Source organism: Actinacidiphila polyblastidii, from assembly GCF_036353415.1.
GTDB lineage: Bacteria > Actinomycetota > Actinomycetes > Streptomycetales > Streptomycetaceae > Actinacidiphila > Actinacidiphila polyblastidii.
This window is the reverse complement of the sequence record NZ_JAZEWV010000002.1, coordinates 1-51,030: the sequence shown is the minus strand read 5'-3', so window position 1 is coordinate 51,030 and position 51,030 is coordinate 1. Positions and strand designations below refer to the sequence as shown.

Annotated in this window: 83 protein-coding genes; 16 read left to right on the top strand and 67 right to left on the bottom strand. The window is 71.4% G+C overall.

Features of this window, described 5'->3' with window-relative positions; all coding sequences use genetic code 11:
- Positions 1-223 precede the first annotated feature (223 nt).
- Positions 224-499, top strand: a complete 276-nt coding sequence (locus V2S66_RS03465) for a helix-turn-helix domain-containing protein (protein WP_330792922.1) — start codon at positions 224-226, stop codon at positions 497-499.
- A 198-nt stretch (positions 500-697) separates the two neighbouring features.
- Here V2S66_RS03465 and V2S66_RS03460 read toward each other — a convergent pair whose 3' ends face one another.
- Together V2S66_RS03460 and V2S66_RS03455 are read right to left on the bottom strand one after the other, a co-directional pair.
- Positions 698-895: a hypothetical protein gene (locus tag V2S66_RS03460; RefSeq protein WP_330792921.1), complete on the bottom strand. Its 198-nt coding sequence runs from the start codon at positions 893-895 to the stop codon at positions 698-700.
- A gap of 86 nt (positions 896-981) precedes the next feature.
- Complete coding sequence (locus V2S66_RS03455; protein ID WP_330792920.1) at positions 982-1,299, bottom strand: hypothetical protein; 318 nt, start codon at positions 1,297-1,299, stop codon at positions 982-984.
- 270 nt (positions 1,300-1,569) lie between these two features.
- On the opposite strand from V2S66_RS03455, the gene V2S66_RS03450 reads away from it, so the two are divergent.
- Genes V2S66_RS03450 through V2S66_RS03430 form a run of 5 tightly spaced genes read left to right on the top strand, consistent with a single transcriptional unit; the run spans position 1,570 to position 3,922 of the window.
- Positions 1,570-1,827: a hypothetical protein gene (locus V2S66_RS03450; RefSeq protein ID WP_330792919.1), complete on the top strand. Its 258-nt coding sequence runs from the start codon at positions 1,570-1,572 to the stop codon at positions 1,825-1,827.
- Positions 1,799-2,326 carry a DUF6879 family protein gene (locus V2S66_RS03445; protein WP_330792918.1) on the top strand — a complete coding sequence of 176 codons (528 nt, stop codon included), beginning with the start codon at positions 1,799-1,801 and terminating at the stop codon, positions 2,324-2,326. The genes V2S66_RS03450 and V2S66_RS03445 overlap by 29 nt, the downstream gene beginning before the upstream one ends.
- Before the next feature lie 15 nt (positions 2,327-2,341).
- Positions 2,342-3,193, top strand: a complete 852-nt coding sequence (locus V2S66_RS03440; RefSeq protein WP_330792917.1) for a helix-turn-helix domain-containing protein — start codon at positions 2,342-2,344, stop codon at positions 3,191-3,193.
- 43 nt (positions 3,194-3,236) lie between these two features.
- Positions 3,237-3,461 carry a hypothetical protein gene (locus V2S66_RS03435; protein ID WP_330792916.1) on the top strand — a complete coding sequence of 75 codons (225 nt, stop codon included), beginning with the start codon at positions 3,237-3,239 and terminating at the stop codon, positions 3,459-3,461.
- Between the two features lie 44 nt (positions 3,462-3,505).
- Positions 3,506-3,922, top strand: a complete 417-nt coding sequence (locus V2S66_RS03430) for a DUF6233 domain-containing protein (protein WP_330792915.1) — start codon at positions 3,506-3,508, stop codon at positions 3,920-3,922.
- Between the two features lie 193 nt (positions 3,923-4,115).
- Here V2S66_RS03430 and V2S66_RS03425 read toward each other — a convergent pair whose 3' ends face one another.
- Positions 4,116-4,322, bottom strand: coding sequence for a hypothetical protein (locus tag V2S66_RS03425; protein ID WP_330792914.1), 207 nt, complete (start codon positions 4,320-4,322; stop codon positions 4,116-4,118).
- A 123-nt stretch (positions 4,323-4,445) separates the two neighbouring features.
- Here V2S66_RS03425 and V2S66_RS03420 point away from each other — a divergent pair, with 123 nt between their 5' ends.
- The gene (locus V2S66_RS03420) at positions 4,446-4,832 is read left to right on the top strand and encodes a WYL domain-containing protein (protein ID WP_330792913.1); all 387 of its coding nucleotides are present in this window, start codon (positions 4,446-4,448) and stop codon (positions 4,830-4,832) included.
- A 64-nt stretch (positions 4,833-4,896) separates the two neighbouring features.
- Positions 4,897-5,136, top strand: a complete 240-nt coding sequence (locus V2S66_RS03415) for a hypothetical protein (RefSeq protein ID WP_330792912.1) — start codon at positions 4,897-4,899, stop codon at positions 5,134-5,136.
- Between the two features lie 51 nt (positions 5,137-5,187).
- Here V2S66_RS03415 and V2S66_RS03410 read toward each other — a convergent pair whose 3' ends face one another.
- Positions 5,188-5,439 (bottom strand): hypothetical protein, encoded by a 252-nt coding sequence (locus V2S66_RS03410; RefSeq protein ID WP_330792911.1) that lies wholly within the window; start codon positions 5,437-5,439, stop codon positions 5,188-5,190.
- A gap of 108 nt (positions 5,440-5,547) precedes the next feature.
- Positions 5,548-5,823 (bottom strand): hypothetical protein, encoded by a 276-nt coding sequence (locus tag V2S66_RS03405; RefSeq protein WP_330792910.1) that lies wholly within the window; start codon positions 5,821-5,823, stop codon positions 5,548-5,550.
- Positions 5,824-6,012: 189 nt separating this feature from the next.
- Between V2S66_RS03405 and V2S66_RS03400 the strand changes: the two genes are divergently transcribed.
- From V2S66_RS03400 to V2S66_RS03365, 8 genes are all read left to right on the top strand, one after another.
- Entirely contained in the window at positions 6,013-6,171 is a 159-nt protein-coding gene (locus tag V2S66_RS03400; RefSeq protein ID WP_330792909.1) for a hypothetical protein, read from the top strand.
- Complete coding sequence (locus V2S66_RS03395; protein ID WP_330792908.1) at positions 6,171-6,344, top strand: hypothetical protein; 174 nt, start codon at positions 6,171-6,173, stop codon at positions 6,342-6,344. The genes V2S66_RS03400 and V2S66_RS03395 overlap by 1 nt, the downstream gene beginning before the upstream one ends.
- A gap of 50 nt (positions 6,345-6,394) precedes the next feature.
- Positions 6,395-6,553, top strand: a complete 159-nt coding sequence (locus tag V2S66_RS03390; protein ID WP_330792907.1) for a hypothetical protein — start codon at positions 6,395-6,397, stop codon at positions 6,551-6,553.
- 68 nt (positions 6,554-6,621) lie between these two features.
- A complete protein-coding gene (locus V2S66_RS03385) occupies positions 6,622-7,401 on the top strand; it encodes a DUF2637 domain-containing protein (RefSeq protein ID WP_330792906.1) in 780 nt (259 codons plus the stop codon).
- A complete protein-coding gene (locus tag V2S66_RS03380; protein WP_330792905.1) occupies positions 7,398-8,096 on the top strand; it encodes a hypothetical protein in 699 nt (232 codons plus the stop codon). Before V2S66_RS03385 ends, V2S66_RS03380 begins: the two co-directional genes overlap by 4 nt.
- Positions 8,093-8,563 (top strand): hypothetical protein, encoded by a 471-nt coding sequence (locus V2S66_RS03375; RefSeq protein WP_330792904.1) that lies wholly within the window; start codon positions 8,093-8,095, stop codon positions 8,561-8,563. The genes V2S66_RS03380 and V2S66_RS03375 overlap by 4 nt, the downstream gene beginning before the upstream one ends.
- An 8-nt stretch (positions 8,564-8,571) precedes the next feature.
- Positions 8,572-9,450, top strand: coding sequence for a hypothetical protein (locus V2S66_RS03370; protein WP_330792903.1), 879 nt, complete (start codon positions 8,572-8,574; stop codon positions 9,448-9,450).
- Positions 9,451-9,544: 94 nt separating this feature from the next.
- Positions 9,545-9,781, top strand: a complete 237-nt coding sequence (locus V2S66_RS03365) for a hypothetical protein (RefSeq protein WP_330792902.1) — start codon at positions 9,545-9,547, stop codon at positions 9,779-9,781.
- A gap of 524 nt (positions 9,782-10,305) precedes the next feature.
- Here the strand turns inward: V2S66_RS03365 and V2S66_RS03360 are convergent.
- The 62 genes from V2S66_RS03360 to V2S66_RS03055 all read right to left on the bottom strand — a co-directional run.
- Positions 10,306-11,364, bottom strand: a complete 1,059-nt coding sequence (locus tag V2S66_RS03360; protein WP_330792901.1) for a collagen-like triple helix repeat-containing protein — start codon at positions 11,362-11,364, stop codon at positions 10,306-10,308.
- An 11-nt stretch (positions 11,365-11,375) separates the two neighbouring features.
- The gene (locus V2S66_RS03355) at positions 11,376-11,702 is read right to left on the bottom strand and encodes a hypothetical protein (protein ID WP_330792900.1); all 327 of its coding nucleotides are present in this window, start codon (positions 11,700-11,702) and stop codon (positions 11,376-11,378) included.
- Positions 11,695-12,132, bottom strand: a complete 438-nt coding sequence (locus tag V2S66_RS03350) for a hypothetical protein (RefSeq protein ID WP_330792899.1) — start codon at positions 12,130-12,132, stop codon at positions 11,695-11,697. The genes V2S66_RS03355 and V2S66_RS03350 overlap by 8 nt, the downstream gene beginning before the upstream one ends.
- Before the next feature lies 1 nt (position 12,133).
- On the bottom strand, positions 12,134-12,493 hold the full coding sequence (locus tag V2S66_RS03345) for a hypothetical protein (RefSeq protein ID WP_330792898.1): 360 nt from the start codon (positions 12,491-12,493) through the stop codon (positions 12,134-12,136).
- Between the two features lie 35 nt (positions 12,494-12,528).
- Positions 12,529-13,344 (bottom strand): GH25 family lysozyme, encoded by an 816-nt coding sequence (locus tag V2S66_RS03340; protein WP_330792897.1) that lies wholly within the window; start codon positions 13,342-13,344, stop codon positions 12,529-12,531.
- Positions 13,341-14,039 carry a C1 family peptidase gene (locus V2S66_RS03335; RefSeq protein WP_330792895.1) on the bottom strand — a complete coding sequence of 233 codons (699 nt, stop codon included), beginning with the start codon at positions 14,037-14,039 and terminating at the stop codon, positions 13,341-13,343. Before V2S66_RS03335 ends, V2S66_RS03340 begins: the two co-directional genes overlap by 4 nt.
- Before the next feature lie 63 nt (positions 14,040-14,102).
- Complete coding sequence (locus tag V2S66_RS03330) at positions 14,103-14,306, bottom strand: hypothetical protein (protein WP_330792894.1); 204 nt, start codon at positions 14,304-14,306, stop codon at positions 14,103-14,105.
- 53 nt (positions 14,307-14,359) lie between these two features.
- On the bottom strand, positions 14,360-16,426 hold the full coding sequence (locus V2S66_RS03325) for a glycosyl hydrolase family 28-related protein (protein ID WP_330792893.1): 2,067 nt from the start codon (positions 16,424-16,426) through the stop codon (positions 14,360-14,362).
- Positions 16,427-16,496: 70 nt separating this feature from the next.
- Entirely contained in the window at positions 16,497-17,432 is a 936-nt protein-coding gene (locus V2S66_RS03320) for a hypothetical protein (protein WP_330792892.1), read from the bottom strand.
- Between the two features lie 2 nt (positions 17,433-17,434).
- A complete protein-coding gene (locus V2S66_RS03315; RefSeq protein WP_330792891.1) occupies positions 17,435-18,604 on the bottom strand; it encodes a siphovirus ReqiPepy6 Gp37-like family protein in 1,170 nt (389 codons plus the stop codon).
- 10 nt (positions 18,605-18,614) lie between these two features.
- The gene (locus tag V2S66_RS03310; RefSeq protein ID WP_330792890.1) at positions 18,615-19,544 is read right to left on the bottom strand and encodes a phage distal tail protein; all 930 of its coding nucleotides are present in this window, start codon (positions 19,542-19,544) and stop codon (positions 18,615-18,617) included.
- Positions 19,545-19,547: 3 nt separating this feature from the next.
- Positions 19,548-23,420, bottom strand: a complete 3,873-nt coding sequence (locus V2S66_RS03305) for a hypothetical protein (protein ID WP_330792889.1) — start codon at positions 23,418-23,420, stop codon at positions 19,548-19,550.
- A gap of 13 nt (positions 23,421-23,433) precedes the next feature.
- Positions 23,434-23,811, bottom strand: a complete 378-nt coding sequence (locus tag V2S66_RS03300) for a hypothetical protein (protein ID WP_330792888.1) — start codon at positions 23,809-23,811, stop codon at positions 23,434-23,436.
- 95 nt (positions 23,812-23,906) lie between these two features.
- Complete coding sequence (locus V2S66_RS03295) at positions 23,907-24,284, bottom strand: hypothetical protein (protein ID WP_330792887.1); 378 nt, start codon at positions 24,282-24,284, stop codon at positions 23,907-23,909.
- 99 nt (positions 24,285-24,383) lie between these two features.
- Positions 24,384-24,953 carry a phage tail tube protein gene (locus V2S66_RS03290; protein WP_330792886.1) on the bottom strand — a complete coding sequence of 190 codons (570 nt, stop codon included), beginning with the start codon at positions 24,951-24,953 and terminating at the stop codon, positions 24,384-24,386.
- Positions 24,954-25,018: 65 nt separating this feature from the next.
- Entirely contained in the window at positions 25,019-25,426 is a 408-nt protein-coding gene (locus V2S66_RS03285; RefSeq protein WP_330792885.1) for a hypothetical protein, read from the bottom strand.
- Between the two features lie 16 nt (positions 25,427-25,442).
- Positions 25,443-25,667, bottom strand: a complete 225-nt coding sequence (locus tag V2S66_RS03280; protein WP_330792884.1) for a hypothetical protein — start codon at positions 25,665-25,667, stop codon at positions 25,443-25,445.
- Positions 25,667-25,972, bottom strand: a complete 306-nt coding sequence (locus V2S66_RS03275; protein ID WP_330792883.1) for an HK97 gp10 family phage protein — start codon at positions 25,970-25,972, stop codon at positions 25,667-25,669. Before V2S66_RS03275 ends, V2S66_RS03280 begins: the two co-directional genes overlap by 1 nt.
- Positions 25,969-26,307: a hypothetical protein gene (locus tag V2S66_RS03270; protein WP_330792882.1), complete on the bottom strand. Its 339-nt coding sequence runs from the start codon at positions 26,305-26,307 to the stop codon at positions 25,969-25,971. Before V2S66_RS03270 ends, V2S66_RS03275 begins: the two co-directional genes overlap by 4 nt.
- Complete coding sequence (locus tag V2S66_RS03265) at positions 26,304-26,708, bottom strand: head-tail connector protein (protein ID WP_330792881.1); 405 nt, start codon at positions 26,706-26,708, stop codon at positions 26,304-26,306. Before V2S66_RS03265 ends, V2S66_RS03270 begins: the two co-directional genes overlap by 4 nt.
- Before the next feature lie 25 nt (positions 26,709-26,733).
- Positions 26,734-27,069: a hypothetical protein gene (locus V2S66_RS03260; protein WP_330792880.1), complete on the bottom strand. Its 336-nt coding sequence runs from the start codon at positions 27,067-27,069 to the stop codon at positions 26,734-26,736.
- 10 nt (positions 27,070-27,079) lie between these two features.
- Entirely contained in the window at positions 27,080-27,646 is a 567-nt protein-coding gene (locus V2S66_RS03255; protein ID WP_330792879.1) for a hypothetical protein, read from the bottom strand.
- On the bottom strand, positions 27,643-28,047 hold the full coding sequence (locus tag V2S66_RS03250; protein WP_330792878.1) for a hypothetical protein: 405 nt from the start codon (positions 28,045-28,047) through the stop codon (positions 27,643-27,645). Before V2S66_RS03250 ends, V2S66_RS03255 begins: the two co-directional genes overlap by 4 nt.
- 4 nt (positions 28,048-28,051) lie before the next feature.
- On the bottom strand, positions 28,052-29,116 hold the full coding sequence (locus V2S66_RS03245) for a major capsid protein (RefSeq protein WP_330792877.1): 1,065 nt from the start codon (positions 29,114-29,116) through the stop codon (positions 28,052-28,054).
- Between the two features lie 16 nt (positions 29,117-29,132).
- Positions 29,133-29,951, bottom strand: a complete 819-nt coding sequence (locus V2S66_RS03240) for a hypothetical protein (RefSeq protein WP_330792876.1) — start codon at positions 29,949-29,951, stop codon at positions 29,133-29,135.
- Positions 29,952-30,104: 153 nt separating this feature from the next.
- Complete coding sequence (locus V2S66_RS03235) at positions 30,105-30,278, bottom strand: hypothetical protein (RefSeq protein ID WP_330792875.1); 174 nt, start codon at positions 30,276-30,278, stop codon at positions 30,105-30,107.
- A gap of 3 nt (positions 30,279-30,281) precedes the next feature.
- On the bottom strand, positions 30,282-30,446 hold the full coding sequence (locus V2S66_RS03230; RefSeq protein ID WP_330792874.1) for a hypothetical protein: 165 nt from the start codon (positions 30,444-30,446) through the stop codon (positions 30,282-30,284).
- Positions 30,447-30,460: 14 nt separating this feature from the next.
- Positions 30,461-31,564, bottom strand: a complete 1,104-nt coding sequence (locus tag V2S66_RS03225) for a phage minor capsid protein (protein ID WP_330792873.1) — start codon at positions 31,562-31,564, stop codon at positions 30,461-30,463.
- Positions 31,515-33,116: a capsid protein gene (locus V2S66_RS03220; protein WP_330792872.1), complete on the bottom strand. Its 1,602-nt coding sequence runs from the start codon at positions 33,114-33,116 to the stop codon at positions 31,515-31,517. The genes V2S66_RS03225 and V2S66_RS03220 overlap by 50 nt, the downstream gene beginning before the upstream one ends.
- A 26-nt stretch (positions 33,117-33,142) precedes the next feature.
- Positions 33,143-34,417, bottom strand: coding sequence for a PBSX family phage terminase large subunit (locus V2S66_RS03215; protein WP_330792871.1), 1,275 nt, complete (start codon positions 34,415-34,417; stop codon positions 33,143-33,145).
- On the bottom strand, positions 34,401-34,940 hold the full coding sequence (locus V2S66_RS03210; protein ID WP_330792870.1) for a helix-turn-helix domain-containing protein: 540 nt from the start codon (positions 34,938-34,940) through the stop codon (positions 34,401-34,403). Before V2S66_RS03210 ends, V2S66_RS03215 begins: the two co-directional genes overlap by 17 nt.
- Before the next feature lie 33 nt (positions 34,941-34,973).
- Positions 34,974-35,303, bottom strand: coding sequence for a hypothetical protein (locus tag V2S66_RS03205; protein WP_330792869.1), 330 nt, complete (start codon positions 35,301-35,303; stop codon positions 34,974-34,976).
- Between the two features lie 149 nt (positions 35,304-35,452).
- Positions 35,453-35,674 (bottom strand): hypothetical protein, encoded by a 222-nt coding sequence (locus tag V2S66_RS03200; protein ID WP_330792868.1) that lies wholly within the window; start codon positions 35,672-35,674, stop codon positions 35,453-35,455.
- A gap of 57 nt (positions 35,675-35,731) precedes the next feature.
- On the bottom strand, positions 35,732-36,478 hold the full coding sequence (locus V2S66_RS03195) for a hypothetical protein (RefSeq protein ID WP_330792867.1): 747 nt from the start codon (positions 36,476-36,478) through the stop codon (positions 35,732-35,734).
- A gap of 100 nt (positions 36,479-36,578) precedes the next feature.
- Positions 36,579-36,899 (bottom strand): hypothetical protein, encoded by a 321-nt coding sequence (locus V2S66_RS03190; RefSeq protein ID WP_330792866.1) that lies wholly within the window; start codon positions 36,897-36,899, stop codon positions 36,579-36,581.
- A 13-nt stretch (positions 36,900-36,912) separates the two neighbouring features.
- Positions 36,913-37,326: a hypothetical protein gene (locus V2S66_RS03185; protein ID WP_330792865.1), complete on the bottom strand. Its 414-nt coding sequence runs from the start codon at positions 37,324-37,326 to the stop codon at positions 36,913-36,915.
- 2 nt (positions 37,327-37,328) lie between these two features.
- Positions 37,329-38,006 carry a hypothetical protein gene (locus V2S66_RS03180; RefSeq protein WP_330792864.1) on the bottom strand — a complete coding sequence of 226 codons (678 nt, stop codon included), beginning with the start codon at positions 38,004-38,006 and terminating at the stop codon, positions 37,329-37,331.
- A 4-nt stretch (positions 38,007-38,010) separates the two neighbouring features.
- On the bottom strand, positions 38,011-38,208 hold the full coding sequence (locus tag V2S66_RS03175) for a hypothetical protein (protein WP_330792863.1): 198 nt from the start codon (positions 38,206-38,208) through the stop codon (positions 38,011-38,013).
- A gap of 3 nt (positions 38,209-38,211) precedes the next feature.
- Entirely contained in the window at positions 38,212-38,682 is a 471-nt protein-coding gene (locus tag V2S66_RS03170) for a hypothetical protein (RefSeq protein ID WP_330792862.1), read from the bottom strand.
- A 112-nt stretch (positions 38,683-38,794) separates the two neighbouring features.
- Positions 38,795-40,324 (bottom strand): hypothetical protein, encoded by a 1,530-nt coding sequence (locus V2S66_RS03165; protein WP_330792861.1) that lies wholly within the window; start codon positions 40,322-40,324, stop codon positions 38,795-38,797.
- Positions 40,321-40,614: a hypothetical protein gene (locus V2S66_RS03160; protein ID WP_330792860.1), complete on the bottom strand. Its 294-nt coding sequence runs from the start codon at positions 40,612-40,614 to the stop codon at positions 40,321-40,323. The genes V2S66_RS03165 and V2S66_RS03160 overlap by 4 nt, the downstream gene beginning before the upstream one ends.
- Complete coding sequence (locus V2S66_RS03155; RefSeq protein WP_330792859.1) at positions 40,611-41,150, bottom strand: hypothetical protein; 540 nt, start codon at positions 41,148-41,150, stop codon at positions 40,611-40,613. Before V2S66_RS03155 ends, V2S66_RS03160 begins: the two co-directional genes overlap by 4 nt.
- Before the next feature lie 190 nt (positions 41,151-41,340).
- A complete protein-coding gene (locus V2S66_RS03150; protein ID WP_330792858.1) occupies positions 41,341-41,484 on the bottom strand; it encodes a hypothetical protein in 144 nt (47 codons plus the stop codon).
- Between the two features lie 13 nt (positions 41,485-41,497).
- A complete protein-coding gene (locus V2S66_RS03145; protein WP_330792856.1) occupies positions 41,498-41,728 on the bottom strand; it encodes a hypothetical protein in 231 nt (76 codons plus the stop codon).
- The gene (locus V2S66_RS03140; protein WP_330792855.1) at positions 41,728-42,576 is read right to left on the bottom strand and encodes a hypothetical protein; all 849 of its coding nucleotides are present in this window, start codon (positions 42,574-42,576) and stop codon (positions 41,728-41,730) included. Before V2S66_RS03140 ends, V2S66_RS03145 begins: the two co-directional genes overlap by 1 nt.
- Before the next feature lie 84 nt (positions 42,577-42,660).
- On the bottom strand, positions 42,661-43,110 hold the full coding sequence (locus V2S66_RS03135) for a hypothetical protein (RefSeq protein WP_330792854.1): 450 nt from the start codon (positions 43,108-43,110) through the stop codon (positions 42,661-42,663).
- A 39-nt stretch (positions 43,111-43,149) separates the two neighbouring features.
- Positions 43,150-43,593: a hypothetical protein gene (locus tag V2S66_RS03130; protein ID WP_330792853.1), complete on the bottom strand. Its 444-nt coding sequence runs from the start codon at positions 43,591-43,593 to the stop codon at positions 43,150-43,152.
- Positions 43,590-43,781, bottom strand: coding sequence for a hypothetical protein (locus tag V2S66_RS03125; RefSeq protein WP_330792852.1), 192 nt, complete (start codon positions 43,779-43,781; stop codon positions 43,590-43,592). Before V2S66_RS03125 ends, V2S66_RS03130 begins: the two co-directional genes overlap by 4 nt.
- Positions 43,778-44,023, bottom strand: coding sequence for a hypothetical protein (locus V2S66_RS03120; RefSeq protein WP_330792851.1), 246 nt, complete (start codon positions 44,021-44,023; stop codon positions 43,778-43,780). The genes V2S66_RS03125 and V2S66_RS03120 overlap by 4 nt, the downstream gene beginning before the upstream one ends.
- Positions 44,020-44,451, bottom strand: coding sequence for a WhiB family transcriptional regulator (locus tag V2S66_RS03115; RefSeq protein ID WP_330792850.1), 432 nt, complete (start codon positions 44,449-44,451; stop codon positions 44,020-44,022). The genes V2S66_RS03120 and V2S66_RS03115 overlap by 4 nt, the downstream gene beginning before the upstream one ends.
- Positions 44,451-45,005, bottom strand: coding sequence for a hypothetical protein (locus V2S66_RS03110; RefSeq protein WP_330792849.1), 555 nt, complete (start codon positions 45,003-45,005; stop codon positions 44,451-44,453). The genes V2S66_RS03115 and V2S66_RS03110 overlap by 1 nt, the downstream gene beginning before the upstream one ends.
- Complete coding sequence (locus V2S66_RS03105; RefSeq protein WP_330792848.1) at positions 45,002-45,517, bottom strand: Holliday junction endonuclease; 516 nt, start codon at positions 45,515-45,517, stop codon at positions 45,002-45,004. Before V2S66_RS03105 ends, V2S66_RS03110 begins: the two co-directional genes overlap by 4 nt.
- Positions 45,514-45,753 (bottom strand): hypothetical protein, encoded by a 240-nt coding sequence (locus tag V2S66_RS03100; RefSeq protein ID WP_330792847.1) that lies wholly within the window; start codon positions 45,751-45,753, stop codon positions 45,514-45,516. The genes V2S66_RS03105 and V2S66_RS03100 overlap by 4 nt, the downstream gene beginning before the upstream one ends.
- A complete protein-coding gene (locus V2S66_RS03095; RefSeq protein WP_330792846.1) occupies positions 45,750-46,043 on the bottom strand; it encodes a hypothetical protein in 294 nt (97 codons plus the stop codon). The genes V2S66_RS03100 and V2S66_RS03095 overlap by 4 nt, the downstream gene beginning before the upstream one ends.
- Positions 46,040-46,858: an exonuclease domain-containing protein gene (locus tag V2S66_RS03090; RefSeq protein ID WP_330792845.1), complete on the bottom strand. Its 819-nt coding sequence runs from the start codon at positions 46,856-46,858 to the stop codon at positions 46,040-46,042. Before V2S66_RS03090 ends, V2S66_RS03095 begins: the two co-directional genes overlap by 4 nt.
- The gene (locus tag V2S66_RS03085; RefSeq protein WP_330792844.1) at positions 46,855-47,892 is read right to left on the bottom strand and encodes a hypothetical protein; all 1,038 of its coding nucleotides are present in this window, start codon (positions 47,890-47,892) and stop codon (positions 46,855-46,857) included. Before V2S66_RS03085 ends, V2S66_RS03090 begins: the two co-directional genes overlap by 4 nt.
- Entirely contained in the window at positions 47,889-48,758 is an 870-nt protein-coding gene (locus V2S66_RS03080; RefSeq protein WP_330792843.1) for a PD-(D/E)XK nuclease-like domain-containing protein, read from the bottom strand. The genes V2S66_RS03085 and V2S66_RS03080 overlap by 4 nt, the downstream gene beginning before the upstream one ends.
- The gene (locus V2S66_RS03075; protein ID WP_330792842.1) at positions 48,755-49,117 is read right to left on the bottom strand and encodes a hypothetical protein; all 363 of its coding nucleotides are present in this window, start codon (positions 49,115-49,117) and stop codon (positions 48,755-48,757) included. Before V2S66_RS03075 ends, V2S66_RS03080 begins: the two co-directional genes overlap by 4 nt.
- Positions 49,114-49,533: a hypothetical protein gene (locus V2S66_RS03070; protein WP_330792841.1), complete on the bottom strand. Its 420-nt coding sequence runs from the start codon at positions 49,531-49,533 to the stop codon at positions 49,114-49,116. The genes V2S66_RS03075 and V2S66_RS03070 overlap by 4 nt, the downstream gene beginning before the upstream one ends.
- The gene (locus tag V2S66_RS03065; protein WP_330792840.1) at positions 49,530-50,315 is read right to left on the bottom strand and encodes a hypothetical protein; all 786 of its coding nucleotides are present in this window, start codon (positions 50,313-50,315) and stop codon (positions 49,530-49,532) included. The genes V2S66_RS03070 and V2S66_RS03065 overlap by 4 nt, the downstream gene beginning before the upstream one ends.
- The gene (locus V2S66_RS03060) at positions 50,312-50,722 is read right to left on the bottom strand and encodes a hypothetical protein (RefSeq protein ID WP_330792839.1); all 411 of its coding nucleotides are present in this window, start codon (positions 50,720-50,722) and stop codon (positions 50,312-50,314) included. Before V2S66_RS03060 ends, V2S66_RS03065 begins: the two co-directional genes overlap by 4 nt.
- On the bottom strand, positions 50,719-51,030 hold a 312-nt coding region (locus V2S66_RS03055; protein ID WP_330792838.1), incomplete at its 5' end, for a hypothetical protein. The genes V2S66_RS03055 and V2S66_RS03060, both read right to left, overlap by 4 nt.

The window sequence follows — 51,030 nt, the reverse complement described above, 5'->3', positions numbered from 1 at the left end:
GGAGGAGGCCCTCGCCGGAACACACGGCGGGGGCCTCTCTCGTGCACAGTAAACCGCCCCGCCTCCCAGCGGAGACGGGGCGGCCGCACCCGACCGAAATCGAGTGCTCCACGACCGATGCGGGCGGATCTGCGCACGCCTCGCGACCGGCCGGGCTCTGTGGGGGTGGATCAGTATCACATGTGGTACTGACACAAGATCAAGTGTCTGTCGAGCTGGCAAGGTGCCAGCTCCAGCCCGGCCCCCGTGGGTCCTCGCCCAGCGCCGAGAAATCGGCCACCGCATCGCCCGGCACCGGGAGGCCCGCGGTTGGTCCGTCGACGACCTCGCCGGCGCCGCCGCCGTCGGGCGCGTCACCGTCGTGCGGGTCGAGACCGCGGCGCGGTCCACAGGGCTGGATGTGCTGCTCCAGCTCGCCGCCGCACTCGAGGTAACCGTCGGCCAACTCCTGGACGAGGACCCCGCCGCCGGCACGAGGGCGGCCGGCGGCGGGGCGTAGACCACCGGGGCGCGCCGCCGCGCTCCCGGGGGCCCGCTCAGTGGGATATCGCGTACGGCGTCCGGCGGACAGGCACCATCGGTCCGCAACGCGCGGGGTCGTCGTGGATCATCAGAGACGGTGCCGCGCTGGTGCCCTGATCGATGGTGACCTCGCGGCCCTCGCCCGGACGGATGGGCGCCTGGCACGATGCGCACCTCACTGCTTCACCAGCTTGGCTGCGGTGATGAAACTGTTCCACAGCTCATTGCCGTCCGGGCATCGCCACAGGGATTCCCTGCACTGGTGACAGAGGCCGCGGTGATGCTGATACGCGGCCCATGCGAACTCGTGCTCCGGCGGCTTCTCCGGTCCGTCGACCGAGGCCGGGCCGGCACCGCCCGGTGCCGCACTCACGCGCTCAGCCCTTTCGCTCATTGCTCGGCTTCGGGTCGCTCGTGCAACCGCCCTTGCGACAGTTCGGGTTCGAGCAGGACATGGGGTCACCTCCTTGCGTGTGCGAGTTCGGCGGGGGTCTCACGGCGGGCCACCGCGCGGTTGACCTCGGAGCGCAGCACCGTGGTCTGCGGGATCGACGCACCGCAGGAGTGGTAGAGGTGGCTGATCAGGACGTGCAGCCGCCGGTAGTCCTCCAGGCCGATCCGGTGAACCAGGACGGCGCGCAGGCTCAGCAGGGTGGAGTCGAGCGGCTGCGCGGTGAACTGGCCGCACAGCTCTTCCAGATGGTGGATGCGTCTGCTTGGAGACAGATGCTCGTCCAGGAAATCCTGGACGGTGAGAACGCCTGTACGCTCATCCATGTCGCCCGTCCTCACGGGTCGGCCATCGCCCCGGACCGGTCGCACGGTCGCGGGGCCTTTCGCTGCCCCCGCTCTCCACGGTCGGCGTCGAGGGCGGGGGCCACCTTTTTGACGCTAGGGACGGCGCGTGCGCGGCGGCGAGCGATGTACAGGAATGTTCACGGCAACGCTCTGACGGGGGAGCGTGAGCACCAGTGGTCTTGACGGCGGACAGCGGGCCGTCCGACCGTGGCGTACATCCGTGAACAACGCCACGAGTCGGAGGCAGTCATGGCATTACGGTTCATCGGCATCGACCCCAACACCGGAACAGGCGAGAGTCCGACCGTGTGGGTCGACGAAGAGAAGCTCGACCTCGTCGTCCAGAGCTACACCGACGAGCAGACAACCGCGGAGGCCGCAGCCTTCACCGTGCCTGGGCACGCCGTCGGCATCCCCGAAGGAGAGGCCGTGCTGCGGATCCCCGCCCGCATGGTGCCGATGATCAGGGAGGCGTGCGATGCCATCGAGCGTGCCCAGCTTCGCTGACCTCTTCGCCGGCGCCCGCCAGTCCGCGGTGCACCTGGAGATGCGCGACAGCTACGGCGTGACGTACGAAGCCGCCGACTTCGCCCGCTGGCAGGAGACCGGCGAGCGCGACGTCGACCCCGGCTCGGCGTACTGGGGCGAGTGGGTGGCCCTGGTCCAAGACGCAGTCGCCCGCGGCGTCATCGTCCGGCGAGCCCGGATCGTCTCCGAACCGGTCACGGCGTACATCCGGTACGAGCACGCCGGGACCGTCGTCAATCTCGGTGCCGGCGAGCAGGTGAGGTGGCTGCCACGCCGCCAGGCCAGCACGATCGCGCTGCCCGGCAACGACTTCTGGCTGATCGACGGCGAGCTGATCCGCTGGAACCACTTCACCGGCGACGGACAGTCCGCAGGCGGCGAGATCAGCGACAACCCGGCGGCCGCCCAGCTCTGCGACACGGCGTTCGAGGCGGTCTGGGCCCGGGCCACCCCGCACGACGACTACAAGCTCACGTAGAGAGGCCGCGCCCGCATGCCCGTATCCCCGTCGTCCGCCGCCCAGGCCGCCCGCGAGGCCGTCGCGCGACGCCTCCGCGACCTCCGCGCGGACGCGGGGATCACCGGCACCGAGCTGGCAAGCCGCTGCGGCTGGACCCACCCCAAGGTCTCCCGGATCGAGAACGCACGCACACCGCCGGCGCCCCGCGACATCAGGCTCTGGTGCGAGGCGTGCGGCGCCGTCGGCCAGGCGGAAGACATCATCACCCAGTCCCGGACCGCCGAGTCCTTGTACGTCGACTGGCAGCGGCGCGTCCGCTCCGGCCTGCGCCAGCTGCAGGAGTCCTACGTCGACTTGTACCGGGCCACCACCCTGTTCCGGATCTACTCGCCGACCCTGGTGCCTGGGCTGCTGCAGACCGAGGGCTACGCCCGGGCCCTGCTAAGCGCGAACGCGAGGCTCCTCGATATCCCGGACGACTCCGCCGAGGCCGCTCTCGCCCGGCTGCGGCGCTCGCAGATCATCTATGAGCCTCGGCGCCGCTTCGTCCTCCTCATCGAGGAGGGCGCCCTGCACTACCAGCTCGGCGACCATGACGCGATGGCCGCCCAGCTCGGCCACCTCCTCACCGCAGGCGCGCTCCCCGCGGTCTCGCTCGGCATCATCCCCAGCTCGACGAGCGAGCGCGTCATCTGGCCGCAGGAGGTCTTCCACATCTACGACGACACGCTGGTGTCCGTCGAGCTGCTGTCCGCCCGCGTGAAAGTGACCCAGCCGTCGGAGATTGCGCTGTACGTCAGCGCGTTCGAGCAGCTGCGCAGCATGGCGGTGTACGGCGCGGACGCGCGCGCCCTCGTCGTCCGGGCGATCGACGCGCTGCAGTGAGTGCAGGGGCACGGTTGTCAGCCCCGGACCGTAGCCTCACGGCATGACAGACACCGACATCCCTCAGCCGCTCCTGGACGCGCAGCGCGCTTTCGACACGGCGCACGCCACGCTGATGGGAGCGCCCGCCGACCTGCCTGTGGAGGAGCGGCAGGCCCTGCGCCAGGTGGAGCGCGACGCTGCGTTCGCCCTTCAGGACGTGCGGGCCGGAACCCCGTGGGCGACTGTCGCTGGTCAGAAGTTGCTGCGCGAGGCTGCGCGGGCGTAGGCGCTGCGCTAGGGGTCGCGTCGGCATCCACTAGGCTCGAACTTATGTCCGAATCGCGTCCTGCCGATGCGCCACCGCCTCGGGTCGAGGTGCGCCTGCCCGGCGGCTGCACCACCCCGGGCCGGCTCCTCGCGTGGCGGCAGGGCCCGGACGGGGCATGGTGGGCGCAGGCGGTCATCCAGGTCCCCGCGGCGGCGATCGCCCAGGTGGCCGGGGAGGACTACACCGCGGTCCCGCGCGAGCCCGCAGTCCGAGCGCCGGCCGCCGGCGGGTACGTCCTCGCCGCCGACACCCGGCCCGGACAGCCCCGCGCCGCGGTCCTGCACGCCGCGGACTGCTGGACGCTCGGCAAGCTCGCCCGCTGGACGATGATCACCCCCGTCGACGATCCGGACCAGGCCCGCGCGCTGCTGCTCATCGACGACACCACCGCCTGCGACGCCTGCCAACCCGCGCCCTGACACGGCGGTGCCCCTGCCGCGCGGGGGACGACAGGGACACCGGGAGGGGGGTAGGGGCAAGCATGCGCCCGGACGAGGCGGGTGGCCATACGCCAATCAGCGCAGACAGCAGAACGCCCCGCCGGGTGGGGCGGGGCGTCTGCGGGAGGCCGCTCACAGCCAGCATGCCGCTGGGGTGGCTGCGCGTCCAGGGCTACGCGCCAGCTTCCGACTGGGGCGGGGTGGGCTTCGCTGCGGTGCGCTCGCGCCGCTTCTTCTTCACCCAGTAGTGCAGGGCTTCGATCACGGCGTCGGAGTTCTTGCGGCCCTCGGCTGTGGCGATGTCGGTGACCTCTTTCCAGAGGGGTTCGGGCGGCCGGAACGTCTTGACCGGGGTCTGGCCGGTGGCGGGTCGGGCCATGGCTCTCTCCTCCTCTATCTGTATTACGAGAACAGCGTCCCATCTGCCCATTGCAGTTGACAAGGCGCATGTACAGGGCGCATTCTTGTAATACATAAACGGCGTGCAACGAGGGAGACCACCGTGAAGCTCACCAAGAACCAGACCACCGAGCAGACCCTCGCCGCCATGTACCGCGCCACCGCCCGCCGCCACCCCGTCACCATCACCTACATCAAGGCCGACGGGACCGAGACGCTTCGGACGATTGAGCTCGCCGACATCCGCACGACGAAGGCCGGCGACATCATCCTCCGCGCCGCCGACCGCCAGACCGGCGAGCTGCGGACCTTCCGCCTCGACCGCATCCAGGCGTACACGATCCACCGCACCGCCTACACCGTCGCCCTCCCCGAGACCGGCGCCCCGGCCCGCGCGCTGCCCGCGACGAGCAGCCCGGCCGCCGTCGTCGCCTACGAGCTCGGCCGCGACGACCGCCCTGCCCGCCGCCAGCTCACCCCAGCTGCCTGACCCGTTTCCGCCCGCGCTGTCCGACCCATGCGCTACACCAGAACCCCGACCAGAGGAGCCCCGCATGCCCGAGACCACACCCGCCCAGGACGAAGCCCTCCGCGCGGCCGCCGAGTTCCTCCTCAAGAACGCCGGCGACATCTACGTCAACGCCCAAGACTGCCTCGACAACCTGCCGAACAAGTTCCCCGACGCGAAGGCCGAGGTCTTCATCCAGGAGCGCAAGGACTTCCACGTCTTCTCGAAGGAGCTGGACGCCGTCGTGAAGGGCCTGACGGACGCCGGCTTCACGCCGCCTGCCTGACTACCGCGCCGCGCCGTGGGCCGTGCTGCCGAACACCCCGGCCGCGCGGCCCTACCCGTCGTACTGGTCGGTATACACGGGCCCGCCCGGCTCCGACTCGCAGCCCTCGCCCTGCCCCGGCGTCCCGAAGTGCGAGACCACCAGACCGTAGCCCTGCATCGTGCCGCACCCCCGATCGGACCAGTCCTGTGCGGCAAGCGTCCACGCGATGAACGCGAGCAGGATGAACCCGGCGATCGTCATCTTGCGGCGAATCCACGGTGTTTCGGCCGGCGCGGCGGCGGGGGTGTCGGTGTCCGTCATGCGCGCGAGTATCCGCGCGTGCCGTACGAGCGCGCGGCGTTGTGATCGAGCCGTGACGCAACATCGCCCAGTCATCGGCGTGGTGACGGGGCGGCCTTACGTCGGGAGTCAGCCCCGGCTGCCCTCCTCCTCGACCCTCGGCCGGGTGCCCCACGGGCCTGAGTGCCCCCGCAGGACGTCCTGCACCGTGCCGAGCGAGACGCCCGTCCGAGCCGCGATCTTCCGGAAGCTCACGCCGTCCGTGCGCAGATCCACGATGAGCTGATCCCGCTCCGCCTTCCACCGTGCCGCTCGCTCTGCCTGCTCGGCCAGCGCCTGGCTCTGTGCAAGCACGCGGGCCTCGCGGTCGGTGATCGCCTCCACCGCATCGAGCGCGTCAGCCACTCGCTGTACCTCCTCGGACACGCCCAGCACCTCTCTTCGGGCGGGCCGCTTGCCCCTGAGTGTATGGCTGCCATACGCTCGCAGGGAAGCAGCGAACGCTGCCTCAACTAGTACGGCCCCGGCCGGAGTTCGCACCTCCACATGGCCGGGGCCGGACCTCCGCACACCGTGAAGCGACCGGAGATCACCATGCAGGCTACCGACCCCGCACCCACCCAGCCCAGCCCCGCGCCCACCATCGGCACCCCCGCCGAACAGAGCACCCACCGCGAGCCGGCCCCCACCCCCGCCGAGCACGTCGCGGCGTTCCGGCAGCAGCGGCCCGGCGACTGCGTCACTGACCACTGATGGGCTGGTTCACCTCCGACAAGGAGCTGGCCGCCACCAAGTACGCCGGCCGCGAGTCCGCCACCGACCGCGCCGCCCGCCTCCAGCACGAGCGCGGCTCCATGGGCAGCCCCCACCGAACCGCCCGCGACGCCGACCGCGCCGGCTGGTCCTGGTGGGACCGCCGCCGCTGAACCGTCCACCCCACCACACATCTGGTCAACCACTCCCGAGGAGCGACCACATGAGCGACCCCTTCTACAACCAGCGCGCCACCGAAGTGCAGGACGCGGTGGCCCGCGGAGACATCGAATCCGCAGCCGACCTCGTCGCCCACCTGATCGTCGAGGAGGGGCCGAAGGGCCTCGCCGAGGTCACCGACGCCATCAACCGCAGCAAGTAGCCCCGACCGCCGGGCCCGCCGCGACCCCTCGCCGCGACGGGCCCGGCCCCACCCCCACGGAGAACCCGATGCCGAACCGCCGCGCCACCGCCGCCCTCGCCGCCGGCGCCGCGCTCGTCACCATCGCCCTCACCGCCGCCGCGTTCTGGCTCTCCTACGAGCACCTCCACGACATCGCCGGCGGCAACGGCCTCTCCGGCTCCCGCGCCTGGGCGTGGCCCGCGACCGTCGACCTGTTCATCGTCACCGGCGAACTCCTCGTCCTGCGCGCCTCACTGCGCCAGACCACGGACTGGTGGGCTATCGCACTCGCCGCACTCGGCTCCGTCGGGTCCGTCGCACTCAACATCTCCGGCGTCGGCGCAGGCGCATCCGTGCTCGCCTACGTCGTCGCCGCGGTCCCGCCGACAGCTGCGCTCGTCGCATTCGGTGCACTCATGCGGCAGGTGCACGAGGTACTGGACCGCATCTCGGATGCACCCGCCCCCAAGGTGCAGCCGCACCCGGACGAGCAGCCCGAGCAGGCCGCACCCGGTCCGGCTGCACCCGCCGCACCCGTGGGCCCGCACAGTGCACTCGAACTGCACCTCGCGCCGATGCTCTCCGCATCCCCCGAGGTCACCGCAGATGCGCACCTGAGTGCACCCGCTCCAGCCGCCCCGCCCACGCCCGCAGCCGACCGCACCGACGACGAGCTGATCGAGGCCGCCCGCGCACTCGCCACCACCGGCCCGCTGTCGCTCCGCCGGATGCAGCGCGAACTCGGCATCGGGCAGGCCCGGGCGCAGCGCATCCGTGACGCAGTCGACAACACGCCCGCACCCGCATCCGAGGAAGCCGCATCGTGACCGACGCACCCCGCGCACCCGGCGCCGACGAAGTGCGCGCCCGGCACAATCTCCGCCTCGCCGTCCGTGGCTTCGACAGCCCTGCTGAGCCGGTGATGTCGAGCTGGTGGGACGAGTTGTACGACAGCGCCCACGACGACCACCACCGTCCGGACGCGCTTCCGGCCCCCGCCCCGCGGCTCGGCGACTGGCGGAAGGGCGAGTCGACTGACCTGCGCGGAGACCGTCCGGACGAGGTCCCGGAGCCGCCGGAGACCAAGCCGGAGCCGGTCGTCGAGCAGCTGCTCGACGAGGAGGACGAGGGGGAGTGGGAGGACGTCGACGAGCCCGAGCCGCAGCCCGTCGGCCGCACTGCCCCAGCGCGCGCCCGACGCCAGACTGCGGGCGCGCGAGCCCAGCACGAGTACGCCCAGCTGCCCGGCCGCATCCGCTGGCTGCTCTACACCGGCACCGCGGCCGCCGCCGGCTACTGGGTCCAGCTCGCCCCCCTGATGGAGGGCTGGATCACCGACTGCGGCCGCGACACCGGCACCAGCGGCGCCCTCGCCCTCGGTATCGGTCTCGTCCTGGCCTGCGGCGTCCTCATCGACCGCCGGACGCGCGGCTGGTGGGGCCCGCTGCCCTGGCTGTGCCGCATCCCCCTCGCGTCCGCCGTGCTCGCCCTGCTCCTCTTCGCCCCCGGAGGCACCACATGATCCGCCTCGCCACCGCTCCGGCCACCGCGCCCACCGTCGACGGACACCTCGCCGGATCCATCACCTTGTCCGGCGTGGCCCTGGGGTGCGCGCTGGTCCTGTTCTTCGCCGTCCGCAAGGCCGACCGACTCAAGCACCTCCACAACCGCGACGGGATCGGCGTCTTCGGGATCGTCACCGGCACGACGTGGATGGCTGCCGGCAGTTCCTGGGCCGCGGCGGCCACAGGGATCGCCGCCGTCCCCACCTCGGTGCTCGGCGCGGGGAGCGGCCTGGGCAACCCGGGCGTCGGCGGCACCGCTGTCGCGCTCACCGCGCTGACCTTCCTGCCCGGGTGGAAGCGGACCCTGTGGCCTGCCCTCCTCGGGATCTCCGCTGCGGTCGTGTACGCGTCGGCGGGCGGGGTGTGGGGGATGCTGGTGAACACCGTCCGGATGCTGGTCGGCAACATCACCGGCGCTCTGTGATGCGGTTCGTGGATCACCTCATCGCGGCGGGGGAGGACCACCAGAAGTCCTCCCGGCGGGCGTTCGGCGTCCCGTCGCTGCGCCCGTACCTGCCCCGCCGGCGGCATCTGCGGCGCGTCCTCGGTGGCCTGGTCGTCCTCGCTGGGATGGCGTGGAAGGGCGGCCGCGCGGGGCTCCGTAAGGCGATCGCGCCGCCGGAGCCGAAGACGAAGCAGGCGAAGGCACCCGAGAAGCCGAAGAGCACCAAGGCCGGCGAGAAGAAGGAGGACGAGCTGCCTGGGCTCGTCGACGCGTTGGAGCGCGCGGCCGCGGCCGCTCTCATCGTCGTCATGGCGGTCGCAGCGGCAGCTGGCGTGGTGAGCGCGCTGTGGTCGCAGATCGCGCCGTACGCGCGGACCGCGTGCGGCGTGGCCACGGTCACGCTGCTCACCGCGGCGTGGATCGTCGGACCGAAACCCGAGACGGCGGGGGAGCCCGAGCTGCCGGCCGACGGGGGAGAGGCACTCCCCGACCCGGCTCCGCTCCCCCAGGACGTCGCGCCGCTCCGCGTCGACCCCGTCGCTGCCGCCGTCCGCCAGCTCGCGACCCCGCGCGGCTGGAAGGGCGCGCACCTCGACGACGTCCTCGCGCTCCTCCCCGGCCACTCGCGCACCGAGCTGCTGGAGGTCCTCGCCGAGGCCGGAATCCCCGTCGAGAACCAGCTCAAGCTCACCCTCCCCGGCGGCCGCCAGCGCAACCGGCAGGGCATCCGCCTGAGCACCCTCCCGCCGGCCCCCGATCAGCCGGCCGCCGAGACCCCGCCCGCGCCGCCGTCTCCAGCCGCTGTCGAGGTGGCGGCCGAGCCCGCTCCCCTGGGCGCCCACGTGACGGTCTACGGCATCAAGTAGGACGGTAGGAACCGCAGGTCAGCCGGCGTCCTACCGTCCTCCTACCGGTCGCCTACCTACCCGACGAGCCGTCACCGCCCCTACACTGCCCGGCATGTACCGCTACCGCTGCGGCCAGTGCGCGACCACCAGTCCGATCGTCCGGACCCGGGTGGAGATGCGGCACGAGCGCGACGTGCACCGGCGGCGGGTGCACGGCGGGCACATCCCCGACGGAGAGCGTCTCCAACGCACCGTCCGGCATCCGGCGGCCGATCGGACTGCGGTGGTCGCGCTCGTAGCGCTGGTTGCGGTGCTGTTCCTGTCCGTACTAGCTGGGCGCATCGCGTAAATCCGACGCTTTCGGACGTGGTGTGACTGAGATCACTCGGTTGCATAGTGGAGCGCCATACCGCCACGTCCTGGCTACGTCCGCAGGACTCTGGGACGCCTTTTCTGGAACCTGCCGGAACCTGAGTGTCTCTTTTCCGCGATTCGCGCGAACAAGCAGCGCGGTGTCCGTCGGCACAGCGCCCTAGAATCCTGAGCAAGCACAAGGAGCCCCTGTGGTCCGCCTGTTAGAGCAGGCGGAGGGGCTCCTCGTGTGGACCTAGCCGACGTCGAAATCAGGAGGTCACTTTGCCATTTCACCATGGCAGACCAGCAAAGTTCAACGCACGAATGCCGCGCGTGAAATCGCATTTCGTCGGCCGCGCGGCGAAATACGTCGCCCGCGGATTCGCCTACGGCGCCTCATACCAGGCTGGCACGGTGGTCGTGGCAGTCGCCGCAGCCTGGTTGCGCCGGTAGCCGGACCAGAACGACAGCAGCGCCCCCGCCTGGCCTGTGGGCCAGGCGGGGGCGCACTGCTGTAGGTCAGGAGCCGAACGGCCAGTGCCACACGTCGAAGTAGCCCTGGTAGCCGTTGCCGAAGTAGATGTGCTGCGACGTGTCCGTGATCCCCGAGCCCTGGTACACCATCTCGATCGTCACCGAGCCGTCCGCCGCGATGTCCTCCTCCTTCACCACCAGCGTCCGCGATCCCGTGGCCTCCTTGAAGGACAGCTGGTTGTACCAGGGCGCATACCCCTCCGGGCCGGGGAGGTTGAGGCCGTCGTCGATCGAGGACAGGTACCGGCCGGCGGCGCCGTCGACGTTGAACCGTGCGTCGAGGAAGAACACGGTGCCGATCCGCAGGAACGCCGACCGCAGATCGAGTACGTCGCCCACCCCAACGTTCTCGATGACGCGCCGCACCGGCACGGTGCCGATCACCGGCGTCCAGTCGGCGGCCGCGGTGAGCACGATGATCCCCGCGTTGAGGTCGTCGGCGTAGATGATCGGCCGGACGCCTCCTCCGCCGCCTGCACCGGGATCGCCCTTCGGGCCCTTCAGCGACGCGATGAAGTCGGCTTGCGTGCCGCTGTGTCCGAGCCCCAGCCAGATGTCGTACGCGCTCGCGCCGGCCGCGCCCGCGCTGCCCGGCTGACCATCCTCCCCCGCCGCACCCCGCGGTCCCGGCTGCCCATCCTGGCCGGCCGCGCCGGGCGGCCCCGGGTCCCCCTTGACCGGCACATAGTTCGGCGTCGACGGATCCGGCGTCAGCACCTCGGACAGCTGCAACGCCCCCGTGCCCGAGGTCACCTGGACATACCGCGTCCAGCCCGGTGTGCCGTCCGCGAAGATCGCGTCGACCTGGTACGGCCAGCCCGACGGGCTCATGCCCTCGACGTCGCTCGGCACGAGGTCGATCGTGCCGATCCCCTCGGTCAGGTACATCGGCTCACCGCCGCCGAGCAGCAGGTCCAGGCCCCCGACCGTCACCAGGTCCGGCCCGCTGAATACCAGCCGGCCTCTTGCCGGGCTGCCGCCCGGGCTGATGTACGGCAGCCCCGTCGTCACCGTCCGCCGCGGCACGCCCTCGGGAATCGCCATCGCTCCGCCTCTCAGCCCCGCAGCAGGGGCGCGTCCTCAGGGTCCGGGTCCGGCACCGGCAGGCCCTCTTCCCGCAGCGCCGCCGCCAAGCGCCGCCGGTACCGCGCCTCGGCCGCCGCCCGCCGCTCCAGCGCGGAAATCTTCATCGACTGCCGGGACACCACCTGGGCGATCCCGGCCAGCGTGCTGAGGTCCGCGTCGACCAGCTCCGGCGCCGGGTCCGGGACCGCCATGGGAACCTCCTGCTGCCGCCCCCTGGCCAGCCACGCGGTCGCCACACCGCCGCCGGTGGCGATCGCCGCGGCCACCACGCCGAGCCACGTGGTCGGGCTATCCACCGGTCACCGCCACGGGCACCAAGACCGCGCGCGGCCGGGTCACCACCGCGGTGATCAGGACGAGCGCGGCGTGGCTGGCCCACGGGGCGACCGCACCCCACGCGGTAGGACTGGCCCCCGTGGCACCGCCCATCGCGTACGCGGTCGCCCACAGAAGCGGCGGCACCATCGACGTGGCGATGCCCGGCAGGTCCCGGCCCGCGGGCATCGCCGCGAAGAGCAGGCAGACCAGGCCGCAGCCGATCCAGCCGACGCCCCACGCGGTCATCGGCATCATCTGCAGAAGGACGGAGATACCGCGGGTGACGCCGTACGACGGCTGTACGGCGATGTACGCGCCGTAGCTGATCCAGGAGACGCCGGAGACCAGGAGCACCAGGCCGCGCCAGCCGACGCGGGAGCACAGCCGCCTGGCCGGCGCGGCCTGCACCTCACACGCCCCGGGGCGCGGAGCTGGTGAGCGGCGGCTGCTTCGCGATGACCTGGGTTCGGGTCCACATCGCGACGAGCGCGGCCGCGAAGCTCATCACGGTCGACTGCTGGTCCGGGGACCAGTGCAGGCCGAACCCGATCGCGAGCGCGATGCCGGCCTGGAGGAGGCCGAGCACGCCGGCGCCGATGCCGTCGTGGACGGAGATCGCGACGAGCAGGCCGACCAGGGCGGCGGCCGCGGCGTTGATGACGGCCTGCTGCTTGTCGGTCAGGTCCAGGCCGAAGGCGGTCGAGAGCTTGACGGCCACGGCGATCAGGGCGAGCCACATGGCGGGCTCGCGGCCGAAGAACTTGGGCATGGTGAATCCGTTCTGCTGGTGGGGAAAGGAAGGCGTCAGACGTTCGGGACGTGGAGCTTGTCCCAGGACGCCTTGCCGGGCGGCCACTGGGCGGCCGCCCCCGTGAAGCCGCAGCGGCGCTGCCACGCCTCGTACGAGGCGACGTCGCCGGACCCGATCACGTCCTTGTTCGCCGAGCTTGCGTAGTGGTTGCAGCCGACGGCGACCAGCCGGGCGTGCATCGCGGCGACGACGGGCGAGCGGCGGCCGAGGGTGAACCAGGCGACCCCGGGGAACGGCTCGTGGGCGGGGGCGGGCGTGCCCTTGGCCGCCCACGCCCGCAGGGCGGCCGTGTTCGCGAAGTTCGCCACGTCGCGGTCGAGGCCGCCGGTCTCGCTGTACTGGTGGATCGTCCAGTGGAAATCGACCCGCGGCCGGCCGGCCGGGGCGCCGGGGTCGGCGATCCACAGGCCGTCGCCGGCGAAGGACGTCGGGCCGCGGTGCAACCAGAAGTCGCGGTTGCAGTAGAGCAGGACGCGGTTGCGCGGGGCGGCGGCCTGGACGTGCTCGATCCAGGCGTCCTTCTGCGCTCCGGTGACGCCGGTGTCCTCCCAGTCCAGCGCGAGCACGTCGCCGGCCCGTGCCGCGGCGTGCTGCAGGAAGTACGTGGCCTGGGCGGTCATCGAACCGGGCCGCACGAAGTGGTAGTGGCCGACGACCAGGGAGTGCCGTCGGCCGGTGGCGATCTGGGCTGCGTGCCGGGGGTTGACGTACCCGGTGCCCTCGGTGGCCTTCACCACCACGAACCCCAGGCCGGTCGTGCTGTACGAGGTGCCCTGGTAGGAGGCGATGTCTATGCCGGAGACGGTCATGCCATCACCGGCTGGACCACGTCGCCGCCCTGCTTCAGCAGCTTGTCGAGGTCGTCCCAGGAGATCCACGCGTGTCCGCGGTCGCCCCAGGACAGGCCCCAGCTGTTGCGGATCTTCACGCGGCGCCGCTTGGTGTCGTTGGCGACGACGCAGACCTGGTGGCCGCCGGACGGGTCGACGGAGTCATCGACGTGGATCACGTGGTCGGCGTCCGGGGTGAACATGCTCGGGTACCACGGGATACCCACTGAGATGGGGCCCTTGTTGAGCAGGCGGAGCGCGGCGTGCAGGCTCCGGCAGTGGTGCCAGGTCTTGATCAGGCCGAGCTTCTCCAGGACGCGCATCGACCAGGCGCCGGTGGAACCGGTGTCGTCCGGTTCGTAGTGCCCGGGGATCTGGGAGTCGTCGAGTCGGGTCTCTCGCCGGTATCCGTCGAGGATCGTGGCCTGGGTGTACGAGATGCCAGCCTTCCCGAACGGGTCGCAGACCAGGGTGCCGTAGGCGGCGTTCATGGTGCAGTCGCCGACCTGGCGCTGGTCGAAGGAGTCCTGAAACTCGTAGTGCTCGACGTCCCTGATGGGCTCCAGCAGGTCGACGACCGCCTCGAGTTCCGGGACGAGCGCGTCGTGGACCTGGTGGCGGCCCATCCGGTAGGGGGCGGCCGGGTCCTCGGGGAGTAGGCGGAATGCGGGCATGGTGCCTCCGGGCATGACGAAGCCCCCGGGCCGGCGGCGCGGGGGCGGGCGAGGGGTGGGGATCTACGGTGCGGTGATGGTCACCGCGCTGTGGGTGCCGGTGGCGGCGCGGTACTGGTCCGGGGTCCACGTGCGGCCGCCGGCGATCCACACCGGGTCGACGCGGACGCCGCCGGGCGACTGGGGGTCGGCGATCTGCGCCCAGGCGACGATGGGACCCGACGCGGGGCCGGCCGTCACCATGCAGCCGGGCGCGGCGGCTACCACCGCCGTGACCGGACAGACCGGCGGAGCAGGCGTCTCGGCGCCGAGGAGCGGCATCAGGCGGCCTCGACCAGCTGGTACGACACGACAGAGGTGTCCGTGCTGGACGTCGACTTGATCTGGAAGCTGGTGCCGATCGTGACGGCCTGGACGAAGAGGGCGCCGGGTGTGCCGCCGGGGGTGACGCCGCCGAGCTGGATCCTGGTGTTCGCCGTGATCGAGCTGTTCGAGACGGTCACCGTGCCGGCGACCAGGGTCGCCGTGCCCAGGCGGGCGTTGGTGCCGCCCTCCTTGATCCGCAGGCCCTTGCCGGCCAAGCCGATGACGATGTCTGCGTCCGGGGTGCCGATCTGGGCGGCGCCCTGTCGGCCCCACGTGGTGTCCCGGGCCCCGGTGCCGGGGCCGATCTGGATGTTCCCGTTGCCGAGGATGCGGAGCCGATCGAAGGCGTCCGAGCCGTTGACGTTGACGGACAGCGCGGAGTTGCCGGAGGCGGTGGGCTGTAGCGCCACGTTGCTCTGAGCTGTAAGTCCGGTGAGGAAGTTCAGCTTGCCGTTGCTGGCCTCCATGACGCCGGCGGGCAGGTTCGTGAACCAGTTGGTGGCGGAGGCGCCGGTGCCGAGGAACGCGGCGCTGAGGACGCGCACGGACTGGCCGGCCGCGGCGACGTTGATGGACTGCTGCACACCGGCGTTGCCGGTGGCGACGATCGCGCTGGCGAGTCGGCAGTTGGTGATGAACCCCGTGGCCGTCCCGGCCCAGTTCACGTCGTAGTTGCTGCCCGTGGCCGCCGCGCCGTTGAGGCTGAAGAACAGCTCGGACAGGAAGATCGTCGTGGCGGTGCCGGTGACCGAGACGCCGTGGCCCTGGTTGTTGATGATCCGCGACGTGTTGAGGTGGACCTGCTTGGCCGCGCCGCTGATCAGGACCCCGACCGAGCCCTGCTGGATGACGCCGCCGCTGATCTGGACGTTCTGCGGGGACCCGTTGGTGCCGTCCTCGATCTTCACGCAGGGGCCGCCGTTGGGCCCGAGGGCATCCAGGTTCGCCATGAAGGTCGCGGCGCAGTTGCCGACGATGTGCAGGCTGGAGCCGGTGCCAACGGATGTCCAGGCCAGCACGTTCGTCACCAGGACGTCCCAAGTGTCCTCGATCCGCAGCCCGTCCAAGTTGGCGGACGGGCCGGTGGTGACACCCCCGGACTGGAAGTGGCAGTCCGACACGAAGGAGTTCACGGCGTAGCCCTGGGCGCTGTTGCCCAGGAAGCGGATGCCACCGGCACACGACGACCCGTACAACCCGGTGAGCTGGGTGCCCAGGGGGTTGCTGGTGCTGGAGGCGGAGGTGGCGAGCGCGGCGACGCACCAGCCGTTGATGTTGAAAAAATGGCAGCGGCTGACCTTCGCGCGGCGCACCCCGCTGATCCGGATGGCATCAGCTGCCGGGTTGCTGGTCGTCGTCGTGCTCACGCCGACGATCGACAGGTCGCTGACCTGGCAGTTGTAGGCGCTGATCGCCACCGCTGCGGTCCCGCTGAACCCGGCACCGATCACGATCTTGGTGGCCTCGGCGCCCGCGCCGCGCAGGATCGTCCCAGCGGTCGCCAGGCTGAGGGCTGCAGCACCGTTGAGCAGGTAGGTGCCCGCGGACAGATACACCACGCCGCCGGACGCCGGCACTGCGGCCAAGGCGGCCTGGATCGCCGCGGTGTCGTCCGCGACGCCATCGCCCACGGCGCCGCCGGCGTAGGCCGGGGACGCCGCGTTGACCCAGTCGGTGATGCCGTCGGTGGTCGGCACGTCCGCCAGGCTCAACTTGCCGGTGCGGAGCACGTCGATGTCCGCGCCCAGGTCTGTGGCCATCATCAGAAACCGCACGTCGAACCCGAAATCCAGGTACACGGCGGTGACGGTGTCGGGCCCGTAGAAACCCACCTGGGCGTTGCTGTCCGCTGTCACCACGCTGACGGGTGAGGAGTCCAAGTCAGTGAGGTCGGTGAGCTGAGTGCCGCCGCTCACCGCGTCCCACACGGTGCCCGTAGCGCCGGGCACGAGTTGCAGCGCCACTCCGACCTTCTGCATCGCGAAGTCGGCCGGGCTGAGTCCGAAGAGGTGACGGGCCACGCAGGTGCCTCCGGTTCTGCGGCAGTGCCGCACGTGGCGAGCCCCCCGTCGTCGGGGGTTCGCCTGTGGGTCAAAGGGAGTAGACGAAGGAGTCGAGGCCGCACCAGGCCGGCGCGACTGGCCTGGGGATGAGGAACCACAGCGTGCCGTCCGGGTGGATCTCCACCCGGGCGGCCAGGAAGCCAACCTCTGTGCCGCCGACCGACACCGAGTTCCACTCCATGGGCACCACGCCGAAGCGGCTCAACGCCGGCCGGGCCTCGATCGGGAGCGTCGCGATTTTGGTGACGACGTCGATGGGCAGGTTGCCCGAGGTCTTCCGGAAGTTCCCGCGCAGCGTGACCAGGCCGTCCTTGACCCGGTACCCGCAGGCCGCGGACTGGGTGGCGTAGCCGGACGCCAGGGTGATCGACTTCCAGCCGGTGTCCTGGCCTGCGACGGCCAGCGTGTCGTAGCCGGTGCCGTTCCCCAGCAGCACGGTCTTGCCCTCGACGATGAGCTGCCCCTTGACCGGGGGGCGTCGCCCGTTCGGATTGCTGATGGCCGGCGGTCGGCCGGCGAACCATCGCTGGTCCACGACCCCGGCCGGGGGTACGACGGACGCTCCAGCCGCCACGGTGATCTGCGCCAGGGGGATCTCCCAGGTGCCGTTGAGGGTCTGCGTCAGCGTCGGGAAGGACGTGCTGCCGGTCTTGTACTTCACCGAGACGACGTCGCCGGCGGGGTCGCGCCGCAGCACGAGGAGGTCCTTGCGGGCCGCGCCGCCGCCGGAGTTCGTCGGCACGGGCACGTTCAGGCTGGCCGAGTTGGCGTAGTACGTGCCCTGGATCCACGCCTCCCCTGCGGCCACGGCCACGGTGGAGGCGTTGGACCCGGTGGCGAGCAGGTTCGTCGCGGTCGGATCGGTGGCGAAGACACCGTCGACCTGCGCCATGCGGAACATGCTGGCCCACTGGTCCTCGGTGGCGATCGAGGAGGAGGCGAAGGGGAAGCTCGTCTCGGTCATCGTTATGCCTGCCTTCGTGTGGCCAGCCGGGCCGCGGTTCGCTTGACCTGGACGAGGAATTTGAAGATCTGTGCGACCACGTCGCTGGTGTCCGAGGAGTCGGAGCTGCCGAGCGTGGCCTTGACGGTCGTGCCGCTGCCGCTGTCGGCGTTGATCGTCACCTCGCGGACGACGTCGGCGAAGAAGGTGTTACGGACCTGGCAGGAGACGATGTCGCCGACCGAGTAGTCCACGCCGAAGGCGAGGCCGGGGATGTCGATGGGCGTCATCGACAGCGAGCCCTGGGACGCCCCGGAGGTGAGCGCCTCGTCGGCGGCCTGGTCCATCTGCGCGGTGAGGTCCACCGACGCTGTGTCCACGTCGGTCTTGTCGACGAAGCCCTCGACCACCAGCGCCGGGAACAACGTGTCGGTGCGGTCGTACAGCTTGCACACCCGTGGGCTGCTCGCCCCGCCGGCCACGACCAGCGCGCGGGTCATCGTCGGTGGCGTGGTGGTGTACGAGGCGTCGGTGAGGTTGCCCAGGTCGAAGGAGAACCGGGCGGTCAGGGAGCGGTCGGCGGGCTGGTAGACCTGGAACTGCAGGCCTGCGCCGATCTGTACGACGCGGAAGCCCAGCCGCGCGGGCTTGGCGATGTCCTGGAGGACGGTCAGCAGGTTGTCGAACTGGTTGACCTGCTTGGTGACCGCGGCGCCCCGCGCGAGGTCGGTGTCCAGCGTCAGCCCGGCGATCTTCCGGGCGCTCAGCGCGCCGGGGCCGATGTTGGAATTGACCAGGGCGCGCATAGCGGTCTCTGCCGCAACGGCACTGATCTTGTACAAGGTGCTGCCCTGGGAGCCGATCGCCGCCGCGGGGTTGGGCCAGCACGTCGCCTCGGCCAGGACGGTCATGTCGTCCACGCCGGAGACGGTGAGCGTGCCCTTGCCGCCCGAGGAGGCCGTCCGGGACCAGTCCACTGACCTGATGGGCCCGGACAGCACCTGCGTGCTGCCCTTGAAGACCTGCACGCCGTTGCCCTCGACGAGCAGTGACGCCTGCGGTGAGTTCTCCGCGACGGTCAGAGTGAAGGCACCGACCGCGGTGTAGCGGGGCACCACCGTCAGCGAGGTGTAGTCGCTGAGCTGCCCGATCGTCGTGAGCGTGGCGTCGCGGACGAGGACCGTGAACCCCACTGGGCCTCCTTCACGCGCTGAGGTAGCGAGGCTGGTAGTCCAGCGATACGAGAGTGCTGGTGGTGGCCCCGGCGAGCGTCAGGGCCACCTCGTTGTCCGCGGGCGCCAGACCCCACAGGGCGGACCCGGTGGCGAGCTTCGGCCACAGGTTGGTGGAGCCGTTCATCAGCACCGTCTGGATCCGCTCGCGGGTGTCGATGACCACGGTGTCGCTGGAGGTCAGGGACTGGCTGAGCGTCAGCGATTGGCCGGTGATGATGTTCGTGAGGATCACCGACGTCGCTGGGCCTCGGATCGTCCACACCGGGTACGCCACGTCGTCACCGTCGTTGCTGATGAAGGTGTCGCCCAGGACCTGGGAGTCGGCGACGGCCAGGGGCAGCAGCGGGAAGAAGCTGCCCGACTGCGCCACCTGGAAGTCGAGGTGCACCGGCGGTCCGAGCCAGTATGGCGACGGCGCGACGAACACCACGGCGACCATCTGGTAGCGCATCCCGCCGACGTCTACGGACTCGTCGCCCTCGCCACCGGACTGGTAGTAGGCGGCGATCGATCGCTGGGTGCCGTCGGTCTCGGTGATGGTGAGGGTGCCGGCGCCCAACTTCGGGTTGAGGCTGCGCCGCAGGCCCCGCTTCTTGGCCAGGAAGTCCGCCCGGTCCACGTCGCTGAACACCACGACGGGCAGCATGATCGTCCGAGCCTGCGCCCTGATCTGCCGGATCGCGCTGCCGTCGATCTCCGGGCTCTCGTCGGAGTAGACCTGGTAGGTGGGCATGTCCAGGCCCGTGGCGCCAGGCTGGATGACCCACCCGTTCTCGTCGTCCGACAGCACCGTGACGCGGCCCTGAGCGTCGGTCCAGGTGACCTCGGGGGCCTCCAGCGGCCCGAACGGCGGCGGGGTGACCGTCCCCGCTGGGACTGATGCGACCAGAATCGGCACGACTTACCCTCCTGGAAGCAGCGCGGGACGGCGCAGGACAGCGGCCCTCTGGAGAGCGGTGAGGACCCCCTGTTCGGTTGGCTGGTCGGATGTGTGCAGATCGAAGTGGTTGACCGTCTGCGCTACCCCCCGCTGCGCCTGGTCCCGCTCGATGCTCGCGGAGCCCGGACGGACTGCCGCGACCAGTGCAGCCATGCGGCGGGCGCTGGCCTCGATCTGGGGGTGCTTGCTGCGGAAGCCCACCAGGAAGCCCTGGCCGGTGAATTCTCCGAGCTGCTGCGTCACCTTCGACGGGGAGTGGATCTTCAGTTCCTTGCGGATCTCGGCCTGGATCTTCTTGGCGAGGGTCGTCATCTCCTTCTCGATGGCGGACTCCTGCGACTGCAAGCCGGTCAGGAACCCCTTGCCGGCCTGCGAGCCGGAGTCGTACATCGTGTCGGCGACGCCCCTGCCGTACGCGGTGGCGGCCTTGTCGATCGCCGACTGCGTGGAGTTGATCGACTTCAGCGTCGACGCCGACGCGTCAGCGAGCGCCTGGGCGTACGCCGAGCCCTGCTCCGGCCCGGCCTGCACGAGCTGGTTGAGCAGGGTCTTGCTCAGCCCCCGCTTGCCCAGCAGCGCGATGTTCGCCGTGAACTTCTTGATCTGGCCCAGGCGTGTCTGCAGGCCCGCCAGGATCCCGCCCGCCCCGAACGAGCCCCCGGCAGCTGGCAGGCTCGTCATGCTGGCGAAGGACTGGGCGCTGTCGCGGGCCGAGACTGCGTACGAGCTGGCCGCGGCGAGCTGGGCCTTGATGCCATCCCGTTTCTTGGCCAGGTTCTGCAGCTGCGTCGACTGCCTCTCCAGGGCCGCGATGACCCGGTCGTCCAGCGTGGTCCGCACGTTCTTGAACGCGCTCTGGATCGAGGAGACGACCCGGTTGGTGGCGCTCTGGATCTGGCTGACCGTGCCCGCAAGGTTGGAGGCGAACGCGTTGCTGATGGCGTTGGCGATCGAGCCCTCGTTGACCTTCTGACCCCCGATGATGATCACGTTCTGGGGCAGGGGCTTGGCCTTCGAGCCGGTGACCCCACCGGAGGCGTAACTGCCCCCGATGATCCCGCCGTCCTTGAAGCCCATCGCCCGGCGTACGGCTGCCGCGCCCTGCGAGCGGGACAGGGCGTTCCAGGCGTGCACCATCGCCGGCCCGACTGCGCGGGTCCACTCCGGGTGCATGACCGCCTCACCGCCGGACAGGTGCAGGCTGCCGGCGGTGGGGCTGTAGAAGTGGTGGACGTCCCGGCCGGGGGTGTGGCCGGGCAGGACACCGCCGGTGGCGTATCCGCCCCCCTCGTGGAAGACCTCGGTCGGCTTGCCCTTCACTACCGCATAGGTGGCGCGGATCGTGACCGTTCCGCCGTGCAGGCTATCGATCTTGGCCTGCGCGTCGCGGATCTCGTTGTTGAGCTGCGCGATGTTGCCCTTGATCGCCGTGGTCTTCGACGGCGGGACCGACTTCAGCCTCGACTGTGCCTGGGTGACCTTCTGCTTCAGGTCGTCGATGTTGCCCTTGAGGTACGCGGTCTTGTCGGGGGCCTTGAGGATCTCGTTGGCCAGGGCGGTCGCCTGGCTCTTCTGCAGGCCCATCGCCTGCGCGGTGGCGATGAGCTTGGCGCGGCCGCGGTCGTACACCCCCTCGACCTGGTCCCAGCTCTTGCCCTGGTCGCGGAGCGCGGCCGCGGCCGCATCGGTCTTGTCCGCCAGGTCGCTCAGCGGCTTGTAGGCGTCGCGGGCCTTCTGGGAGTTGAGGTCGAGCTGCCCGTTGACCATCTTCAGGGCGGTCTCGTGGTGCTTGATCGCCCCGCTGGCGTCGTCGATGGCCTGCTCGAAGTCGCTCTCGGCGTTGAGGCCGGCCCGGTTCACGTCGTTGAGGGCCTGGATGGACTGCCGCAGCCCATCGGCGCTCTTCTTCTGGTCGTCGAGCTGCGCCTGCACCTGCTGCGACTGCCGCCCGAACAGACCCATCGAGTCTGCGGTCAGGTCCTGCTCGAACTTCGCGTCGCTCAGCGCACTCTGGTAGTCGTCGAGTTTGGACGTGAGGTCCGAGGCGGGCTTGCCGCTCTTGGTGTACTCGCTCGTGAGCCGTTTGAGCGCCGACACCGCGAGGTCGGGCTGCCCGTTCTTCACCAGGTCGGCCAGGGACTTGTCGACGGCGTCGACGTCCTTGGCAGCCTTCTTCGCCGAGTTCGACTTCGCCATCCCGAGGGTGAACACGCGGTTCATTGAGTCGTTGAAGGCGTCCATCCCGGACCGCTGGCCGTTGAGCCGGCCGATGGACGTGTTCAGGTCGTCGAAGTCCTTGCCGAACACGCGGCTGGCCTCGCCGGTGACCTTGCCGGTGCGGCCGAGCTGACCGATCGCGGTGGTCATCTTGTCGACGTCCGGCGCCTTCTTGCCCGACGAGCTCAGCTTGTCGAGGAGCACCACCACCGCGGTGACCGCCAGCAGCGCCCCGCCGATCTTCGCCCCGGTCGACAGCGACGCGATGGCCGTCCGGACACCGGCAAGACCACCACCGGCCGCCGTGGAGGCGGTACGGACGGCCGTCAGGCGGGTGCCCACAGTCCGCAGGCTGCCAGCGACGGTGTTAATGCCCCCGGCGGTGAGCTTGTACAGCCTGAACGCGCTGTACAGCTGTAGGGCACGGCCGATGAACTCCGGTGGCAGCGCGGACACCAGGTGCGCGGCAGCGTCGACCACCGTGAGCATGCTGGGGCCCGCCTCGGAGACGCCCTGGACGACGTGCAGGACGTCCGTGGCGATGGCGGTGAGGGTCTCGCGGACTTCGGGGCCGTTCTGCTTGGCGTACGCCAGGAACTCGCTCGCTGGGCCGCTGGTCTTGCCCTCGCTGAGGAGCCGGGTGAGGTGGACCGTCTCGTCGACGATCTGCTTCAAGGCACCGGCGGAGAACGTGTCGAACTTGCTGATCATCTTGTCGAAGCCGGGGGTCTCGACGGCGCCCGCGGCGATGGTGGTCAGCCGGGTGAGCTGGCCGGAGCTGTCCTTGACCAGCGTCGAGAATCGCGGGATGAGCGAGTCGGCGATGGCGAGTCCCTGGGTGACCGGGACCATCGTGAAGTCGGACATGTCGTCCGACCACTTCTTGAAATCGTCCTTGAGGATGCTGAAGCCCAGCGCGGCGCGCTGGGTCTGTCCTGGCATGGCGTCGAGGGTCTCGGCGACGGTGTCCTGGGCCTGGTGCGCCTCCTTGGACGCCGCGCCGTACTTCTTGACGGCCGCGCTGGCTGTGGACTCGGCTGCGGCCAGGCCGGTGAGCATCGCGAGTTGCGGCTTGAGCGCAGCGCCGAACGCGCCGACGGACACCAGGGCCGCGCCGCCGGCCGCCGCGACGGATGCCAGGGTCGAGGCCAGGTACGCCGCGACGGGGGCAACGGCCGGCGCCAGGGAGAGAAGCGCTCCCGCGGCGCCCGCCCCCGACCCGGTACCCCCTACGGGACTCGGGCCGCCGCCAGTCCCCCCGACGGTGCGGGTGCGGATAGTCAGGGTCCGCTCGCGGGTGAGGACGTTGATCTCGTCGGCCGCCACCCGGGTGTCGGCATCGACCCGGACGGTCGCAGTGCGGTTGCGGGTGAGCGCCGCGATCTCCTCGGCGGCCACCCGGGTGTCGACGGACGCGAAGATCGCCACCGATCGAGCCCGGGTCAGCTTGTCCAGGTCGCGGGTGACCTTGTTGGCGGCCGTCCGGTTGAGCTTGGGGTCGATCCCGACGGTCAGGTCATCGGTCCGCACGGTCCGCAGCTCGCTGCGTAGCCGCTGCGCGAACCCGGTGAGAGAGGGGGCCAGGCGTACCTGGGCCGATCCGACGGTCGTCGGCACGCTGACCCCCTCGTCACGACGTCACGGAGCCCTGGCGGGCCTTGAGGGCGGCATCGAGCGCGGCCAAGTTCCGGCTGCGGGCGTCCCCGCGCGGCCGCATGCGAGCCAGCTGCTGGAGCTGCTGCTGCCGGCGCTCCGCGCGGCGGACGTCCTCGTCGCTGGGTGGCCGCTCCAGCGTGGGCACGTCGACCGGGTGGAGAGTCGGCGAGCCCTTGATGCCGTGGCCGGCCCACTGGATGCGGATGAGGGTCTGCAGGAGGCTGGCCGTGTAGGCGGCCATCCAGTCCTGGTCGGTCCAGCGCCGCCCCTCGGTGTCGCCGGCGAGCGCGGCCTTGGTCGCGGAGTCCGCGGGGAGCCCCTCGACAAAGCAAAGGAGTTCCAGCCACGACATGGTGCCCTCGCCCCACTCGTTGGCGTGGAACTCCGCGAGGGACCGCCCCGGGTAGTAGCGGGCGATGTCCGCGTGGAGCTTGCGCGGGTGGTCGGTCAGGACTCCGAGGAGCCAGAGGATTCCCCCAGGCTCGCGCCGTCGGTCTCGTCCTCGCCGTCCTCGCCGTCGCGTCCCATGACCTCCTTGAAGATCGCCTTCATGTCGGTCATGTCGAGCCCGGCCTCGCAGGCCAGGTCGAACTGCTCCTCGCCCATGAGCGCCCGCAGGATGTCGACGTCGCCCTTCAGCTGGTCGACGGAGATCAGGAAGTTCACCGGCCACCATGTGCGGCGCAGCACGCGGAATGACAGCGGCTCCTCGCTGCCTTCGGGGGTGAGGTCGAAGTGGAGGTACTTCTCGCCGCGGGCGTCGGCCTGCTGGGCGCGCAGGGCGTTGAGGTTCAGTGCCTTGCGGGGCGCTCCGGTCTTGGACATGTGGGTCTCCTCGTGGGTCGAGTAGTGCGCGTGGGTCGGAAGAAGATGAGCGGCCGGAGAGGACCCACGTACTCCCCGGCCGCCGTCCATAAGGGCCGGTCAGGCCGGCAGGGTCACGCCGCCGTACATCCGCTGGATCGACGCGGCGCCGCCGGGCGCTGTCAGGGCGGTGAAGGTGAGGTCGAACCCGACCGGGGTGTCGCCCTTGTACGTCAGGTCGCCCTTGGTAGTGACCTCCGAGCGGGCGATCACGAAGCGGCAGTGCCGGTCGCCGTCCAGGACGTCGAACCCGAGTGCCATCTCGTACGGGTCGGTGGTGGCCGGGTCGCTGAAGCTGAGGAACTGGGTGTCGCCACTCCCTGAGCTGGTCATGTCGGCGACGGGGACCGAGTAGTACAGGCCCAGCCCAGCCGCGGTGATGTTGATCAGCACCACCTTGTACGTGCTGGTGCGCTGCTTCACCTGCGAGCGCACCGGGGTGTTGGACCCCCACCGCATGATCTGGGTGCGGTCCTCGCCGAGCGCCTCGACGAGGCCGTCCTCGGAGACGTCGGCGAGGTTGGTCCAGCCGGCCCCCCAGCTGGCGAACGGGTCGACGGGGGCGGTGGTGCCGACGGGCGCGATGTAGGCGTATCCGCCCACACCGAGCATCACGGGCTCGAAGGCCATGGTCACTCCTCAGTGGTGGCCCACGCCGGGGCCGGATGGAGCCCGGACGGCCCGGGCGGATGGGTTCAGGTCGAGCGGATGGTCAGGCCGGCGGTCCAGCCGATGCGCACCACGTTCGTGTTGGGCTCCTCCGGGCGTGCCGTCGGCCCGGTCTCCTCCCACGTGCGGGAGACCGTCCCCTGCTGCGTCACCCGGCCCCTGAGGGACTCCAGGGCCAGGCGGACGGTCCCGACGCTGGCGTTGGCTGCCTCGCGGCTGGTGGCGTAGACGTCGACGGAGACTCTCGCGTCCTCTGCGACGTACCGGCCGTTCCACGTGGGGATCGTGCGGGGGCCGCCGACGCGGGTGATCTGCGCGAGGGGCAGCAGCGCGGTGAAAGCGGTGCCGTCCGGGCGGACGGTGCACACGTATAGGCCGTCGACAGCGCCGGTGAGGTAGTGGACGATCAGGGCCTCGACGTCGGGGAGCGCCACGATGTGCACCCCCTGGTCAGTCGGCCTGGCCGGCCTTCGTGGTCTTCCTGCGGGCCGCGGGTGCCGGGGCCGCGTCTCGGTCGGACGTTGCTGGCGCATCGTCGGCGGACGGCGCGGGACCGTCGTCGGGGTGCCCGATCCCTGCCCGGACGAGCGCGTCGACCTCGGTGTCCGGCACGTCGACGACATCGCCCGGCGCGCCGGGCGGGTCCTTCATCCAGAAAGCGAGTCGAAACCGCATCAGGTATCTCCTCCTGCCGCGTCGAGGGCGTTGGTGAGGGTGTGGTGCGCCGGGTGGCCCGGCTGCCGGGTGCCGTGCTCGACGTAGATCGAGTGGTCGGCGCTCGCGACGACGAGGACCTCTCCGTCCTCGTCGCCGTCCTCCAGGTGGATGGAGTCCCGGTACTCGCCGGTGTCCACGGGCGCGGTGGTCTGGGCTGCCTGGACGACGCGGCGGCCGCGGGCGCGCATGTCGCGCTTCACGCTCGGCGCGGCGGCCAGCGCCGCGATCGCTGCTTCGTCGATCTCGATGTTGATCAGGCTCATCCCGAGATCAGCCTCCCGTCGACCTGGATGTGGTTCAGCGCCTTCGTGGGGCCCTTGCGGGGGATCGGCTCGCCAGCGACCTCCAAGACCAGGCCCTCCCACTCCAGGCGGTCCTGCGCGGTGACGACGGTGCCGGGCGGCAGGTAGCACCGGTAGGTGGTGTCGGTCTGGTCCACGCCGTTGGTGTCCTCCGCGGTGGTCGTGCCGTCGACGACCGCCCGCACCGGCGTCCGGACGGCGTGCGCCCAGTCCCGGACCCGGTTGTTGTACGAGTCCGTCACCAGCCCCGCGCGGACGACGGTGACGGTGTCCGTGGTGAAGGGGAGCACCGTCACCACCCCCAACCGACGACCGGGTGGGCGTGGGCGAGCCGCGACGTGCGGAGCAGCTCGATCATCTCCGGAGAGACCCGAGGCGTGCCGATGCCGACGACGGAGATCGCCCGGGTGACAGCGACGTCGCCGACCCGCTGGGAGCTGACGTTGGCGTTGGCCCCGGTCTCGTCGTCGAGGTCAGCGATGTACTGCGCCTGCAGGCACACCGCTTCCCGGAACAAGTCGATGACGTCCTGCTCGGTCGGAGCGCCGTTGCTGTCCGTCTCGTACCGGGCACCCATCAGCAGGCCGTCGAGCCGGCGGGACGCGTTGGTCAGGAGCCGCTCGGCGTTGTCCGGCACCGGGGCCGGGGCGAGGAAAACGCCGAGCTGCTGCACGGTGGCGTAGACAGGAAGCGTCATCGAGTCGTCCTTCCCCGCCTGGGGGTCACAGCGTCAGGCAGGCCACGGTCACGCTGGTCACCGACGAGATGCCCAGGTAGACGTTCTCGGTGCCGTCCTGCTGCTCGTAGTCGTCCGGGTAGGGGCCGTAGAACCGTTCGGCGCCGGCCGCGATGGTCGACGTCGGAGCGGTGACGGCCTGGCCCTGGATCGTGCGGCCGATGGTCTCGGTGACCGTGATGGAGGCGCCGGAGGCGTTCTTGATGTGGACGAACTGCCGGCCGGAGCTGCGGAAGGAGATGCCCGCGGCGTCCGGGGTGACGTAGGTCGCCAGGACGCCGTGCGGGCCCAGGCGCTGCGGGGTGAGCGCGGTGCGTGCCATGTCCGCCCCCTCAGCTGGCCAGGACGAGCGGCGCCTGCCGCTTGAAGGCCGGGCTGGCGATCGTCGCCGGCGCCGTGGTGGTCAGGCCCGAGCCGGACGTCTGCGCGAGGTTGCTCTCGCCGGTGAGGACGGGCTTGGCCGTGCCGGTGCCGACCAGCGTGGGGATCGTCGAGCCCGCCATGGCGAACGCCGCGTAGTACAGGCCCGAGCGGGTGATCCGCTGCGCGGTCTGGAGCGGCAGCGTCTTCACGGTGTCCGCCGCCCAGGCGGTGCTGGTCTGGTCGGCGGTCTGCGCGAGGAGCGCGCCGGCCGGGGAGTAGAGCGCGAACCAGTAGTTCGTCGGGCTGGCAGCCGCGGTGGCGGCCGAGATGAAGCTCAGGTTCGTGACGAGGTCGCTCTCCTCCAGGTACAGCGGCGTCGACAGCATCACGCCGGATGCCGCCGCGGCGACGTCGTCGAGGCCGGTGCGCGGGAGGTTGGCGCGCCAGAACACGGCGTCCGCGTCCGGTCGCCCGGCGGTGCTGAGCCACGCGAGATCGTTGCGGACGAGGCCGCGGTAGTGCCCGAGGACAGTCATGCCTGCGGTCCCTTCTGGTCGTCGGCCGGAGCCGGGGTCTTCGCGGCGAGGATCTCGTCGCGCTTGCCGGTGATCGTGACGCGGGCCTTGCCGTCGGCCGCCGCCTCGACGTCCAGGACGCGCACGGCCTCCTGGTACGAGGCGCCGTCGAGGTAGGCGAGGACCTCGTCCGCCTTGTGGCCGGCCGGGTCATACGGCTTGTCGCCGTCGACGGGCGCGAGGACCTCGGCGCTCTCCCCGTCGCTGATCTCGTCGACGCGGTAGCCGGCGCGCTGGAAGTACGCGATCGCGGAGCGCCCCGCGTCGCTGGTGTCCTCGACCTCGGCGACGCCGGACTGGAACGCGACGCCCACGGACTGGCCCGTGAAGCCCTTCAGCGGGGCTGTGATCTTGTATCGCATCAGGTCACCGAACCTTCACGTTGCGGAGCACGCCGCACGCCTTGGTGTTCTCCAGGACCGCCGCGACAGGGCCCATCTCGATCTCGCCCGTCTTGACCGCGCCGGGCGCAGTGAAGTCCGGCAGGTACGTCTCGACGAGCGGCTTACCCGCAACGGCCGCGCCGTGGAACGCGTCCAGGCCGAGGCTGATGGCGTAGATGTTCGTCAGGCCGGTGATGGTGCCGCCGGCGCCGCCGCCGTCGGTGTCCGCGGAGTAGATCGGGATGATCGGCGCAGAGCCGTCCATGCGGTCGCCCAGATCGATCAGCACCCAGTCGCCGTACTTCTTGACCAGGGTGCCGAGGGCGTCCTTCATCTCGGTGAACTGCGCGGCACGCCGCGCCAGCGAGGAGATGCGGCTGATCGACTTGGTGTTGCCGAGGATCGCCTTGACGCCGGGCGGGATGCTGCCGTCCGCGCCGGTGTCGCCGCTGCCGGTCTGCGAGCCCATGATCCGCGCGAGGAAGTCGTCGAGCGCGTCGAACGCCGACATCGCCAGGTCCTCGGTGGTGATCGCGCCCTGCGACCAGTCGACGTACCCGGTGGAGTAGCCCTCGTTGATCGGCAGGAACTCCGTGCTCTGCCCCGTCAGGGACTTGTCGAGCCCGTCGAAGCCGGAGTCGTCGACCGCGGTGTCGCCGAGAATCAGCTCCTGCTGGAACCTCGTGCGCATGGCAGTCATCTTCTGCGCCATCTGGAACGTGATCGAGTTGGACGCCGCCGGGCCGAGCCTGGCCAGCGCCCGGTCGACGGTGAACGCGCCACCGAGCGGGTGCAGGTTGACGGTCTTCTGCTCCGCGGTGGCCTGGTTCGCCGGGTACTCCTCGTTGTACCGGCGGAAGCTCGCGCTGCTCGGCGCGAGCAGCCGGGTGTAGCCGTACACCAGGGTCCCGGTGGTGGTGCTGGGTGTGACGGCGTCGTCCCACACCATGTTGTTGAACAGCCAGCTGTTGCGGCGGAGGTTGTCGATGACGTTGAAGTCGATGTCCGCCTGGGTGTTGAGCTGCGCCTGGGCGAGCGTCACGGGCATGGGTTACTCCTGATGGTCAGGTCTGGTAGTGGGCCGCGACGGATCCGGCGAGGCCGGGTCGCTTGACGGCAGCGCGTTCGCGGCTGCCGCCCTGGTCGCCGCCGGAGCGTCCGGCGCCGCCCTGCAGCGCGAGGCGCTGGTCCTTCTTCGCGGCCTCGGTGATGAGGGCCTTCAGTGCGGTCTTGAACTTCGCCGGGTCGCTCGCGTCCAGCGCGTCGACCTCCTCGCAGAACGAGCGGGAGTCGAGGAGCTTGTCGCCGTCGACGCCGTTCGAGTACGCGGTGCGCAGCACCATCGACTCGATGCCGGCCGCGATGGCCTGCTCCTGCGCCGTGGTGCTGGCGGCCTGCGACTCCTTCAGCTTGGCCAGCAGCTTGGTCGGGTCGGTCTCCTCGGTGTCGTCGTCCTGGACGATCCCGAGCGCCTTCCCGACCTCCTTCGCGAGCGCCTTGCGGGCGTCGTCGGCGGCCTGCTGCTTGGCCGCGGTGCGGTCCTTCCCGGCTTCCTTGCGCGCGTCGGTGAGTTCCTTCTCCAGCCGCTTGATCGTGGCTGCGTGGTCCTCGGCGCCGGTGCTGCCGTCCTTCTTCGCGCTCGCCTCCTTCCCGGTTCCCTGGCCGCCGGTCCCGCCGGCACCGCCACCGTCACCGCCCGTGCCGCCGCCACCGTCGCCGGAGCCGCCGCTGTCACCCCCGCCGTTCCCGTCTCCGCTGCCGGATCCGGAGCCGTCGCCGTCCCCTCCGTCCGCGTACAGGAACGGGGAGAAAGGGCCGTTGCCGTAGGGGTGTGACCAGCCGGTGCCCGCGCCGCCGTGGCGCGGCAGAGTCCGCTTGCGCATGATGCCCTCCCGGGCGTGGATCAGCCCGCGCCTGGCGGGCGGTGTGGTCGGCGCGCTCCTGGCGCGCCAGTGGTGTAGTGCTGCGCCGCTCCGGGCGGCGCTGTGGTCCCGGCCCGCACCAGGCGGGCCGAAGTCTGAAGGGGCGCTGGAGGCTCAACCGCGGTGGCGGTGGCCCTTCGACAGCGCCTGGAACTGGGTCTTCCCCAGGACGCGGCGGCCGATCCACGCCGCGAGCGCCTCGGGGTCGTGCGCGCCCTTCGCGGTGAGCTGAGCGACGAGCTTCTTCCACACGAACGGGTGGCCGGACTTGGTGATCGCGACGGGCACGGTTCAGCCCTTCTTGCGGCCCGCCGCGCCGAGCGCTGCGAAGCCGCCCTTCCCGAACTTCTTCCGGCCGATGAACGCAGCGAGCGCGGCCGGGTCGCTCGCGCCCTTCTCGGCCAGCTGGCCGGTGAGCTTCTTGAAGCGGCCGCCGGAACCGAGCTTGGGTGCCATGAGGTGCCTCCTGGTCAGGTCGGGATGCGTTCGCGGTCGTGCTGCCGCGGCAGGCCGGTGACCCGGGTCAGGCCGATCAGCCGAGCGTCGTACGAGCGGATCGAGGCCTGGGCCGCGGCCCGGGCGCGGTCGTCGAGCGCGACGGCCTCCCGCCGGCGCCACGCGCGGAGCTGCCGCTCCAGGTAGCGCTGCCGCTGGGTGTCCTCGTACGTCGCGCGTCGCGGGGCCGGCGCCGGGTCGGGGATGCTGGACAGGCCAGGGACGTAGGGGCGCAGCGTGTGGCGGCAGTTCGCGTGGTAGAGGCCGGCGGCGCGGGCCTGCTCCAGGGACCCGGCGACGAGGACGGGCACGCTGAGGGGCGCGCCGATGCCGTTCCGGGCGAGCACGACGCGTCGGCCTGGTGCCGCATCTAGGGTGAGGACCTTGGACTCCCAGGGGCGGCACAGCGGGCACTCCAGCGGGCTGTTCGACACCACGACGAGGGATAGGCCGACGCCGGACAACAGCGCGCTGTGCCCATCGAGGAGCGCCCGGCCAGCCGCGGTGCGCACTGCGCTGTCGATCCAGCCGGTCATCGACCAGCCGCGGCCCTGCTCGTCGACGAGGCCGACGATGCCGCGCCCGGCGTAGGTGGTCAGGGCGCGCTGCACCTCGGCGGCACGGTCGCGGGCCTGCTCGGCCCGGGCCACGATCTGCCGGTACGCGCCGGTCACCGAGGAGACGATGCGACGGTACAGCGGCCGCGAGTCCCGCTCCAGGCCGGCCGCCAAGTCCCGCACCGAGCGGGCACCGTCGGCGGCCGCGGCGTCCACGCTGCGGCGCTGCGCGGCGGTCAGCCGGCCGAGGTCGGCGATCGCCTCGCGGCGCCCGCGGTCGTACGCGTCGAGGAGCGCGCGGTCAACGGCGGTCGTGGTGGTCCTGCGCAGCGCCGCCGCCCGTCTGTCGACGACGCCGCGCAGGTTCCCTACCGCCCGGAGCCGCCGCTCCGCCCACCGAGGTGAGTCGAGGTCCTGGCCGAGCTCGTCGGCCAGGTGGTGAAGGAGGTCGAGTTCGGCGGCCGCGTAGAGGTCACGGACTGGGCGGGACAGGGTCGCCGCTGTCGCCGGGGAGGTTGGCACCGTGGCCTCCAGCAGTGTCGGGGGAGGCGACCGTGCGGCCGTTCTCGGCGTGGATCCGGCGAACCTCGACGGCCTGCTCCTCCGCCGGCATCTCGGGGTTGGTGAGAGCGACGAGGGTCTCCGTTGAGGCGGCCTCCGCGGTGCGGAGCGCGGCCGCGGTCTGGGCGAGGACGAGGGGGTCAGCGGCGATGGAGTCGGCGAAGGTCATGACGGGCCGCTCGACGTCCACGCTCGGCAGCCCCGGGAAAAGGCCGGACGCCTCCAGCGCGAGGAGCGTCTCCACGATGTCCGGCACGGCCACGGCGAAGGCCTCGCTCTTCGACGACCGAGTTGCCTCGGACCGGGACGCCTTCGCCTTGACCTCCGTCGCGGTGACGGCGGCGCCGTCGGAGTCCTCCCCGAAGGAGCCCGTGTTGTAGCCGGCGTTGCGGATGATCTGGTCGCGCAGCTCGTCGCACGTCGCCTTGTGCTCGGCGTGCCTGATGGCGAACTGGTTCAGGGTGATGCCGGCGCCGGTCTCGGTGGGCGGGATGTTCAGGCCCGCGTAGACGTCGCGGTCCTCCCACGACGCGCCCTGACCGAGGCCGTGGTTGGTGAGGTAGCCGTGCGGCACGATGATCCGGCTCTTGGCGAGGCGCACGTCCCGCATCCACGAGGTGTACGTCTCGTCCAGCGCGTCGAGGAGCCCCTCGGAGCCCTGGAAATCGGACAGGCCCAGCCAGTGCGCGCCGGGGACGTCGCACCAGTCGCGGTTGTCCGCTGTGTTCGGGGCGTACGAGACGGTCATCATGAGCTTGTCGATGGCCAGCTGGCGGGTGGGCTGGAGGCCCTTGGTCTCCGGGAACGAGCCGAGCGCGCTGTCGGGCAGCTGCTTGCCGAGGTTGTCCGACGAGCCCTCGTACACCGCGTGCAGGATCAGGCCGCCGCGCTCGTGCCGCTCCAGGTGACGGGTGACCTTGGTGCCGTCGACGGCGATCACCGTCCAGAACGTGACGGCCATCAGGACGCCGGCGCGCATCTCCGGTGCTGCGGCGTCTGCCCGTACCGAGTCGATCCAAGGGCGGTCGGAGATCTCGTCGTCCCACACGGTGCGCAGGTAGACCCCGCCGAGTGCGGAGGCGCGCTGCCCGGCGGTGATCAGGGTGCGGTTGAGGCCGGTCTCCTGCAGTTGTTCCAGCCGCTCCTGGAGGGGCTTGGCGCCGGCGGCCTTCGGGTCGGGTGCCTTGAGGGTGGGTGGCTCGCTGAAGAGCAGCGCGGATGAGGTGCGGGCGAGGTCGCCGGCCAAGGGGACGTGGAGCTTGATCCTTTTCTCGCCCCACGGTGTCGGCTCGCCCCAGAAGAACCGTGCCATCGCGCCGACCAGGCCGCGGCGGTACTGCGACGGGCGGTTGACGGGCTGCTGCCCGTACTGCCCGACCCTCGTCGACCGCCAGTAGTACCGGTCGGCGATCTTGTTGGGGTTCGCGGAGTACCAGGCCGCCCAGTCCTCCAGCGCGGTCCGGACCTCCGCGGCGATCGGCGGCCACGCGGTGCCGTCGGCGGGCAGCGCCATTGTGCCTCCCCAGGGGTGCGGGCGGCTCAGGCCGCCTTGTCGAGGTCGGTGCGCAGCAGCTGCCGCCACTCGTGCGCCGTGGAGTGCAGCACGTACCGGCCACCGTCGCAGGAGTGGTCGTTCGCCTTGACGGGCTTGTCCTCGCCCTTGGCAGCCGCCTTCTCGTCCCAGGCGTAGCCAGCGATCTCGTCGATCAGCCCAGTGCAGGAACGGTGGACGGAGAGGATCCCGGAGCCGAGCGCGGTGCCGAAGGAGCGGATCCCGTCCAAGACGTCGTTCTGGGCTCGGGCGACGCCGGGGTGACCGTCGGACCACAACTGTGTGATGAACGACGCTGCGCTGGGGTCGACGAACGTCCACTCGGGCTCGACGCCCTGGCTGTCGCGGTGCCGGTACGTCGCCAGCCAGTTCCGGAGAGCCGCGCTGTACTGGGCGTCGGTGAGCTGGCGTTGGGCACGCCGGGAGTCGTGCCGGTACTCCGACGCCAGGTACAGCCTGTTGTCGACGCCGTACCCCAGCAAGAGTGCCGCGAAGGGGTTCGCTGTGCCGTAGTCCACGCCTACGCCCATCCAGCGGTGCATGGACGGCAGGACGTCGACGACGTGCCGGTCCGGGTCCCACATGTCGTAGACGACGCCCTCGGCCAGGCACCACTCGCCGAGGATGAACCGCCGGTACCACAGGCCGGTGTACGTGGCCTTGACCGAGGCGACGTACTCGGCGTCGAGGAACGGGTTGTCGTCGAGGACGAAGTGCCAGCTGCGGAGCCGGGTCTCGGTCGGCCGGAGCAGGTAGTCCTTGCGGAACCAGTGCGCGGGCGCGCCGGGGTTGGTCGTGCCGAAGATCTTCGCGCCGGGGACGCTGCACCGTGCGACCAGTTGGTCGAAGAACGCCTGCGGCAGCGTGGTGATCTCGTCGCAGTACGCCCCGGCGCAGGTCATGCCGCGCACTTTCGGTTCGGCCTGGGCGTCGTTCGCGCCGATGACGTGGACGGTCCGGCCGAGGATCGTCGCGGTCGGCGCGCCGTTGGTGTAATGCACGAGGCGTGCGAGCGGGCCGAAGATCGCCGGGTTGGTGAGCACCGCGAAGATGTTCCGGCTCAGGGAGTCACGGGTCTTGCCGACCATGACGAGTTCGCCGCCGCGGGGTGCGGTGGCCACGTACATGAGCCAGCGCAACAGCGAGGCGACGGTCTTCCCGGATCGCACACTTCCTTCCCAGGCGTTGATCCGGCCGTCGGCTTCGACGACCGAGATCAGCTGCTTGCGGGAGAGCGGGAGGGCGTCAAGGAGTGCGCTCACTGCCGGCCTCCTCGCCGGCCTCTTCCTGCTTGGCCTGGTCGTAGGCGACCTTCAGGCCGACCATGAGCTGGCCGAGCATCGACTTGGCCTCGTCCTCAGCCGCGGTCTCTTCGCTGGGGACCAGCTTGAGCGAGCGGTCGATCGCCATGCCGGCCGCGGACATCAGCGACTTCTTCGCGTCGGCCGGCGGCTCGTCGACCGGGCGCTTCTCGAAGGTGTTGTCCTTGCCGCCGAAGTTGAAGACGAAGGCGGGCTCCCACATCTGCTCGGTGAGCCTCTCGGCGTCCTCCTGGAGCGCTTCGGCGAGGTCCATCCGTCGGGCGGCGAGCTGCGCCTTGCGGACACGGGTGGCGGCGTCGGTCATCTCGGCGTTGTCGAAGACCAGGCCCATCTTCGAGGCCTGGACGGAGACGGTGCGGGTGCCGCGGCCGATCGCGCGGGCGATCTCGTTGCGGCCGAGGCCTTGGGCGTGGAGGTCGCGGATCTGCTCGCGCTCGTCGTCGGTGACCAGGTTCGCCGGCATGGTCACCTCCTCGCCCGAGCAGTGGTGCAGAGGTCAGGTACGGGGCAGCGAGACCCAGTGCCCCTCGCCGTCGCCCTCGGTGCGGCTGGTTGCCCAGTAGGTGTCGGTGCCGTCGAGGTGGACTTGCAGGTTCGCGGCGTGGCCGTCGAAGGTCTGGACGATCATGGCGGCGCAGATGGCGCCGGCCCGGGCGTGGTTGCCGACGTGGGCGACGTGGCCGGTCGCGCCGCGGTGCCCGGGGTCGGGGGTGCCGGCCAGCGTCTGGCCGAAGGCGGTGAAGTCGCTGCGGCGCTTGTTGATCGCGTCGGCGTCGGCGGCGGTGAGCGTGTAGTGGACGATGCGGCCGATGGTCGGCGCGGGCATGGTGGCCTCCTGGTGGCCGGCGGCGGGATGGGTGGCTGGTGCCCGGGCATGACGAAGCCCCCGGCCGCGGTCGGCTCGGGGGCTTCGGTGTCGTCAGGGTCCGGGCACGCCGGACGTGGGGCCAGGATGCGACACAAGATCAGCCGCCGTCAAGCGGACGGCTGCTCCGGATCGACGAACGTGTAGAGCTGGTAGTCCTTCTCGCCCCGCCGCACGGCGTGCCCGGTGCGCTCGTACTTCTCGGCCAAGCTGTCGATGGGGATTCCGCTGGCGGGGTCGCAGGGGACGAACGTCATGGCGACAGCGGCGGGGCCATCGAAGGACTGCGCGAGTCCGTCTCGGTTCCCACCCCTGAAAAGTATGTCGGTCATGCAGGTACTTATACCCCCCAGGTATGACACTTGCGGCCGTGATGGACGCGGGCCAGGTCAGGCCACGCTCGGGCTGACGAGCTGCCACTCCTGCCGGCACGCGAAGCACACCACGATCGGTGCCTCGCCGTCGCCGCTCGCCATGCCCAGCGTGCCGCCGCACAGCGGGCACGGCCGGTTCACCACTTGTGCCTGCCGGACCCCGTCGAGGGCCCGCTGCACAGCCGCAGCAGCAGCCGCAGCCCCCGTCGCGATCCGCTGCACCTGCAAGCTGGTCGGCCGCAGGAACGGGCCCGGGCGCTCCTCCGCGCGGGCCGCGAGCCACACCGCGGCGAACGGCGCGGTCCGGTACTGCCGGTACCGCCAACGCCGCGGGTCTGCGGCGTCCTCGGCGACCAGCTTGTCCCGCATTTTGCGGTCGGCGGGCAGCCAGTTCGACGGGGCTTTCGCCATGACGGGGCGCTGGATCTCCTGGGCGATGGTGTCGGCGAGGTACACGAGGTCGTGCTCGACGGTGCGGATCACGTCGAGGACCTGTAGGCGGATCGGTGCGGGGCTCTCGCCGAGGGTGAAGCGGGAGTCGGCGCGTTCGGCGAGGCGGCGGCCGGCGCGGAGGTGCGCGGCGGCTTCGGCGATCTCGTCGGCGGTGGCTTCGGCCTTCTTCAGGCCGGCGAGGTAGTCGGTCATGCGGGCTGCGGGGGGCCAGGGTGCGCCGTGGCGGGTGTCGAGCATGTCCGTGAGGTGTTCCCAGGAGTCGATCACGTACTGCAGGTGGATCGCGGCGAGTTCGGCGGTGGCGGTCATCTCGGCCTCTTTGTGCTGGTGGGCGGTATGGTGATCGCACCGCGTGAGGGCGTCCCCGGTGTGCTGCCAGGCCAGGGGGACGCCCTCCGTCGCGTCTAGGTCAGAGCTGCTCGATGACCGTTGCGTCCGCAAGGTGGCGGGCCAGGTCACGGAACGCGCGGCCCCGTGTCCAGCCATGGCCGCACTGGGGTGACATCGGGTGCTCGGCGAGGTAGCCGTTGAAGTAGTTCCGCAGGGCGCGCCAGTTGCGGGCGCGGGCCTGGCTGAGCGGGTAGCGGAGGCTGCTGCGGAAGCGCAGTCGGGCCTGCTTACGGTCGGGGGTGTGGATGAAGTGCTGTAGGTCGTGTAGGAGACCGACGGAGTAGACCTCGGTCTGGGATGCGACGCCCTCGGTCTCGCCGGCTGTGAGCGGTTCCGTCATGGTTGCCTCCGGGTTAGATGTGTCGGAACGTGATGTGGGTCAGCTCTTCGCGGGCTTCGGCGATGGTCTTCCGGCCGTTGGCGAGGTCGCCGATCAGGCCGGCCGCGTGGTACTCGCCTGCGTCGGTGGCGTCGGCGAGGCTGCTGGCGATCTCGGAGATCAGCGCGAGGACGTCGCTGTCCGAGTCGCTCGGCTGGTCCGGCTCGCCGTCGTCCCAGGTGATGCCGTGCTTGGCGAAGGCGCGGACGATCGCCGGGTCGTCGAGGAACTGCTGGAGGCTGTCCAGCTCGGTGTCCCAGTCCTCCCCCTGGAGGTGGCCGATGAGGTCGCCGAGGACCTGCTCCTTCTCCTGGTCGGACGCGCCGGCCTTGATGAGGGCGCGGGCCATCGGGTCGAAGAAGGTGATGCCTGCGCTGCCGAATCCCATGATCAGTTCTCCCCTGTCGTGGTCGTGGTGACGGCGGCTTCGCAGCGGCCGGCGTAGGTGTGTCCCTCGTCGCACTCAGAGCCGCAGCGCTGCGCGAGGTCGGCGGTGAGCGCTGCGATCCGCTCGTACTTGGCCTCGGTGGTGTGGCCGTCCCACAGGGCCCGCTGGTCTCCGGAGCCGGCGGGGACGTACTCGACGTGGTCGAACAGCTCGACGTCGCGGGGCGCGATGTGCCAGGACATCTGCCCGCCGGTGACGGGGTTGAGGTAGAGGATCTGCCAGCCGGGCTCGGCGGTGTCGGGTGCGAGGGTGCGGACGGCGGGGTGGAGCGCGGCGAGCCAGGCGAGGAGGTGGGCGCGCTCGCGGTACGCGCCGTCCCGCTCGGCTTCGGCACGCTCACGGGCTCCCTGGGTGGACTGCTCAAGGTCGAGCCAGACGACGTACGTGCGGCCGCCGTGCCCGTGGACGTGTTCGGCGTCGGCGAGGGCGGCCCAGTGGACGACGGAGGGACGGTCACCGCGCCAGCGGATGGTGACGGTGCCGTCGGGCCACTCGATGCCGTCGGCGATGCGGCCGGTGCCGGAGACGCCGGTGGTGTCGTGTGCGCGGTGGAGGTAGAAGCGGCGGGGGTTCTGCTTGGCAGGCGGGACTGCTTCGGTGTCGGCCGTGGTGGTGGGCATGGGGTCAGTCCTTCCGGTTGCGGCGGGCGTTGCGGGCGATGCGCCGGCGGGTGGCGCGGTTGGGCTGGGGCGGGTCGCTCCAGCCGACGGGGCTCTCGTCGCCGTCCTCGGGCACGACGGCCTCGTACAGGCGGAGCTCCGTCTCCCAGGTGGGGCCGGGCCGGCCGGGGCGCTCACCGCGGGGACTGCTGCTGACGGTCATCGGTCAGTCCTCCGTGTCGTCGGCCCAGCGCTTTCCGAGGGCGCTGACGTGCTGCTCGTGCGCGCCGTCGACGATGCAGCGGTCGACGGGCCCGCCGTCGAGCGGCATGAGACCGGCCGGGCAGGCGGGTGGCGGGTCATCGTCGGCGGGATCCCAGGTGGCGTCAGGGTTGCGGTCGGTGGTGGCCCAGACGTTCGTGGGACAGGGCCATTGCTCGCCGCACTCGACGCAATCGCCGGTGGTGCCGCCGTGGGCGTCGATGTGCTTGACGTGGGCTTCGGCGATGCGGTCGAGGCGAGCGGCTGCGGCGTCGCGCTGCTCGCCTGCTTCGCGCATGAGCTGGATGGCACGGACGGCGATGCCCGCGGTGGTGTTGTCGTTGGCTTCGATGGCTGCGGTGAGGCGGTGGAGGTCGGCGGTGAGCTGTTCGAGGCCGGGGATCTCGACGCTGACGGTGGACTTACTGGCGGCCATGATCACTTCTCCTTGATCGTTGTGGTGGTGGGGTTCGGCCGGGTGTGGGCCAGGTTGTGTGTGATCACGGCGAAGGCGAAGAAGAAGGCGAGGCTCACGCAGATGGCGCGCATCACGGCTCCTGGTCGACGTGGACGCAGCCGCGGGTGCGCCACTCGCCGTCCTCGGCGTGGCAGGCCGGTGTCGTCTCGTGGCGCTCGTACCAGGCGTGGGTGCGGGCGAGCTGCTCCATGTGGACGGTGCAGGCGAGGCCGGCCGGGAAGGTCGGGTCGGTGTCCGCGCCGCGGGTCCAGCGGATGTGCCAGGCGGCGGGCTCGCCGCAGGGGATGCCGTCTGTCGACGGGAGGTTGGTGCCGCAGGTGGGCGTGGTGGTGGGGATCATGCGGCCGGTGAGCGGCGGCGTGGCCATGACCGGCGCCGGCGGGGCTTCCTCGACGAGGCCGACCCCTCCGAGGAGTTGGGCGATCTTCGGGAGGTGGTGGCTGGTGAGGCAGTCGCCGTCTCCGCACATGATCGCTTCGGCGACTGCGTCTCGGAGGCGCGCGACGTGGGCTACGTCGTGGTGGCCGACCGCGGATTCGTCCACCTGCTGCGGGCCGCTGACCGGCTGCTCCTTCGCGGTGTGGACGACGCGCGTCGCGGGCGGCGGATTTCCGGCCAGTGCTGCGGCCAGGTCCTCCAGGAGGTGTCGTACGTCGGGGGCGGTGAGGTAGCGGCCGGCGCGCATGCGGACCATGCCGACCAGTTCCAGGCTGTTGCTCATGCCGATGACGTGTGCTGCGGCGTCGAGGCGCTGCTCGGGCGTACAGCGGTTCCAGCGCCAGATCCACTGGGCGGGCGTGGGCATGGTGGACTCGTCGGTGTACGGCTGCTCGCCTTCGTGGAGCGCGGCCAGGTCCTCGAGTTCGGACGCCAGCTCGGCGAGCGCGACGTCGGCGAGGTCTTGCTCCGTCAGCCCAACTTCGGTGCCGCGTAGCTGGCGGCCGGCGTAGTCGACGAGCGCCGGGCGCGTCCGGGTCCGGAGCGCGGTGCGGAGGGCGGTTGCGACGCGGTTCCGGAGGTCGTCCGGATCGTCTCCGGGCTGATCGGCGGGCTGTTGCCCGGAGGCGTCCGGATCTGCCTGGACGGTCTCCGGAGAGGTTCCGGAAGCGTCCGGATCGGAGGAGGCGTGGACGAGCTCACGCTGCCCGCCCGCGGATTCGTCCAGCAGCAGCGCGGCGTTGGCCTGCGGCTCGACGGAGGACTGGAAGACGAGGCCGGCCTGCCGGGCGCACTGCGCGCCGCGCAGCCACTCCCGGACCGCTGCGGTCGTCGGCTGCTGGCCCTCGCGGTCGGCGATGTCACAGCACTCCTCGACGAACGTCAGCGCGTCCCGGGCCAGGTACAGCTCACGGCCCAGGTCGTCGGCGAGGTCGCGCGCCTCCTCGGCGGTGAGATCGTCGACGGCCGGTTCGCGCCGCTCTGCCACGAAGAGCAGGACGCCGCGACCGATCAGCCATGCGGCGCCGCCGGCCGCGATGCCCGCCAGCACCCACATGGTCGGCCGGGGCCAGATGGCGAGGCCGACCACCGTGGCGCAGCCGGCCGCCGTCAGCAGCCACGCCCGCGGCCGCGACCGCCACCGGTCCGGACGCGCGCTCACTGCCCACCCCCGGCGAGGATCGCGTCCGCCAGCGCGACCGCGGCCGGATCGGCGCCGACCATCCTCGCGTCATACGCGGCCGAGACCAGCAGCGCGGCCAACTTACTGCCGACGCCCGGGTGCATGAGGGCGGCGTACTCGCCGAGCGGCGCGGCGAGCTGGGCTCGGGCCACACGCGGGTAGTCGGAGAAGTAGGCGTGCTGGATCTCGGCGTCAGCGGCCGCGGCGGCCTTGTGAAGGTGGGTGGCGGCAGCCTGTAGGCGCGCGGCCGGCGTACGGCTGTCGTTCACAGCGTCACCTCGCCGTCCACCACGACGGCCGGCCGCACGACGCGCCGGAACCCGGCCCGCCACGCCTCGCAGTCGCAGAACACCCGCTTCTCCGGGTGATCGCGGCAGCCACGGTGATACCGCTCGACCGCGGCGACCTGCTCGGGATGCGCGGGCCGGGCGAGGCCGACACTGCCGGTGACGCTCCCGGGGGCACCGTTCCACGTGTCCCGCACGTCGTACCCGCGCCGCTCCAGTTCGGCGGCGAGCGCGGCCAACTCCCCGGGCTCCAGCGGGTTCGCGGGCTCCCTGGTCGTGGGGTTGACGTCGACCCACTCGACCTTGGTCACGCCGACCACCACCACGGGCAGGTCGTGGACGCCAACGGGGATGAACCGGTAGGTGCGGTTGTTGCCGGCGGCGAGCTGCTCGCCGTGGTGCTGGGCGTGCGCGTCGTCGGGCTGGCCGGTCTCGTACAGCCAGCGGAGGCCTGCGGTGAGGACATCGGCGGCGCTATGGCGCGCGGTCTGGTCCGGAACCGGGTCTGCGTGGGTCATGGTGATCTCTCTTTGGGGTCGTGGTGGGGTTGTGCGGGCGGCTGGCGGGCGGTCTTTGGCGTGTGTGGGTGGTCGGGTCCTTCGGATGGCTGTGCGGGGCTTACGCGGGCGCGTAGGCGATCAATGGGGTTCGGGTGGGGTGGGGTTCGGCGGGCGGGCGCGGGCGGGTGTCGAGCTGGCGGCGGTGTGGTCAGCGGGTGGCGGGCTTCTGGCGGGAGCCGGGGCAGGTGGTGCCGGTGCGGGTGCCGTCGGCGGTGTGGTGGCGGATGAGGCCGTCGGCGCGGAGGGCGTAGGGGCGGTGGCAGTGGGGGCAGGTTCCGGCGGGTCCGGGCATCGGGGTCTCCTGGTCAGGTGGTGGGTGGCTTGGTGAGGGCGCATCCGCAGTCGGGGTGGCAGATCGCGGAGGTGGGTGGCTGGGTGCCGGCGGGCCAGGCACCGGGGCGGTGGTGGGGGCCGAAAGTGCGGTCGTCGGCGGCGGACGGCGTGGTGCGGGTCGGTCGGATGAGGCCGCGGAGGTAGGAGCTCAGGTCCTTGTCGCGGCGAAGGGCGGTGATGTCGTCGGTGGTGGGGTCGGTCATCACGCGGCTCCTGCGGCGGCGTTCTTCGCGCAGTGGGCGTGGATGTCGGGCCGGCCGGGGCGGTGGATCATGCGCTCGTGGCAGACGGAGCACCGGCCGGTCGTGAAGTCGGCGGCGTCGGCGTCGGCGGGCGGCTCGTCGGCCGGCTCGTCGTCGCGGGGTGGTTCGTCCTGGGGGATCTCTTCGTCCGCCCAGGGCCCATCCACCTGAGGTTGAGAGACAACCTCAGCCCCGCCGTGGGAAACCCCATGGGTACTACCTGGGTTGTACGGGGGGCGGTCCCCCGTTCCAAACGGGGGGCGGTCCCCCGAACCCATACGGGGGGCGGTCCCCCGTTCTTCTTCGTCCGGATCGGCCTCAAGAACGGGGGACGGTCCCCCGTTCTCTGGGGTGGAAAGTTCGGGGGTCCGCCCCCCGTTCTCGTCGGTCTGCCACGGGGCTGCCTGACGGCCCGTCCGGGTCCGCTTCGACTCCTGAATCGAGTGGACCGCGGCGTCCCAGTCGGGGGCCGGGTGGACGACGAGGCCGTACAGCGCGCGGTGCCCGCGGCGTCGCTCTCCTTCGACGCTGAGGACCCCGGCGCGCAGTGCGGCCTCGACGTACCGGCGGACGTCCTTCTCGTCGGCCTTGCAGGCGGCCGCGATGTCCTTGATGCGGATGACCACGCCGTCGCGGAACCTGAGCTTCCCCGCGGGGTCAGCGGCCGCGCTGGCGGCGTACAGCAGCGTGACGAACCCCGATGGCAGGCCCTTGGGCATGTCGGGTGCCCAGCGCCAGAACAGCGCGTTGCGGAAGGCGTTGGGGACGCTTCCCGCGGCGCGGTCTGGGGCCTGCTCGGTGTCGTTCACGTGGCTTCTCTCCGGCGGTGCAGTCGGGGTGGTGGGGCGGTTCGGGGCCCGCGGCGGGAGTCGTCGCCGCGGGCCGGTCCGGGGTCAGCGGAGCTTCGCGGCGCGCTCCAGCTCCCGGGCACGGGCGGCCTTGGCCTCCTCGTGCCGCTGGAACTCCTCCTCGGACGGGTAGCCGGCGAAGTCCGCGGAGAGGATGGCGGTGACGCCCTGGGGGCCCTGGCCGACCTCGTCGAGCGTTCCGTCCATGCGGCGGCGCCGGTACATCGCGCGGCCGGCCTCGCCCAGGGAGGCGGCCTCGTCCTCGTCGCGGGCGACCTCGGCGTGGATGATGCGGAGCTTGACCTGCGGGTCCTTGCCTTCGGTCTCGGCGTGGCCGGTGTAGGCGGTGGACTGGAGCTGGACGATGGCGAACGCGATCTTGCCGGGGTTCTCGAACAGCTCGCGCTTCTGCGCGGCGGTGAGGGCGACGTCGACGAACTCGGCGGCGCTGTCGAGCTTGGCGGTGACGCGGGCGTGCTTGGTGAGCTTGGGCATGTGCGCTGTCCTTCCGGTGGCTGGTGCGAGGGCTGCGGGTCAGAGGGAGTCGGCGATGGCCTGGCCGAGGCCTTCGACGAGGCCGCGGCGGGCCGTCTCGTCGAGGTCGGGGGCGAAGGCGAAGTGGATGCGCGCGATCTGCGTCGAGGCGGAGCCGACCTTGAGGACGTGGCCGGTGGGGTCCAGGCCGTCGGCACCGAGGTTGACGGCCCACTCGGAGAGGTCGGCCGCGCCGCTGATGAGCGCGTGGACCTTCTCCCGCGCGGTGTCGAAGTCCTTGTATTCGTCGTCCGGCGTGGGCGCGACGAGTAGCTCGTTCCAGGTCTGGCGCGAGCAGGTGTCGGTGTCGGTGGAGGGGACGACGGTGTCCGCCATCTGCTCGCTGACGCTGAGGGAATCGACGTGCTCGGCCCAGGCGGCCAGCTGGCGTGCGGCCTCGTGGCGGAGATCGGCGTCGGTGTACGGCTGGTCGGTACTGGTCACGGGGTGTCGTGGTCCTCTCGGATAGTTGGCGTGGGCAGCTGATCGAGGGCGTCGCCGATCTGGTCGGCGAGGGCGCGGCGGCGGGCGGCGAGGTCGGGCGCGCGGGTCTGGCAGGTGTCGGCGGCGTCGAGGAGCGCGTCGACTAGCTCGGCGATGTCGTTGGCGGCGGGCAGGAGGAGGCGGATCACAGCTGGTCTCCGCGGTACTGGGCGATGGCCTCGGCGTACTGCTTGGTGAGCGCGTCCTCGGCGCAGACCTTGTGGGCCGGGGAGCGGTGGCTGTCCCGCAGCGGGGTGGGCAGACCGCAGTACCGGCACGGCTGCTCGTCCCACCCCCAGTGCGACGAGGAGCACCAGTTGAGGATCTGGCCGGGGTGGAATTCCGGGACGCGCGGGCGCGGGCGCCGTCGGGCGGGCGCGGTCCTGGTCACCGGCTCACCTGCTTGGTGGAGGCGCTCCGCTCGGCGCGGGCCGCTGCGTTATGCGCGAGGCGGCACCCGTCGTCAATGGGCTCCCCCTTGCGGACGTGCCGGTTGTAGGCGGACTCCGACGGGCACGGCGCCGGGGGACGGCCGCGGCGCGTCGAGCGCCCCGTCTTGCGCTCCGCAGCGAGCTGCACGCGCTCCTTCGCGGTGAGGCCGCCGTAGATCCCGAACCGCCAGTCCTCGGACGCGTCGCCCTCCACGGCGAGCGCCTCGTCGAGGCACTGCTCGCGGACGGGGCAGCCCTGGCAGACTGCTCTGGCGTCGGCGAGGAACCGCTCGTTGAAGAACGTCTCCTTGTCGCGGCTTCCGCACGCGGCACGCAGTGCCCACGCGTCGCTGCGCTGGAGGGTGTCGGGCGCGTGGTGGCCGGCCATCAGCAGCTCACCTGCTCCCGCTGCTTCCGGTGGTGGTTACAGGCACCGCAGTACGCGCCGCCGGTCGGCGAGTAGCGGCCGTGTTCGGCCTGGTCGTGGCCGTGGGCGCAGCGCTCCGGCCGCTGCTGGCCGCCGGTGAGGTAGCGCAGCTGCTCGCGTGCCTTCTGCCGGCCGGGGTCGTCCTCGACGTGCGCGGGGGCGACGCAGTGGTGGTGGCCGCATTCGGCGATGGCGTAGCCGACCGGGTTGCGGCCGGTGCGGATGCGGAAGGCGATCGCCGTCGCGGTGTAGGAGACCTCTCGGTAGTGCATGACGGGGGTGCCGGACTTGCCGACGTGCTCGCCGAGCCATTCGAGGTGGCCGCCGTCGAGGGGGCGGGTGCGCGCGGCCCACTTCTCTTCCAGGGTGAGCGGCTGGCGGACGGCGTTGGGGAGACCCAACTCCCGGCGGATGCGCGCGGCACGGGCTTTGTCGCAGTGCAGTTCGCGGGCGATGGCGCTGTTGGAGCTGCCCTGCTGGATGAGGGTGACGATCTCGGTGCGGCTGGCGATCACACGATCACCTGCTCAGGCCAGATCACCTTGTCGAGCCGGTCTCGCTGCGCCTGCGGCAGCGTGAACTCCGGAATTCCCAGGCGGTCCAAGCCGGCGTGTCGGAGCCACCAGGCGTCGCACTGGTTGTCGTCGCCGAACTCGCGGCCGCCCCGCTTCAGCGCGGCGATCGCCATCGCGGTCTTGTCCGCGTTGCCCTTGCCGGTCGCGTACGCCTTGAGCGTGGCCGGGCTGACCGGTACGTAGACGAAGCCCTCCTCCAGGAGGAGCGAGCGGACCGCACCGTGGACGAAGCCGATCGCCTTGGCCGCGTTAGCCATCAGCCTTGCTGGCATGTCCTCCAGGACGATCAGCGCGTCGCTGCCCTTGACGGACTGCCAGATGGCGTCACGGATGTAGAGCAGCCGACGGTCTCCGTCGCCCTTGGGCTTGATCGTGATCGTGGTGCCGTCCGGGAGCGCGACGCCGGAGGCGGTCATGGACAGGTCGAGTCCGATTGCGTTTGTCGTGGTCATGAATCACCTGCGGGGATGTGGGTGCCGCAGCTGCACGTCGCGGTGCCGTCCGGGTGCGGGACGACCGCGCGCGTGCGCAGCTCGGCGGGGCAGTATCGGAACGCCGTCGGCACCAAGCCGGCAGCGGGGGCCGTGCGGCCCGATCGTGACCAGGGCCAGACCCGGCACACCAAGACCAGCGCGGGGCCGCCCAGGCCGAACGACGCGCCGAGCAGCGCGGTGAACTCGCGGGTCATCGCGTCACCGCCGCGTAGACGCCGGGGGTGCCGGTGTCGATCGGGTCGGGTGCCGGCCGGAGCCGGTCGCGGACGCGGGACAGGGCGAGGTAGGCGAGGACCTGGCGGCGCACCAGCTCACTGGCGAGCAGCAGCTGCGCGTTGCGCCGCCGGATGATCGCCGCCCGGGCGCGGGACTCGCGGCCGAGGACGATGTGCTTGCGGCTGAGGTCAGCGAGCTGCTCCTCAAGGAGCGCGAGCCGCCGCTCGGTCAGCTCCTGCTCGGTGGGCGTGGCGGTGGTGTGCTTCACGGCGCGGTCACCGCCTCCGGCACGGGGCGCAGCGGCCACGTTCCGTCGATCACCGCGGTGGCGTCGTAGTTGTCGCCTGCCTTCGCCGGGTTCCTCAGCCACGCCTGGTACGACTCCGCGTCCGCGGCCGCCCACTCGACCTGCCGCTCATGCAGCTCGGCCAGCGACAGGCCCGCGAGGTGGTTGTGGCGGCTGACGCGCAGGACCCGGACCCACGGCGGGCGCTGGCCGCGCGGCAGGTGGGCGATGCGGCCCATGTGCCAGGCGACACGGCCGGACATCAGCGCGTCGTAGGCGGCGCCGTGCGCGGCGTCCTCGTCCCAGCCGAGGCCGTACGTCTCGGCGGTGGTCCGCATCTGGTACGGGCCCTGCGTCTCGGAGATCCGCCGCCGGAAGGGCGCGGTCCACCGGTCGAGGACCATCGTGTCGATGACGAACGGGCGCCCGCCGAGCGCGGTCCACAGGTCGACGCCGAGGTGCCGGCGGGCCTCGCGGTCGCTGATCGTCAGGTCATAGACGATGTTGTGCCCGACGAGCGGCACCCCGGACTCGACCGCGGCGGACAGCGCCGCGAGGACCTCGACGAGGACGTCCTTCGCGTGGCGGCCGTGCGCGCGGGCGTGCTCGGTGGTGATGCCGTGCACCGCGGTTGCCTCAGCCGGGATGTCGATGCCGGGGTCGGCGAGCCACTCGGTGGTGTCGGCGCGGCCGTCGGCCATGGCGATGGCGGCGGCGGACACGATGCGGTCGGTCTCGACGTCGACGCCGGTGGTCTCGGTGTCGAACGCCAGCATCGGGTGCAGGTGCCAGCTCACCGGGCACCACCCCGGTTCTGCGCCGCGAACTCGTTGGCCAGTTCCTGGGTGAGCGCCCTGATCTGCGCGGGCGACGCGTCGTCCAGCGGGCCGCCGGTGACGCCGTAGCAGCGCGCCTCCAGGTCCGAGGGGCTCATGCCGAGCGAGGTGGCGATGTCCTGGAGGGTCCACTCGTGCGGCGCGGACACATCGTCAGCAGGCGCGGCCGGTGGCCGGCTGGCGGCCGGGGCCGTGCCAGCCTGCACGATCTCGTCGGCGGTCACCCGCGCCTGCGGGAACGCCTCGTCGATCGTGACCTCGCGGCGGTCGATGGAGCGGAACAGGATCTGCAGCTCGGTGACGTCGTGCTCGGTCCACTTGCTCGACGGCCGACCGAGCTTCGTCTCGATCCGGTCGACGTGGACGCCGATGCCCTCGAAGACCTGCACCGCCTTTGCGATGCGCTGCGGCAGCGGCACGCCACCGCCGTCCTTGAGGGTGTTGCGGCAGGTGTCGACGGCCTCGTCGACGAACCAGCCCGGCAGCACGGCGAAGATCTGCTCGCGAACCCTGCGGGCACCGTTGTTGGCGTTGGACTCGTAGATGTCCCGCATGTCGGTGAGCTTCTTGGTGCCGTTCCTGGTGTCGCGGCGGTGCGGCACGATGAACGTCGAGGACACGCGGGCGTTGGTCTGCACGTCCCAGGCGAACGCCTGCATCTCCGACTCGCCGTACTCGTCGTCACGACGCATCTCGATTAGCCCGTACTGCACGTTCCCCCAGCAGCGCGCCAACTCCCGGGCGAGTTGCACCGTCGGGCCGGACACCGTGCCGTCGGACCGCGGGAAGGAGTAGAACGCCCGCTCCGCCAGCGCCTTGCGGCGGCAGACCTGCTGCATCTCCGCGATCGCCGAGGTGATGTTGCGGGGGCACTGCTGCGCGACCACGATCGCGGCCTGCACCTCGGCGACCGCGCGGGACTGCTCCACCGCGGTGCCCTGGCCGACCCGGGCCGGGGCGCCGCTGGGCACCAGATGCTCGATGGACTGGGTCACAGATACTCCTCGGAGTCGGCCCGCTCGACGTACGGGGGCAGGGAGAGGTAGGCGATGTCGTCGCCGTAGGCGGGCCAGCGGCCGGTGCGCTGGCACTCGGCGTAGATCTCGATGGCGCGGCGGTTGCGGGCGGCACCGAGACGGCGGCTCGCGGCGTCCACCTCGAAGACCGTGACGACGAACGGCGCGGTTTTCTCCTGGCAGACGAAGACGAACGCGGCTGCCTCGTCGGCGAGGTCGAGGGCGCGGGCACCGGCGCGGTACCAGTCGTCCTGCTGGTGGTAGCCGTACTTGGCGACGGCCCGGGCCAGTGCTTCGGGCTCGGCGGAGGCGCAGGTCTTGTAGTCGGGGATGATCAGACGGCCGGGGCCGGGGTCGGGGAGCCAGTCCAGTCGGGCGCGCCGCATGACGCCGGTGCGGCGGTCGCGCCAGATCAGGGTCTGCTCGGGCCGGCCGCGGTCGGGGTCGAACAGGGCCCGGGCAACGGGGTGTTCGCGCAGCGCCGCGGCCATGGCCTTGATGCGCTGCTGCTCCTCGATGAGGACTGGGACGGCACCGCGCTCGCGGGCCTCGGCGCGCTGCTGCTGGGCTGGCTTGGTGCGCCAGTCCGGGGCGTCGACGACGACGATCTCCGGGCCTTCGCCGAGCACGTGCATGTGCGCGGCCTGTCCGAAGTCGAAGGCGGCGCGGGCGGCCTGGCCGTGGTCCTGCTCCCAGCGGAACTTCGCGGGGCAGGAGGGGGCAAGGAGTTTGCGCGCTCCGCTGGACGACAGGGAGCCGCCGGGGACGGGGTCGGCGTGGTACTCCTCGGCGGTCATCTGGTAGATGCCGCCGGGGAGCTGGCGGGGGTCAGCAGTAGTGGTCACCAGGCACGCTCCTTGACGCAGGTCGCGCAGCGGCTCCGGTACGGCGTGCCATCGAACGGGCCGGTGGTGCTGCCGCAGCGGGCGCAGTGCGGGCTGTACGTGTAGTAGCGGCGCGCGGCCTCTTCGTGGATGGCGAGGTGGCCCCCTGTGTGGAGGGTGCGCAGGTGGCGGCGGATGACGGAGCGCAGCATGTGCGTGGGGACGGTCTTGGCGTAGAGGGCCTTGACGCGGCCGACGGTCCACTCGCCCTGCTCGGTGCGGATCGCGTCGAGGAGAAGCTGGAGGGACTGGACGCGCCGGCGGAGTGGCTGGCCGCCGGCCGGGGCGGCGTGCGCCCCGGCCGTGGTCGTAGTGCTCATTCGGTGGTGCTCGCCTTCCCGTAGCGGCCGCCGTGGCGGCGGGTGACGTGCCGGTGCAGCTCGCCCTCGGCTGATCCGTCGTCGACGGGGCAGGCGCGGTGGGGCTCGGCGCTGCGCTCTGCGGCGGAGCCGGTCTGGTGCGCGGTGGGCTCGGGCAGGGTGTAGTAGCGGCGGTAATCACCTCCGTGGGCGACGAGGTGCCCAGCCGCGCACAGCTCCCGCAGGTCCACGCGGATCGTGGAGCGGTAGACGTGCGAGGGCAGGACGAGCGCGTACAGGGACTGGACGCGGCCGGTGGTCCAGCGGCCGCCGGTCCGGCGGATCGCGTCGAGGAGGATCAGGCGGCGGCCGGTGATCTGCCGGGGCCGTGGCCGGGGCAGGCGCCGGGCCATGACGGCGGGGGTAGGGACGCTCACCGGGCCTCACCTCCATCGGCCATACCGACGAAGGTCTGCACGTCCCAGTCGTCCTCGCCGTACGAGTACGACTCCCATTCGCCCTGGTGGAGCCGCCACCCGAGGGCGGTGCGCTCACCGGTTCCCGGGTGGGTGGTGACGGTGTCGCAGCGGAACCTCCACGCGGACTTGGCGTCGGTGTACGTGCGGGCGGGCTGGAAGAAGTCCGGCGAGTGCTCGGCGCACAGCCAGTTCCCTGCGCGGCCGTTCTGTGTCCAACCGCGCTCCAGCGCCCTCGCCCGCCGCTCTCCGTTCGGGCAGCGCGGCTTCGGCGAGCAGCAGATGACCCAGTCCTCGGCGTCGGCCGGCGTCTCGGCGGGGCTGCCGTCCTCGTATCCGCCGACTTCCCACCGCTCCTGGTCGCGGTTCCACACCACAGCCCAGGCGGTGTGGTCGGTGAGGATGCCCTCCATGTCGATGCCGACCGGCATCCCGGCTGCGTTGCAGGCGTTGAGGGCGTCGGCGATGGCGACCCAGTGCTCGCGCTCGGTGCGCGGCACGAACGGCTCAGCGGCCTGGGTGGACTCGCCGACGGGCGCCTGGGTGGCGTCGTCGGTGTCCTTCCCGTGCCGGAGCAACACCGCGCCGCCCTCGGCCACCACGTGTGCCTGCATCGCGTACACCTGGAGTGATCGGTTGACCGTGTCGGTCTCGCTGTCGCCGATGATGTCCGCGGCTTCCCGCAGGGCCGTCGACGACGCTGGGGTGAGGAGCACCGTCAGGCGCTCGAAGGGCTCGCTCACGCAGACCACCGCCGGTCCCGCTGCTGCCGGACGCCGCGCGGCGTCGTGTACTTCACCCAGTCCGGCTGCGGCTGCGGCGCGGTCGGCGCGTCGACCGGCGCGGCTGGCAGCGCCGCCCATGCCTCCTCCGCCAGCTGCCCGACGTCGGAGGGAGTCAGGTCCATCACGGCCTGGCCCATGCCGGCCAGGTCCTCGATGTCGTCAAGCAGCAGAGCGATCTCCCCGGCCGACACGCCGCGCTTCTTCGCGTCGACGAGGGCGTCCAAGGCGTTCTGCAGCTCGTTGTCCTCACCGTCGGCGAGGGCCGCGGCGAGCATGGTGAGGCTGTCGCGGCGGATCTGGTCGGCACGCAACTGCGGGCGGCGGCCGAGCGCGCCGGGCGTGATGCCCAAGTTGAGGTTCGTCATCGCTGCCCCTCGGTGTCTGCGGCGAACTCGGCCTCGGCGGCGGCGTCGAGCGCGGCCTCGTCGGCCTGGTCCATCTCGCGCAGCTCGGATGCGCCGGGGCCGTCGTGGTCCTCGGCGGCGAGCTGCGCGTCGACGATCCGCGCGTCGGAGTAGTGGTCGATGAGGATCTCGGTCAGCGGGTTGCTGGCGTCGCTCTGCGGCGCGGTCCGGCCGACGGCGGCCAGTAGCTCCCGCAGGTGCTCCAGCTCGCCCGGGTACTGCTCGACGGGCTTGCGGGTCTCCGGCGGCAGGCCGTTGACGGCGGCGTA

Bases quoted from the DNA above. Each gene is read 5' to 3' on its own strand.
- V2S66_RS03100 (WP_330792847.1), bottom strand. From the start codon at position 45,753: ATGACCCGCGAGTTCACCGCGCTGCTCGGCGCGTCGTTCGGCCTGGGC.
- V2S66_RS03190 (WP_330792866.1), bottom strand. From the start codon at position 36,899: ATGACGGAACCGCTCACAGCCGGCGAGACCGAGGGCGTCGCATCCCAG.
- V2S66_RS03205 (WP_330792869.1), bottom strand. From the start codon at position 35,303: ATGCCCGCGCCGACCATCGGCCGCATCGTCCACTACACGCTCACCGCC.
- V2S66_RS03250 (WP_330792878.1), bottom strand. From the start codon at position 28,047: ATGCGATACAAGATCACAGCCCCGCTGAAGGGCTTCACGGGCCAGTCC.
- V2S66_RS03265 (WP_330792881.1), bottom strand. From the start codon at position 26,708: ATGACGCTTCCTGTCTACGCCACCGTGCAGCAGCTCGGCGTTTTCCTC.
- V2S66_RS03115 (WP_330792850.1), bottom strand. From the start codon at position 44,451: ATGGCCGGCCACCACGCGCCCGACACCCTCCAGCGCAGCGACGCGTGG.
- V2S66_RS03245 (WP_330792877.1), bottom strand. From the start codon at position 29,116: ATGCCCGTGACGCTCGCCCAGGCGCAGCTCAACACCCAGGCGGACATC.
- V2S66_RS03170 (WP_330792862.1), bottom strand. From the start codon at position 38,682: ATGGCCGCCAGTAAGTCCACCGTCAGCGTCGAGATCCCCGGCCTCGAA.
- V2S66_RS03175 (WP_330792863.1), bottom strand. From the start codon at position 38,208: ATGACCGTCAGCAGCAGTCCCCGCGGTGAGCGCCCCGGCCGGCCCGGC.
- V2S66_RS03210 (WP_330792870.1), bottom strand. From the start codon at position 34,940: ATGCCGGCGAACCTGGTCACCGACGACGAGCGCGAGCAGATCCGCGAC.
- V2S66_RS03415 (WP_330792912.1), top strand. From the start codon at position 4,897: ATGCCCGAGACCACACCCGCCCAGGACGAAGCCCTCCGCGCGGCCGCC.
- V2S66_RS03200 (WP_330792868.1), bottom strand. From the start codon at position 35,674: ATGACCGACATACTTTTCAGGGGTGGGAACCGAGACGGACTCGCGCAG.
- V2S66_RS03335 (WP_330792895.1), bottom strand. From the start codon at position 14,039: ATGCCCGCATTCCGCCTACTCCCCGAGGACCCGGCCGCCCCCTACCGG.
- V2S66_RS03240 (WP_330792876.1), bottom strand. From the start codon at position 29,951: ATGCGCAAGCGGACTCTGCCGCGCCACGGCGGCGCGGGCACCGGCTGG.
- V2S66_RS03410 (WP_330792911.1), bottom strand. From the start codon at position 5,439: ATGACGGACACCGACACCCCCGCCGCCGCGCCGGCCGAAACACCGTGG.
- V2S66_RS03290 (WP_330792886.1), bottom strand. From the start codon at position 24,953: ATGGCCTTCGAGCCCGTGATGCTCGGTGTGGGCGGATACGCCTACATC.
- V2S66_RS03060 (WP_330792839.1), bottom strand. From the start codon at position 50,722: ATGACGAACCTCAACTTGGGCATCACGCCCGGCGCGCTCGGCCGCCGC.
- V2S66_RS03300 (WP_330792888.1), bottom strand. From the start codon at position 23,811: ATGTCGTGGCTGGAACTCCTTTGCTTTGTCGAGGGGCTCCCCGCGGAC.
- V2S66_RS03435 (WP_330792916.1), top strand. From the start codon at position 3,237: ATGACAGACACCGACATCCCTCAGCCGCTCCTGGACGCGCAGCGCGCT.
- V2S66_RS03185 (WP_330792865.1), bottom strand. From the start codon at position 37,326: ATGGGATTCGGCAGCGCAGGCATCACCTTCTTCGACCCGATGGCCCGC.
- V2S66_RS03155 (WP_330792859.1), bottom strand. From the start codon at position 41,150: ATGACCCACGCAGACCCGGTTCCGGACCAGACCGCGCGCCATAGCGCC.
- V2S66_RS03280 (WP_330792884.1), bottom strand. From the start codon at position 25,667: ATGCGGTTTCGACTCGCTTTCTGGATGAAGGACCCGCCCGGCGCGCCG.
- V2S66_RS03375 (WP_330792904.1), top strand. From the start codon at position 8,093: ATGATCCGCCTCGCCACCGCTCCGGCCACCGCGCCCACCGTCGACGGA.
- V2S66_RS03450 (WP_330792919.1), top strand. From the start codon at position 1,570: ATGGCATTACGGTTCATCGGCATCGACCCCAACACCGGAACAGGCGAG.
- V2S66_RS03180 (WP_330792864.1), bottom strand. From the start codon at position 38,006: ATGCCCACCACCACGGCCGACACCGAAGCAGTCCCGCCTGCCAAGCAG.
- V2S66_RS03150 (WP_330792858.1), bottom strand. From the start codon at position 41,484: ATGCCCGGACCCGCCGGAACCTGCCCCCACTGCCACCGCCCCTACGCC.
- V2S66_RS03255 (WP_330792879.1), bottom strand. From the start codon at position 27,646: ATGACTGTCCTCGGGCACTACCGCGGCCTCGTCCGCAACGATCTCGCG.
- V2S66_RS03455 (WP_330792920.1), bottom strand. From the start codon at position 1,299: ATGGATGAGCGTACAGGCGTTCTCACCGTCCAGGATTTCCTGGACGAG.
- V2S66_RS03075 (WP_330792842.1), bottom strand. From the start codon at position 49,117: ATGAGCACTACGACCACGGCCGGGGCGCACGCCGCCCCGGCCGGCGGC.
- V2S66_RS03395 (WP_330792908.1), top strand. From the start codon at position 6,171: ATGGGCTGGTTCACCTCCGACAAGGAGCTGGCCGCCACCAAGTACGCC.
- V2S66_RS03195 (WP_330792867.1), bottom strand. From the start codon at position 36,478: ATGACCGCCACCGCCGAACTCGCCGCGATCCACCTGCAGTACGTGATC.
- V2S66_RS03145 (WP_330792856.1), bottom strand. From the start codon at position 41,728: ATGACCGACCCCACCACCGACGACATCACCGCCCTTCGCCGCGACAAG.
- V2S66_RS03365 (WP_330792902.1), top strand. From the start codon at position 9,545: ATGTACCGCTACCGCTGCGGCCAGTGCGCGACCACCAGTCCGATCGTC.
- V2S66_RS03135 (WP_330792854.1), bottom strand. From the start codon at position 43,110: ATGCCCAAGCTCACCAAGCACGCCCGCGTCACCGCCAAGCTCGACAGC.
- V2S66_RS03340 (WP_330792897.1), bottom strand. From the start codon at position 13,344: ATGACCGTCTCCGGCATAGACATCGCCTCCTACCAGGGCACCTCGTAC.
- V2S66_RS03345 (WP_330792898.1), bottom strand. From the start codon at position 12,493: ATGCCCAAGTTCTTCGGCCGCGAGCCCGCCATGTGGCTCGCCCTGATC.
- V2S66_RS03390 (WP_330792907.1), top strand. From the start codon at position 6,395: ATGAGCGACCCCTTCTACAACCAGCGCGCCACCGAAGTGCAGGACGCG.
- V2S66_RS03430 (WP_330792915.1), top strand. From the start codon at position 3,506: ATGTCCGAATCGCGTCCTGCCGATGCGCCACCGCCTCGGGTCGAGGTG.
- V2S66_RS03230 (WP_330792874.1), bottom strand. From the start codon at position 30,446: ATGGCACCCAAGCTCGGTTCCGGCGGCCGCTTCAAGAAGCTCACCGGC.
- V2S66_RS03440 (WP_330792917.1), top strand. From the start codon at position 2,342: ATGCCCGTATCCCCGTCGTCCGCCGCCCAGGCCGCCCGCGAGGCCGTC.
- V2S66_RS03275 (WP_330792883.1), bottom strand. From the start codon at position 25,972: ATGAGCCTGATCAACATCGAGATCGACGAAGCAGCGATCGCGGCGCTG.
- V2S66_RS03105 (WP_330792848.1), bottom strand. From the start codon at position 45,517: ATGACCACGACAAACGCAATCGGACTCGACCTGTCCATGACCGCCTCC.
- V2S66_RS03400 (WP_330792909.1), top strand. From the start codon at position 6,013: ATGCAGGCTACCGACCCCGCACCCACCCAGCCCAGCCCCGCGCCCACC.
- V2S66_RS03445 (WP_330792918.1), top strand. From the start codon at position 1,799: ATGCCATCGAGCGTGCCCAGCTTCGCTGACCTCTTCGCCGGCGCCCGC.
- V2S66_RS03220 (WP_330792872.1), bottom strand. From the start codon at position 33,116: ATGGCGCTGCCCGCCGACGGCACCGCGTGGCCGCCGATCGCCGCGGAG.
- V2S66_RS03295 (WP_330792887.1), bottom strand. From the start codon at position 24,284: ATGTCCAAGACCGGAGCGCCCCGCAAGGCACTGAACCTCAACGCCCTG.
- V2S66_RS03320 (WP_330792892.1), bottom strand. From the start codon at position 17,432: ATGACCGAGACGAGCTTCCCCTTCGCCTCCTCCTCGATCGCCACCGAG.
- V2S66_RS03360 (WP_330792901.1), bottom strand. From the start codon at position 11,364: ATGGCGATTCCCGAGGGCGTGCCGCGGCGGACGGTGACGACGGGGCTG.
- V2S66_RS03425 (WP_330792914.1), bottom strand. From the start codon at position 4,322: ATGGCCCGACCCGCCACCGGCCAGACCCCGGTCAAGACGTTCCGGCCG.
- V2S66_RS03385 (WP_330792906.1), top strand. From the start codon at position 6,622: ATGCCGAACCGCCGCGCCACCGCCGCCCTCGCCGCCGGCGCCGCGCTC.
- V2S66_RS03260 (WP_330792880.1), bottom strand. From the start codon at position 27,069: ATGGCACGCACCGCGCTCACCCCGCAGCGCCTGGGCCCGCACGGCGTC.